This window comes from Ruegeria sp. BI12 (assembly GCF_056537985.1).
Window position 1 is genome coordinate 1,232,045 of the sequence record NZ_JBQFSL010000001.1, and the last position, 57,671, is coordinate 1,289,715.

At 56.7% G+C, this 57,671-nt stretch carries 49 protein-coding genes and 4 tRNA genes (1 of these 53 cut by a window edge); 25 read left to right on the forward strand and 28 right to left on the reverse strand.

The window, feature by feature from the left end:
* Positions 1–7: 7 nt before the first annotated feature.
* Positions 8–628, reverse strand: coding sequence for a thiamine phosphate synthase (locus ACR0AK_RS06370; protein ID WP_170557072.1), 621 nt, complete (start codon positions 626–628; stop codon positions 8–10).
* Between the two features lie 153 nt (positions 629–781).
* Here ACR0AK_RS06370 and ACR0AK_RS06375 point away from each other — a divergent pair, with 153 nt between their 5' ends.
* The 4 genes from ACR0AK_RS06375 (at position 782) to ACR0AK_RS06390 (ending at position 5,554) form a co-directional block, all read left to right on the forward strand.
* Positions 782–1,525 (forward strand): RNA methyltransferase, encoded by a 744-nt coding sequence (locus ACR0AK_RS06375; protein ID WP_480792746.1) that lies wholly within the window; start codon positions 782–784, stop codon positions 1,523–1,525.
* 62 nt (positions 1,526–1,587) lie between these two features.
* A complete protein-coding gene (gene ctaA / locus ACR0AK_RS06380; protein ID WP_480792747.1) occupies positions 1,588–2,733 on the forward strand; it encodes a heme A synthase in 1,146 nt (381 codons plus the stop codon).
* Between the two features lie 5 nt (positions 2,734–2,738).
* Positions 2,739–4,208: a carboxypeptidase M32 gene (locus ACR0AK_RS06385; RefSeq protein WP_480792748.1), complete on the forward strand. Its 1,470-nt coding sequence runs from the start codon at positions 2,739–2,741 to the stop codon at positions 4,206–4,208.
* Positions 4,209–4,549: 341 nt separating this feature from the next.
* Entirely contained in the window at positions 4,550–5,554 is a 1,005-nt protein-coding gene (locus tag ACR0AK_RS06390) for a DsbA family protein (RefSeq protein WP_480792749.1), read from the forward strand.
* A gap of 55 nt (positions 5,555–5,609) precedes the next feature.
* Here ACR0AK_RS06390 and gyrA read toward each other — a convergent pair whose 3' ends face one another.
* Complete coding sequence (gene gyrA, locus ACR0AK_RS06395; RefSeq protein WP_480792750.1) at positions 5,610–8,339, reverse strand: DNA gyrase subunit A; 2,730 nt, start codon at positions 8,337–8,339, stop codon at positions 5,610–5,612.
* A 193-nt stretch (positions 8,340–8,532) separates the two neighbouring features.
* On the opposite strand from gyrA, the gene ACR0AK_RS06400 reads away from it, so the two are divergent.
* Positions 8,533–8,802: an usg protein gene (locus tag ACR0AK_RS06400; protein ID WP_480792751.1), complete on the forward strand. Its 270-nt coding sequence runs from the start codon at positions 8,533–8,535 to the stop codon at positions 8,800–8,802.
* Positions 8,803–8,891: 89 nt separating this feature from the next.
* Positions 8,892–9,587 (forward strand): lipid-binding SYLF domain-containing protein, encoded by a 696-nt coding sequence (locus ACR0AK_RS06405; protein ID WP_480792752.1) that lies wholly within the window; start codon positions 8,892–8,894, stop codon positions 9,585–9,587.
* On the opposite strand, the gene ACR0AK_RS06410 is transcribed toward ACR0AK_RS06405, so the two are convergent.
* Positions 9,588–10,541, reverse strand: coding sequence for a radical SAM protein (locus tag ACR0AK_RS06410; protein ID WP_480792753.1), 954 nt, complete (start codon positions 10,539–10,541; stop codon positions 9,588–9,590).
* 161 nt (positions 10,542–10,702) lie between these two features.
* Between ACR0AK_RS06410 and zwf the strand changes: the two genes are divergently transcribed.
* The 4 genes from zwf to ACR0AK_RS06430 all read left to right on the forward strand — a co-directional run bounded on the left by zwf (position 10,703) and on the right by ACR0AK_RS06430 (position 16,247).
* Entirely contained in the window at positions 10,703–12,157 is a 1,455-nt protein-coding gene (gene zwf, locus ACR0AK_RS06415; RefSeq protein ID WP_480792754.1) for a glucose-6-phosphate dehydrogenase, read from the forward strand.
* Positions 12,154–12,825, forward strand: a complete 672-nt coding sequence (gene pgl, locus ACR0AK_RS06420; protein WP_480792755.1) for a 6-phosphogluconolactonase — start codon at positions 12,154–12,156, stop codon at positions 12,823–12,825. Before zwf ends, pgl begins: the two co-directional genes overlap by 4 nt.
* A gap of 5 nt (positions 12,826–12,830) precedes the next feature.
* Entirely contained in the window at positions 12,831–14,441 is a 1,611-nt protein-coding gene (gene pgi / locus ACR0AK_RS06425) for a glucose-6-phosphate isomerase (RefSeq protein ID WP_480792756.1), read from the forward strand.
* Between the two features lie 186 nt (positions 14,442–14,627).
* Positions 14,628–16,247, forward strand: a complete 1,620-nt coding sequence (locus ACR0AK_RS06430; RefSeq protein ID WP_480792757.1) for a long-chain-fatty-acid--CoA ligase — start codon at positions 14,628–14,630, stop codon at positions 16,245–16,247.
* 311 nt (positions 16,248–16,558) lie between these two features.
* On the opposite strand, the gene ACR0AK_RS06435 is transcribed toward ACR0AK_RS06430, so the two are convergent.
* From ACR0AK_RS06435 to ACR0AK_RS06455, 5 genes are all read right to left on the reverse strand, one after another.
* Positions 16,559–16,633 (reverse strand) — tRNA-Asn (locus tag ACR0AK_RS06435).
* A gap of 275 nt (positions 16,634–16,908) precedes the next feature.
* On the reverse strand, positions 16,909–17,526 hold the full coding sequence (locus ACR0AK_RS06440) for a hypothetical protein (protein ID WP_480792758.1): 618 nt from the start codon (positions 17,524–17,526) through the stop codon (positions 16,909–16,911).
* Positions 17,527–17,929: 403 nt separating this feature from the next.
* Positions 17,930–18,955: a hypothetical protein gene (locus ACR0AK_RS06445; protein WP_480792759.1), complete on the reverse strand. Its 1,026-nt coding sequence runs from the start codon at positions 18,953–18,955 to the stop codon at positions 17,930–17,932.
* Between the two features lie 452 nt (positions 18,956–19,407).
* Positions 19,408–19,482: transfer RNA gene (locus ACR0AK_RS06450), tRNA-Asn, on the reverse strand.
* 76 nt (positions 19,483–19,558) lie between these two features.
* On the reverse strand, positions 19,559–20,473 hold the full coding sequence (locus ACR0AK_RS06455; RefSeq protein WP_480792760.1) for an MBL fold metallo-hydrolase: 915 nt from the start codon (positions 20,471–20,473) through the stop codon (positions 19,559–19,561).
* A gap of 44 nt (positions 20,474–20,517) precedes the next feature.
* Between ACR0AK_RS06455 and ACR0AK_RS06460 the strand changes: the two genes are divergently transcribed.
* Positions 20,518–21,837 carry an ATP-binding protein gene (locus ACR0AK_RS06460; protein WP_480792761.1) on the forward strand — a complete coding sequence of 440 codons (1,320 nt, stop codon included), beginning with the start codon at positions 20,518–20,520 and terminating at the stop codon, positions 21,835–21,837.
* 111 nt (positions 21,838–21,948) lie between these two features.
* Positions 21,949–22,209 carry a hypothetical protein gene (locus ACR0AK_RS06465; protein ID WP_058271760.1) on the forward strand — a complete coding sequence of 87 codons (261 nt, stop codon included), beginning with the start codon at positions 21,949–21,951 and terminating at the stop codon, positions 22,207–22,209.
* A gap of 908 nt (positions 22,210–23,117) precedes the next feature.
* Here ACR0AK_RS06465 and ACR0AK_RS06470 read toward each other — a convergent pair.
* Positions 23,118–23,194, reverse strand: a tRNA-Ile gene (locus tag ACR0AK_RS06470).
* Positions 23,195–23,301: 107 nt separating this feature from the next.
* On the opposite strand from ACR0AK_RS06470, the gene purM reads away from it, so the two are divergent.
* From purM to rnd, 3 genes are all read left to right on the forward strand, one after another.
* Positions 23,302–24,348: a phosphoribosylformylglycinamidine cyclo-ligase gene (gene purM, locus ACR0AK_RS06475; protein WP_480792762.1), complete on the forward strand. Its 1,047-nt coding sequence runs from the start codon at positions 23,302–23,304 to the stop codon at positions 24,346–24,348.
* A complete protein-coding gene (gene purN / locus ACR0AK_RS06480) occupies positions 24,345–24,941 on the forward strand; it encodes a phosphoribosylglycinamide formyltransferase (RefSeq protein WP_170557104.1) in 597 nt (198 codons plus the stop codon). The genes purM and purN overlap by 4 nt, the downstream gene beginning before the upstream one ends.
* A gap of 116 nt (positions 24,942–25,057) precedes the next feature.
* Positions 25,058–26,215: a ribonuclease D gene (rnd, locus tag ACR0AK_RS06485; protein ID WP_170557105.1), complete on the forward strand. Its 1,158-nt coding sequence runs from the start codon at positions 25,058–25,060 to the stop codon at positions 26,213–26,215.
* A gap of 6 nt (positions 26,216–26,221) precedes the next feature.
* Here rnd and ACR0AK_RS06490 read toward each other — a convergent pair whose 3' ends face one another.
* The gene (locus tag ACR0AK_RS06490; RefSeq protein ID WP_170557107.1) at positions 26,222–26,746 is read right to left on the reverse strand and encodes a hypothetical protein; all 525 of its coding nucleotides are present in this window, start codon (positions 26,744–26,746) and stop codon (positions 26,222–26,224) included.
* A gap of 139 nt (positions 26,747–26,885) precedes the next feature.
* On the opposite strand from ACR0AK_RS06490, the gene ACR0AK_RS06495 reads away from it, so the two are divergent.
* The gene (locus ACR0AK_RS06495) at positions 26,886–27,296 is read left to right on the forward strand and encodes a SufE family protein (protein ID WP_170557109.1); all 411 of its coding nucleotides are present in this window, start codon (positions 26,886–26,888) and stop codon (positions 27,294–27,296) included.
* Positions 27,297–27,299: 3 nt separating this feature from the next.
* Here ACR0AK_RS06495 and ACR0AK_RS06500 read toward each other — a convergent pair whose 3' ends face one another.
* The 3 genes from ACR0AK_RS06500 to ACR0AK_RS06510 all read right to left on the reverse strand — a co-directional run bounded on the left by ACR0AK_RS06500 (position 27,300) and on the right by ACR0AK_RS06510 (position 29,921).
* Positions 27,300–27,968 (reverse strand): DUF1638 domain-containing protein, encoded by a 669-nt coding sequence (locus ACR0AK_RS06500; protein ID WP_170557111.1) that lies wholly within the window; start codon positions 27,966–27,968, stop codon positions 27,300–27,302.
* Between the two features lie 75 nt (positions 27,969–28,043).
* Positions 28,044–29,078, reverse strand: coding sequence for a Hint domain-containing protein (locus tag ACR0AK_RS06505; RefSeq protein ID WP_480792763.1), 1,035 nt, complete (start codon positions 29,076–29,078; stop codon positions 28,044–28,046).
* A 144-nt stretch (positions 29,079–29,222) separates the two neighbouring features.
* Entirely contained in the window at positions 29,223–29,921 is a 699-nt protein-coding gene (locus tag ACR0AK_RS06510; protein ID WP_170557115.1) for a corrinoid protein, read from the reverse strand.
* Positions 29,922–30,220: 299 nt separating this feature from the next.
* Between ACR0AK_RS06510 and ACR0AK_RS06515 the strand changes: the two genes are divergently transcribed.
* On the forward strand, positions 30,221–31,285 hold the full coding sequence (locus tag ACR0AK_RS06515; RefSeq protein ID WP_480792764.1) for a PA0069 family radical SAM protein: 1,065 nt from the start codon (positions 30,221–30,223) through the stop codon (positions 31,283–31,285).
* A 54-nt stretch (positions 31,286–31,339) separates the two neighbouring features.
* Here the strand turns inward: ACR0AK_RS06515 and gltA are convergent, their stop codons facing one another.
* Together gltA and gltX are read right to left on the reverse strand one after the other, a co-directional pair.
* A complete protein-coding gene (gene gltA / locus ACR0AK_RS06520) occupies positions 31,340–32,635 on the reverse strand; it encodes a citrate synthase (RefSeq protein ID WP_170557118.1) in 1,296 nt (431 codons plus the stop codon).
* A gap of 121 nt (positions 32,636–32,756) precedes the next feature.
* Entirely contained in the window at positions 32,757–34,157 is a 1,401-nt protein-coding gene (gltX, locus tag ACR0AK_RS06525) for a glutamate--tRNA ligase (RefSeq protein WP_480793642.1), read from the reverse strand.
* Between the two features lie 78 nt (positions 34,158–34,235).
* Between gltX and ACR0AK_RS06530 the strand changes: the two genes are divergently transcribed.
* Complete coding sequence (locus ACR0AK_RS06530; protein WP_480792765.1) at positions 34,236–36,281, forward strand: ComEC/Rec2 family competence protein; 2,046 nt, start codon at positions 34,236–34,238, stop codon at positions 36,279–36,281.
* Here ACR0AK_RS06530 and lexA read toward each other — a convergent pair.
* From lexA to ACR0AK_RS06560, 6 genes are all read right to left on the reverse strand, one after another.
* Positions 36,275–36,973: a transcriptional repressor LexA gene (lexA, locus tag ACR0AK_RS06535; RefSeq protein ID WP_170557122.1), complete on the reverse strand. Its 699-nt coding sequence runs from the start codon at positions 36,971–36,973 to the stop codon at positions 36,275–36,277. The two genes, ACR0AK_RS06530 and lexA, sit on opposite strands and share 7 nt — an antisense overlap.
* 78 nt (positions 36,974–37,051) lie before the next feature.
* On the reverse strand, positions 37,052–38,224 hold the full coding sequence (locus ACR0AK_RS06540) for a molybdopterin molybdotransferase MoeA (RefSeq protein WP_480792766.1): 1,173 nt from the start codon (positions 38,222–38,224) through the stop codon (positions 37,052–37,054).
* A complete protein-coding gene (moaC, locus tag ACR0AK_RS06545) occupies positions 38,221–38,694 on the reverse strand; it encodes a cyclic pyranopterin monophosphate synthase MoaC (RefSeq protein WP_170557126.1) in 474 nt (157 codons plus the stop codon). The genes ACR0AK_RS06540 and moaC overlap by 4 nt, the downstream gene beginning before the upstream one ends.
* The gene (trpC, locus tag ACR0AK_RS06550) at positions 38,694–39,506 is read right to left on the reverse strand and encodes an indole-3-glycerol phosphate synthase TrpC (RefSeq protein WP_480792767.1); all 813 of its coding nucleotides are present in this window, start codon (positions 39,504–39,506) and stop codon (positions 38,694–38,696) included. The genes moaC and trpC overlap by 1 nt, the downstream gene beginning before the upstream one ends.
* Positions 39,503–40,522 (reverse strand): anthranilate phosphoribosyltransferase, encoded by a 1,020-nt coding sequence (gene trpD / locus ACR0AK_RS06555; protein WP_480792768.1) that lies wholly within the window; start codon positions 40,520–40,522, stop codon positions 39,503–39,505. The genes trpC and trpD overlap by 4 nt, the downstream gene beginning before the upstream one ends.
* A complete protein-coding gene (locus tag ACR0AK_RS06560; protein WP_170557132.1) occupies positions 40,519–41,100 on the reverse strand; it encodes an anthranilate synthase component II in 582 nt (193 codons plus the stop codon). The genes trpD and ACR0AK_RS06560 overlap by 4 nt, the downstream gene beginning before the upstream one ends.
* A gap of 195 nt (positions 41,101–41,295) precedes the next feature.
* On the opposite strand from ACR0AK_RS06560, the gene ACR0AK_RS06565 reads away from it, so the two are divergent.
* Positions 41,296–42,891, forward strand: coding sequence for a divergent polysaccharide deacetylase family protein (locus ACR0AK_RS06565; protein ID WP_480792769.1), 1,596 nt, complete (start codon positions 41,296–41,298; stop codon positions 42,889–42,891).
* Between the two features lie 45 nt (positions 42,892–42,936).
* Here the strand turns inward: ACR0AK_RS06565 and trpE are convergent, their stop codons facing one another.
* From trpE to fabI, 5 genes are all read right to left on the reverse strand, one after another.
* Positions 42,937–44,448, reverse strand: a complete 1,512-nt coding sequence (gene trpE, locus ACR0AK_RS06570) for an anthranilate synthase component I (protein ID WP_480792770.1) — start codon at positions 44,446–44,448, stop codon at positions 42,937–42,939.
* 12 nt (positions 44,449–44,460) lie between these two features.
* Positions 44,461–46,302, reverse strand: coding sequence for a peptidyl-prolyl cis-trans isomerase (locus ACR0AK_RS06575; protein ID WP_480792771.1), 1,842 nt, complete (start codon positions 46,300–46,302; stop codon positions 44,461–44,463).
* Positions 46,303–46,386: 84 nt separating this feature from the next.
* Positions 46,387–47,562 carry an aminotransferase gene (locus tag ACR0AK_RS06580; protein ID WP_480792772.1) on the reverse strand — a complete coding sequence of 392 codons (1,176 nt, stop codon included), beginning with the start codon at positions 47,560–47,562 and terminating at the stop codon, positions 46,387–46,389.
* A 54-nt stretch (positions 47,563–47,616) separates the two neighbouring features.
* Positions 47,617–48,126, reverse strand: coding sequence for a xanthine phosphoribosyltransferase (gene gpt / locus ACR0AK_RS06585; RefSeq protein WP_480792773.1), 510 nt, complete (start codon positions 48,124–48,126; stop codon positions 47,617–47,619).
* A gap of 5 nt (positions 48,127–48,131) precedes the next feature.
* Positions 48,132–48,938: an enoyl-ACP reductase FabI gene (fabI, locus tag ACR0AK_RS06590; RefSeq protein ID WP_480792774.1), complete on the reverse strand. Its 807-nt coding sequence runs from the start codon at positions 48,936–48,938 to the stop codon at positions 48,132–48,134.
* 136 nt (positions 48,939–49,074) lie between these two features.
* Here fabI and pdxH point away from each other — a divergent pair, with 136 nt between their 5' ends.
* From pdxH to ACR0AK_RS06610, 4 genes are all read left to right on the forward strand, one after another.
* A complete protein-coding gene (gene pdxH, locus ACR0AK_RS06595; protein ID WP_480792775.1) occupies positions 49,075–49,680 on the forward strand; it encodes a pyridoxamine 5'-phosphate oxidase in 606 nt (201 codons plus the stop codon).
* Between the two features lie 142 nt (positions 49,681–49,822).
* Positions 49,823–50,329: a cold-shock protein gene (locus ACR0AK_RS06600; RefSeq protein WP_480792776.1), complete on the forward strand. Its 507-nt coding sequence runs from the start codon at positions 49,823–49,825 to the stop codon at positions 50,327–50,329.
* Positions 50,330–50,387: 58 nt separating this feature from the next.
* Complete coding sequence (locus tag ACR0AK_RS06605; RefSeq protein ID WP_254452915.1) at positions 50,388–50,804, forward strand: DUF192 domain-containing protein; 417 nt, start codon at positions 50,388–50,390, stop codon at positions 50,802–50,804.
* 43 nt (positions 50,805–50,847) lie between these two features.
* A tRNA-Pro gene (locus ACR0AK_RS06610) sits at positions 50,848–50,924 on the forward strand.
* Between the two features lie 10 nt (positions 50,925–50,934).
* Here ACR0AK_RS06610 and ACR0AK_RS06615 read toward each other — a convergent pair.
* Positions 50,935–51,369, reverse strand: coding sequence for a hypothetical protein (locus tag ACR0AK_RS06615; RefSeq protein ID WP_170557150.1), 435 nt, complete (start codon positions 51,367–51,369; stop codon positions 50,935–50,937).
* A gap of 533 nt (positions 51,370–51,902) precedes the next feature.
* Between ACR0AK_RS06615 and ACR0AK_RS06620 the strand changes: the two genes are divergently transcribed.
* Together ACR0AK_RS06620 and ACR0AK_RS06625 are read left to right on the forward strand one after the other, a co-directional pair.
* The gene (locus tag ACR0AK_RS06620; RefSeq protein ID WP_480792777.1) at positions 51,903–55,523 is read left to right on the forward strand and encodes a vitamin B12-dependent ribonucleotide reductase; all 3,621 of its coding nucleotides are present in this window, start codon (positions 51,903–51,905) and stop codon (positions 55,521–55,523) included.
* 544 nt (positions 55,524–56,067) lie between these two features.
* Positions 56,068–56,313 (forward strand): EF-hand domain-containing protein, encoded by a 246-nt coding sequence (locus ACR0AK_RS06625; protein ID WP_170557154.1) that lies wholly within the window; start codon positions 56,068–56,070, stop codon positions 56,311–56,313.
* A 54-nt stretch (positions 56,314–56,367) separates the two neighbouring features.
* Here the strand turns inward: ACR0AK_RS06625 and ACR0AK_RS06630 are convergent, their stop codons facing one another.
* Positions 56,368–57,671, reverse strand: the 3' portion of a protein-coding gene (locus ACR0AK_RS06630; protein ID WP_480792778.1) for a trimethylamine methyltransferase family protein. The gene runs 241 nt beyond the window's last position; 1,304 of the gene's 1,545 nt are visible here — the last part of the coding sequence; its start codon lies beyond the right edge, outside the window; it ends in the stop codon at positions 56,368–56,370.

The following is a 57,671-nucleotide window of genomic DNA, read 5'->3' on the forward strand; positions in this document are numbered from 1 at the left end:
ACAGGTTTCAGCGCATCGCGTCGGTCAAACCCTTCAGCGCCGCCAGTGGATCATCCTGCGACCAGATTTCTTCGCCGATACCAAAGAAATCGGTGTGTGGCGCCAGATCGCCGATCAGCTCTGGCGTCAATCCACCTTCAGCCACGACGGGCACTTCGATCATCTGTGACCACCACTGAAACAGGTCTTTCTCGGCAGTGGTGCCGTCACCCAGTGTTGACGTGCCGACCGGGCCGAATGCCACGTAGTCCGCACCAGCCTCACCCGCGGTCATCCCATCATGGCTGGACGCCCCGCAAAAACTGCCAACAATGGCGTCGGCCCCTAATTCCTTACGTGCCGCCCGGACAGACCGGGCCGCGTCGTCCAGATGCACTCCGTCCAGCCCCAACCGCTGTGCCAGCAGGACGTGGTTCGAAATTACCAGCGCCACGTCGCGGGCATGGGCAACCTCGCGGCATGCATCAGCAGCGCGAGCGATCGTGTCCTCATCGCCACCAGCCAGCGCCAGTCTGATACAGGCGATCTCGGCCCCGTCCAGCACGCTGGCCAAACGGTTGGTGAAGGTGCTTAGTTCGATGGTCGGAGGTGTGATCAGGTAAATCTGTGGCTGCTCGGGGGTGTCCATTGGCGCGTCCTTCGCTTTCAGTCTTTTGCGCGGTTTAGCGGATTGCGGCGGGGAAGCAAACTTTTATGCCGATTTCAGACCCAAATGACGGCGCGGACGGCTTGCCCTGCCTTTGCGCGCGGATTAGAGCATGCGGAACTTTCGGAGACAGCCATGCCCAGCGATAAATCCCAACCCTCATTCGTGCTTGTACGCCCGCAGATGGGTGAAAACATCGGTGCCGCCGCGCGGGCGATGTGGAATTTCGGGCTGGACCGGATGCGGATCGTTGCGCCGCGGGACGGATGGCCGAACCCCAAGGCGGTCGCGATGTCCAGCGGGGCAGGGCGTCTGCTGGATGAGGCGCAACTATTCGACGATCTGGCCGGATCGCTGGCCGACAGCACTTATGTCTTTGCCACAACAGCGCGGCAACGTGGGCTGACCAAGCCGGTCTACAGCCCTGAACGTGCAATGCAGATCGCGGCGGAAAAAGTCGCGGCGGGTGAAAAAGTAGCAGTCCTGTTCGGCCCCGAACGCGCCGGTCTTGAGAATGAGGATATCGCCAAGGCCAATGCCATCATCTCGGTTCCGGTGAACCCGGAATACGCCTCGCTGAACCTTGGACAATGTGTGCTGCTGACCGCTTACGAGTGGATGCGTCAAACTGGGGATGTGGTGCATGAGGCTACAGATCTGGGCAAGGGCGACTGGGCCACCGGGATTGAGGTCGAGAAACTGGTCGAACACTATGAAGACCGGCTGGAAGAGGCCGGGTTCTTTTACCCCCCGGAAAAAGCGGAAGGCATGAAGGTAAATCTGCGGAACCTTTGGTCACGGATGCGCATGACACGGGCCGACGTGCAAATGTTGCACGGGGTCATGCGGCAGATGGTCCGCTGGAAAGGCAAAGGCTGAGGCTGGACCTATGTTCCGCTTCACCCTAGCTTGCGACGAAATCCAAGGCACAAGAGGACAGCATGAGCGGTAAGCGCAGCATCTTCGAAGACGTCTCAGACACTAAAAAACAACAAGCCGTTCAACCGGGTATGCTGGATCGTGGCCGCGGCGGTGCGCGCAAGGCCATTCGCATCTGGCTGATGATCCTGTTTGCGCTGGTGGTGGTCATGATCGCGGTGGGTGGGCTGACGCGCCTGACCGATAGCGGGTTGTCGATCACCGAATGGCGCCCGATCACCGGGGCCATACCGCCCATGAGCGAAGCGGACTGGCAGGCCGAGTTCGACAAATACAAGCAGATTGATCAATGGCGCATCCAGAACCAATGGATGGAGCTGAATGACTTCAAATTCATCTACTGGTGGGAATGGGGCCACCGTCAGTTGGGCCGCGTGATTGGACTGGTCTGGGCGCTTGGCTTCTTTGGCTTTCTTATCGCGCGGAAAATTCCGACCGGGTGGACAGGCAAACTGCTGATTCCGGGCTTTTTGGGCGGTGTTCAAGGTGCTGTTGGCTGGTGGATGGTCGCCTCAGGCGTAACGCAGGGCGAAGGGATGATCGCTGTCGCCAGCTATCGCCTTGCCATCCACCTGGGGTTGGCTTTTGTAATTCTCGGCTTCCTTGCCTGGTACATCTTTGAACTGGGCCGCGAGGAGCGTGACCTGATGCAGGCCCGTCGCGCGAAAGAGGCGCGTCTGTTCTCGTTGTCCACTGGTCTGATGCATTTCGCCTTTTTGCAAATACTCATTGGCGCGCTTGTCGCCGGGATCGACGCCGGACGGTCTTACACCGACTGGCCGCTGATCGGCGGGCAGGTGCTGCCGCCTGATATGACGATGCTCGAACCGATGTGGCGTAACTTTTTCGAAAGCCCTGGCCTGGTTCAATTCATCCACCGTTGCGCTGGCTATCTGCTGTTCATCTTCGGCATCGTCGTCTGGCGGCGTGGCAGCACCAGCGCTCATCCGCAAACTCGCTTTGCCTTCAATGCAGCCTTCGCAGCACTTTCGCTGCAGGTTGTGATTGGTATCGCTACGGTGGTCTACGCGGCCCCATGGCAGATCGCCATCTTCCACCAGTTCATGGCCGTCGTCGTATGGACCCTGATCCTACGGGCGCGGTTCCTGACCGCTTACCCAATAGCAACCTCTCTGCGCGGAGCCTGATTTAAATGAGTGCTTATGACGATTTGATGGCCTTCCAGCGCGAAACTTCGGCTTTGGGCGAAATTGCCGGACGCTTGGGCTGGGATCAGGAAACAGTGATGCCTCGCGGAGCCGCGCCGCAACGGGCCGAGGAGATGGCCGCGATTGAGGCTGTCTTGCACGCGCGTCGATCCGACCCGCGTGTTGCTGAATGGTTGGACGCCGCTGACCCGCAGGACGAGGTCGGACAGGCCCAGCTTCGCGAAATTCGTCGGTCATATGAGCGGACGGTCAAGGTGCCCGCCGATCTGGCAACGGCCATCGCGCGCGTGACCTCTGCAGCGCAGGGAACCTGGGCTCAAGCTCGCGCAGACGAAGATGTCGCTGCTTTCCTGCCAGCACTCAGTGAGGTTGTCGCACTGAAACGCGAAGAGGGTGCCGCGCTGGCGCAGGGTGGCGATATTTATGACGCGATGGTCGAGGACTATGAGCCTTACACGACCGGATCGCAGATCGCCGAGATCTTTGACCATATGCGCCCGCGTTTGGTGTCATTGCGTGCCGCTGTTCTGGACAAACCAGCATCAGCTGAATTGACCGGACGTTTCGACGAACTGGTCCAGATGGGACTTTCACAAAAGCTGGCAGTTACCTTTGGCTATGATCTGAACACAGGTCGCATCGACAAGGCCGTTCACCCGTTCAGTTCGGGCAGTGGGCAGGATGTCAGGATCACCACCCGGACCACTGAAACCGATCCTTTCAACTGTTTCTATTCTACGATTCACGAAGTCGGCCATGCCGCCTACGAACAAGGGATCGATCCGGCCTATGCATTGTCGCCTCTCGGGCGCGGCGTGTCGATGGGTGTGCATGAAAGCCAAAGCCGCATTTACGAAAACCAATTGGGCCGCTCACGATCCTTCACCGGTTGGTTGTTTGGTCAGATGAAAGACGCGTTCGGCGATTTCGGAATCGCGGATGAAGACGCGTTCTATGCGACGGTCAACGGTGTCCACAACGGCTATATCCGCACCGAGGCGGATGAGGTTCAATACAACCTTCACATCATGCTGCGTTTTGATCTTGAACGTGCCCTGATGGCCGGGGACCTGCAGGTCGGCGATCTTGAAACTGCCTGGAATGACCGTTTCAAGGCAGATTTCGGTTATGCCGTCGACAAACCGTCAAACGGGTGTCTCCAGGATGTGCACTGGTCGGTGGGTTTGTTCGGCTATTTCCCGACCTATTCGCTGGGTAATGTCTATGCCGGATGCCTATATCAGGCACTGCGGACGGCGGTGCCAGATCTGGATACACAGTTGGCCAACGGGGACACCTCTGGCGCGACCACGTGGTTGCGCGAAAACGTGCAGCAACATGGTGGGCTCTATACGCCGCGCGAGACAATCCAGCGCGCAAGTGGGATCGAGCCAGGGCCAGATCCGTTACTTGGCTACTTGGAACAAAAGTTTGGCGCGCTATTCGACCTCTGAGGTCAGGAAACGTTTCGTCAAGTTAACGTGTTGCACATTGGTTTTGACCTGAATGCAGGTAGGGTGGTTCGAACGGTTTTACCAAAGGAACCACCTTGTTCTTTGCAACGCATGTCAAACCACATTTGGCTTTCATTCTAACTAGCAACACGCTGTTGACGGCGCGCAGGCGCGCGCGGGACTTAAAACACCAAGCCCTGAACCGCCCGCGTGTTGTCCATTATTTTCATGATGCTTCTGACCCTTATTGTCACCTCACCGCACAGGTCTTGCGTCGGTTTCGAGACAAGTATGATGTCGAGCTTTGCCCGCATCTTATTTCAGGTCCTCCGGCAGAAGCTGTGCCAGATCCAACAGCACATCAGCAAAACTCAATCAAAGATGCGGCACGGCTGGCTCGAAAGCTTGGCCTCAACGCGCCGGAGTGTACTGTTCTGACCAAGGGTGCGATTGCTGCCTCAGAGAATTTAATGGCAGCCGATCTGAGGATTGGGGATTTTGTTGAGAATGTCCAAGGTATCAGCACGAGGCTGTGGTCCAACGGGGGCTTGCCATCTTCGGATCATCGCAATCCCGCTGCGCTGATGAAGGATGGCGATCAAAAGCTCTCAGGGCTTGGTCATTATATGGGCGGAACTTTTTATTACGAAGGTGAATGGTATTGGGGGATTGATCGTCTTCACTATCTTGAAAACCGGCTGCAGCTTGCGGGATTGGGTGCCAGTTCGCCACCGTTGGTTTCAATGCCTTCGGTTCAGATAGAGCAAGAGAAATCTCCAGATCAGAAGATCGAATTCTTCTTTTCATTTCGCAGCCCCTATTCATATCTGGCGTTTGACCGATCTGTTGAATTGGCACGCCACTATGATGCGCGGCTGGTTTTGCGCCCGGTACTCCCGATGTTGATGCGCGGCTTGCCTGTTCCTCGGTCCAAGTCTTCCTACATTCTGCATGATTGCGCGCGCGAGGCGCGGCGATTGGGAATCCCATTTGGACGTATCTGCGATCCATTGGGAAAAGGGGTCGAACGTGGCTATGCCTTATTGGAGCATGCCGAGGCACAAAACAGGTTACCTGAGTTCTGTTCAGGCTTTTTACGCGCTGTTTGGTCTGAGGGGGTGAATGCTGCAACTGACAGGGGGCTACAGACAATTGTCGAAAACACCGGTTTGGATTGGCAGAGTGCGAAGCAGCACCTGCGTTCTGATCGTTGGCGAGATCGGGTAAAGATCAATCAGCACCGTCTGCAAGAGATCGGGTTGTGGGGTGTTCCAAGCTTCTGTGTCGCTGGGCAAAGTGTCTGGGGACAGGATCGTCTTTGGGCCGTTGAAGATTTGTTGATCTAAAAGAAAACGCCACACCAAAATGGTGTGGCGTTCAAAGAGTTTATATATCAGCGATTTACGCTTCTTCTTCTTCGTCGTCAGCTTGATCAGCGATCCAGGCAACACTTACGACCACTTCACCTTTGCCGGTGTTGAAGACCTTCACACCGCCTGCCGATCGCGATCGGAAGGAGATCCCTTCGACCGGGACACGGATCGACTGGCCCTTGGACGTCGCCAGCATGATCTGATCTTCGATATCGACTGGGAAGGACGCCACAAGTTCACCGCCTCGCATTGCCTTGTCCATCGCGGCCACGCCCATACCGCCGCGTCCGCGCACAGGGTAGTCATGGCTGGAACTCAACTTACCCGCGCCGCCAGCTGTGATCGTCAGGATCAAGTTCTCGGCCGCCGACATCTCGGCATAACGCTCTTGTGGAAGCACGCTATCAGCATTGCCTTCGTCTTCGTCGCTGCCGGTATCATCCGTGACGCCGGCCATCAGACGGCGCATTTTCAGATAGGCGGCGCGCTCGTCCGAGGTGGCCTCGAAATGACGGATCACCGACATCGACACAACACGGTCGCCGTTAGACAACCTTATACCGCGCACACCGGTGGATTCGCGTGAGTTAAAGACGCGGACATCAGTGGTGCGGAACCGGATTGCGCGGCCCGAATTCGTGACCAGCATCACATCCTCGTCTTCCGAGCAAATGCGGGCATTCACCAGCTCAACATCCTCAGGCAGCTTCATCGCGATTTTGCCGTTGCGGCGGACATTGGTGAAGTCCGACAAGCGGTTACGCCGCACATCCCCGGCACTGGTGGCAAAGACGATCTGCAGGTTTTCCCACTCTTCATCGGGTACGTCCACGGGCATGATCGCCGCGATCGATACTCCGGTTGGGATCGGCAGGATGTTGACGATCGCTTTGCCTTTGCCAGTCCGGCTGGACTGCGGCAGACGCCAGGTCTTGAGCTTGTAGACCATGCCTTCGGTGGTGAAGAACAGCAGCTGCGTATGGGTATTGGCCACGAAGAGGTTGGTAACAACATCCTCTTCTTTGGTTTGCATCCCTGACAGGCCCTTGCCGCCGCGTTTCTGAGCGCGGAAATCAGCCAGCGGAGTACGCTTGATGTAACCGCCTGAAGTCACGGTCACGACCATGTCTTCACGTTCGATCAGGTCCTCGTCTTCCATGTCGCCAGACCAGTCGACGATTTCGGTGCGGCGGGGCACTGCGAACTGCTCGCGCACATCGCGCAACTCATCGCCGATGATCGACATGATGCGCTCACGTGAGGACAGAATATCCAGGTATTCCTTGATCTTACCTGCCAATTCTTCCAGCTCGTCCGTGACCTCTTTGACACCGATCTGGGTTAGCCTCTGCAGGCGCAGGTCGAGGATGGCGCGGGCTTGAATTTCGGTCAGGTTATACGTGCCGTCGTCGTTCATCTTGGACAGAGGGTCGTCGATCAGGCGCAGATAACCTTCAATCTCTGCTGCGGGCCAACGACGCGTCATCAGTTTTTCACGCGCTTGTGCGGCGTCTGCCGATGAACGGATCGTAGCGACCACTTCGTCCACATTCGATACAGCCACGGCCAGACCACACAGAATGTGGCTGCGTTCGCGGGCTTTGCGCAAATCATAAGCAGTGCGGCGGGCAACGACGTCTTCGCGGAAGTCGATGAAAGAGGTCAGGAACCGGCGCAGAGTCAACTGTTCGGGGCGGCCACCGTTCAGGGCCAGCATGTTGCAGCCAAAGGAGGTCTGCATTGGCGAGAAACGATAGAGCTGGTTCAGCACCACCTCGGGGGTCGCATCGCGCTTCAGTTCGACTACGACGCGTACACCGTTACGGTCGGATTCGTCCTGAACGTGGGCAACGCCTTCGATGCGCTTCTCGCGCACGGCTTCAGCGATCTTTTCAATCATCGAGGCCTTGTTCACCTGATAGGGAATTTCGTCCACAACAATGGCGTAACGGTCCCTGCGGATCTCTTCGACCCGGGTTTTGGCGCGGATGATGACGCTGCCACGGCCTTCCAGATACGCCTTGCGCGCGCCAGACCGGCCCAGCATCACGCCTCCTGTCGGAAAGTCAGGGCCGGGGACGTATTCGATTAGCTGCTCTGACGTCAGATCCGGATCGTCGATGAGTGCAAGCGTCGCATCAACAACTTCGCCAAGGTTGTGCGGGGGGATGTTCGTTGCCATACCGACGGCGATACCACCAGCACCATTGACCAGCATGTTCGGGAAACGGGCGGGTAGAACCGTTGGTTCGCGGTCTTTGCCGTCGTAGTTGTCCTGAAAATCGACAGTTTCTTTTTCGATGTCGGCCAGCAGGGACGCGGCGGGTTTGTCCATACGTACTTCGGTATATCGCATGGCCGCCGGGTTATCCCCGTCCATCGAACCAAAGTTGCCCTGACCATCCAACAAAGGCAGCGACATCGAGAAATCCTGTGCCATCCGCACCAGCGCATCATAGATCGCGCTGTCACCATGCGGGTGGTATTTACCCATCACATCGCCGACCGGGCGGGCCGACTTGCGGTACGCCTTGTCGTGGGTATTTCCCGTCTCGTGCATCGCATAAAGGATGCGCCGGTGAACCGGTTTCAAGCCGTCGCGCAGATCAGGGATCGCACGGGACACGATGACCGACATGGCATAGTCCAGATAGGACGTGCGCATCTCGGATTCGATTGACACCGTCGGGCCGTCATAAACAGGGCGCTCGGGCGGGGTTTCATCCATGTTTTCAGGAATTTCTGGCGTATCGCTCACGTAAACTGCCCGTTTATTGTGCTGGGTCTATATCTTGTGGATGTACCTTATCAGACCCGGCACATAAGGTGCAAGCAAGCAGCGCAATCTGTGCAAAAAACACGCGTAACATCGGGGTAACATATTGTTAACCAAGGGTTAGGTGGTTTTCGTGTTATGCTGAAGAGACCTTGTAACAATTTTGGAGGTCCGCATGAAGCAAAGCGAAACAGAACTGATGCTCAAGGGGTATGGGCTGACGACGGCCGAATTTTTTTACCGCATGCCCGATTATATTCACGTGCTCAATACATTCATCTGGCAGGATTACGATCTTGCGCCAGATCATCCCAAGCTATTCGATTTTATTGAATTCTGGCAGCGCGAGATCGAAGGACCGCTGCATTCGGTGCGGTTCACGCATCGCAAGATGGTCGCGCCTGGGGAATGGCGCAACGTAGTGGGCGAATTTCGGGTGAATTGACGCCCTGGGGCATCGGACCCAAACCCATATACATTTCCGACGCATTCGGTATCGTTGCGACCAAGATTGGTCACAAGCGGGAACACAGAATGCCCAGAGTTTTATTGTTTGTAGCAGCTATTTGCCTTGGCGGGCCCGTTTCGGCCGAGGGTGTTCTTGATAAAATCAAGAAAGGTGCTGAAAACACGGCGGATGCCGTCGGGCGCGGGGCGGAAACAGTTGGGCAGACAATCCAAAAAGGGGCGAACGCGGTTGATGAAACCATCACGTCCACCTCTGATCTGTTATCCAACGAGGCGACGCCGGAAGAGACCCGTGCCAAGCTGGATATCATGGCCTCGGACGTATTGGCGCAGTTGCTTGCGGAAAATCCCGAAGCTCAGGCGCTTTATGATGTCAGTGCGGGCTACGCAGTTTTCGATTCCCGCAAAGTGTCAGTTTTCCCTGTTTCCGCCGGATACGGTCGCGGTGTTGCCGTGGACAAGGAAACCGGTCAGCACGTCTACATGAACATGGGAACCGGCGGCGTGGGCGCTGCCATCGGTATCGGCGGGTTCGAGACCAAATTTGTGATCCTGTTTGAAACGCAGTCAGATTTGGAAAGTTTCATTGCCAACGGATACGACGCCACAGCGGAATCCGGTGCCATGTATGGTGAAGAGCGCACGGATGAAACGCTCAGGTTCACAGATGGGCGGTCGTTTTTCGTGCTTAGCAAAAAGGGTTGGCGCGTCTCGGCTGGGGCATCAGGCACGAAGTACTGGAAGTCACCCGAACTGAACTGATCAGCCCGAGCAGCTGGCGCCGCCCAAAACACAGAACTTTGCGCAATGCGGGTGGTTGAGGTGAACGTCAGCCTCGGCTTCGGCCAGTGTCGTGCCCATTTCAAATTCCGGTTCATAGGGCAACAGTGTACAGGCCAGAACAGCAGGGCGATCCGCGCCCTTGCGTTTAACTACCATGCGCGCATTCGAGCACATCACTGCCTCAGGCGTTTTATTGAGAATGCCCCAGCAAGCTGTCGTGATTTCAGGGACTTCGACGGTTTCGTCCATCTCGGGGAACAGAACGGTCTGACCCGGATTATGCGCATTGATGTCGAAGTTGTGCTGTTTGAAGAACGTTTCGTAACCGGCACGGCTGTCGGCGTCGCTGTCGCCCCAGACAGTGCGGCCCGCGATAGCGATATTGAATCCATTGTCGCGAAGCCACTCCATCCCCGTAAGGGTCTTGTCAAAGCTGCCTTTGCCACGCTCTTCGTCATGCAGTTCGGGGCGAAAGTGGTCGACAGAAATCCGCAGGGTCAGCTTGGCCCCATAGTCGCGATTCAGATCCAGCAGCCCATCACGCATCTTGCGGCGCATCATCGGCAGCATTGCATTCGTCAGGATCAAAACCTCATACCCGCGTTCCAACGCAACGCGAGTCATGTCGATCATTTCGGGGTTCATAAAGGGCTCGCCGCCTGTGAACCCAATCTCGCGCACCGGCCAGCCGCGGTCTTCGATCTGGTCCAAATAATCGCGCACCTCTTCGGTGGTGATATAGACCAGCGCGTCATTAGATGGACTGCTCGCAATATAGCAATTGACGCATTCGATGTTGCAAAGGGTGCCGGTATTGAACCACAACGTCTCGGGGTTTTTCAGCGCTACTGACGCGCGGGTTTGCCCATCTGCTGTCACCAATTTGTTCTGAAACTTGCCGATATTGGCGGTCTGAGGCGCGTTGTCTTTCATTCCGGTATCCGGTTCTTTGAAGCTACTAATGATGTAGCCGGTCGACTCGGATTAGTTAAGTCAGGCAAATGCCACCTGACAGAGTTTTGATGATGGGGGATTTACGCTGACCGATTGCGCTAACATTGGACATGCCCGGCGGGGCAAGATAAGGAAAAACCATGGTTTCTCGCGTCATACCTGTTGATCCGTTCGATCTCGTCATTTTTGGCGGGACCGGCGACTTGGCGCAACGTAAGATTCTACCCGCTCTGTTCCGGCGCTTTTGTTCGGGGCAATGGGCTGAAGGTGTGCAAATAATAGGCGCGGCGCGCACGGTCCACGACCGTGTCGGGTTTCAGGCACTGGTCGCCGAATCGCTGCGTGCCCATGCCGCTGCACAATGCCATGACGAAGCTGCTTTGCGCGCGTTTCTGGAACGCGTCGACTATGTGACCCTCGACGGATATTCCAATGAGGGCTGGGAACAGCTTGCCGACAAACTGAACCATGACCGGGTGCGAGCCTTTTATTTTTCTGTCGGCCCACGCCTGTTCGGACCATTAGCCGAGCGGATCAAGGCACATGATCTGGCGACGCAAAATACGCGGATTGTTGTTGAAAAGCCCTTTGGTCACGATCTGGAAAGCGCAAAGGCATTGAACGCGACCCTGGCTGCGCATTTCAGAGAAAGCCAGATATACCGGATTGACCACTATCTGGGTAAGGAAACCGTCCAGAACCTGATGGCGGTTCGGTTCGGTAATATGCTGTTCGAACCTCTGTGGAACAGCCAGTATGTTGATCACATTCAGATCACAGTGGCCGAATCCGTGGGTATCGCCGGGCGGGAGGAGTATTATGAGCGCGCAGGTGCCATGCGCGACATGATGCAGAATCACCTGATGCAGTTGCTGTGCCTGATCGCGATGGAGCCTCCTGCAAAGTTTGATCCGGATGCCGTGAGGGACGAAAAGCTCAAGGTTATTCGTGCCCTTGATCAAGTTGAACCGCACCACATCGTGCGTGGACAGTTCGATGGCCGCGGCGGCAGGAAAGGATACCGCGAAATTGTGGGCAACCCACGTTCGACCACCGAAAGCTATGTGGCGCTGAGGGCGCATATCAGCAATTGGCGTTGGGCGGGCACCCCGTTCTATCTGCGCACGGGTAAACGTCTGGTTGCGCGGTCTTCGGTGATCAATGTGATGTTCAAAGACGCGCCGCATTCAATTTTCGGCGAAGAGGCAGGACGCCACGCGAATGTCCTTTCGATCCGGCTGCAGCCGAACGAAGGCATAACGCTGAAAGTGACGATCAAGGAGCCAGGTCCGGGTGGCATGCGCCTGGTCGATGTACCCTTGGACATGAGTTTTGCCGAGGCGCTGGGGCCTGAAAACCAGGACCCGCCGGATGCATATGAACGGCTGGTGATGGATGTGATCCGTGGCAACCAGACCCTGTTCATGCGTGGGGATGAGGTCGAGGCCGCATGGGCCTGGACCGACCCGATCATTGCCGGCTGGCACGCGCGCGGTGACGTACCAAAACCATACGAAAGCGGCAGCACAGGTCCGGGCGACGCCGAGCTGTTGATGAAACGAGATGGTCGCCGTTGGCAAGGAATAAACCCATGAAGATTCAGGAATATGCCGATCGCGACATGCTGGCGATTGACGTGGCAAACGCCTTGGCCGGAGAGTTGGAGGCTGCCTTGCTGCACCACGACATGGTTTCGTTGGCCGTGCCGGGCGGCACGACCCCCGGGGCGGTATTCGATGGCCTGTGCGCGGCTGATCTAGAATGGGGCCGTGTGCGGGTTATGCCCACGGACGAACGCTGTGTTCCGGGTGATAGCGATCGTTCGAACGAACGGCTGATCCGGCAGCGCTTGCTGACAAACCGTGCTTCGGCTGCGCAATATGTGCCGCTGTATGTTGAAGGTAAAGAACCGGACGATGTCCTGCCGGAAATCGAATCCTTGATTACACCAGTCTTGCCGCTTTCGGTTCTGGTTCTTGGAATGGGCGAGGATATGCACACAGCTTCTCTGTTTCCGGGGATGGAGGGGCTTGAAGAAGCGCTGGATAGTCACGCGCCACCGCTTGCAGTCGCCCGTCCCGAAACTCAACCCGAGGCGCGGATCACGCTGACTGGCCCCGTGTTGGATGGAGCGCTATCCAAACACCTGATTATCTTTGGCACCACCAAGCGCGATGCGTTGGACAAGGCCATGTCTCTGCCTCCGGAAGAGGCCCCGATCGCTGCCGCGCTGACCGGCATGACGGTTCATTGGGCGGAGTGACGCAGATGCATTTGGACCCGCTCAAGAATCTAGCATCCGAAGTGCAGGACGAGGCCATCCTCGGGCTGTTTGAAAGCGATCCGAACCGGGCTCAGAGATTTTCCGCGTCGACTGGAGATCTGCTGTTTGATTATTCCAAAACCCAGATCACAGAGGACGTCCGAAAGGCCTTGATCGCGTTGTGTGATGAGGCTGGCCTGGCTTCGCGCCGCGCGGCGATGTTCGATGGTGAAAAGATCAACGAAACCGAAGGCCGTGCCGTTCTGCACACAGCGCTGCGTAATCTGGATGGTGGCCCGGTTGAGGTCGATGGTCTGGACGTCATGCCCGATGTTCTGGACACACTGCAACGGATGCGTGTCTTCGCGGAAGAGGTGCGCGGCGGGGCGGTCACTGGGGCAGGGGGCGGCTTTACCGATGTGGTCAACATCGGCATTGGTGGTTCGGATTTGGGTCCGGTGATGGCGACGCATGCGCTGTCCCCGTATCATGATGGACCAAGACTTCACTATGTCTCGAATGTGGACGGCGCACATATCGCCGATACGCTGCGCCAGCTTGATCCAACGCGGACTTTGGTAGTCGTCGCCTCCAAGACCTTCACGACAATCGAAACGATGACCAACGCCCGAACGGCACGGGCGTGGATGGAAGATGGCGGCGGCGACCCGGCCAGACAGTTTGCGGCTGTGTCCAGTGCGCTGGACAAGACCCAAGCCTTTGGCATTCCCAAAGAGCGCGTGTTCGGTTTTGCCGATTGGGTCGGCGGACGCTATTCGGTCTGGGGCCCGGTGGGCCTGCCGGTAATGATCGCCGTAGGGTCGAACGCCTTTGACGCGTTCCTGCGTGGTGGAGAGGCGATGGACGTCCACTTCCGCGCCGCAGACTGGATCGAAAACATGCCGGTCATGCTGGCTTTGGTCGGCATTTGGCATCGTCAGGTACTGGGTCATGCCAGCCGGGCCGTGCTGCCATACGATCAAAGACTGCTGCGTCTTCCCGCCTATTTTCAACAGCTTGAGATGGAATCGAACGGCAAGTCTGTTGCCATGGACGGCAGTACTCTGACCGTGCCTTCGGGTCCCGTGGTTTGGGGAGAGCCGGGCACCAACGGGCAACATGCGTTCTATCAGTTGATCCATCAGGGCACCGACGTGATCCCGTGTGAATTCATGGTCGCGGCCCAAGGGCACGAACCTGAACTAACCCACCATCACCGCCTGTTGCTGGCCAATTGCCTTGCACAGTCCGAGGCGCTGATGCGCGGACGGTCGCTTGGTGAAGCACGGCAACGAATGGCGGAGAAGGGGCTGGAAGGGACGGAGCTGGAACGGCAAGCCCGTCACCGCGTTTTTCAAGGCAACCGTCCTTCGACAACATTGATGTACCCAAAGCTCACTCCGTTTGTTCTGGGCCAGATCATCGCGCTGTACGAACATCGTGTGTTTGTCGAGGGCGTGCTATTGGGCATCAACTCGTTCGACCAGTGGGGCGTTGAGTTGGGCAAGGAACTTGCGACATCTCTCGGCCCGATCGTTGATGGTGAAGAAGGCGCATCCGCCAAGGACGGCTCAACTGCTGCTCTGGTTGCCTATACAATGCGCCACCGCGACTAATAACGTGGTTTTGGCAGCCTGCCGTAGAGGCAGGCTGCATTCTTTTATTGTCAGACAATTAAATGATTGGCAGGGTCAGTTATCAGGGAACGCCCTGAACTCTCTGCTTTGCGCACGCGGATAAGAGGCTTCGGGCAAGCAGACAGCGCTGCCCAACTGCGTGGTGCTGACAATGGGAGGATGTCCATGCTGGGACAGATGATGACGCAGCCTTTGCTGATTTCGTCGCTGATTGATCACGCCGAACGCTATCACGGACAGACCGAGATCTACTCGGTCGAAACCGATGGGTCGGTCACAGAAACCAATTGGTCGCAAGTGGCACAAAATGCGCGTAAGCTGGCTTCGGCGCTGTCCAAGCTGGGACTGGAACCCCAGGACCGCATCGGCACGTTGGCCTGGAATAACCGACGACATCTGGAGATTTACTATGCGACTTCCGGCGCGGGGTATGTGTGCCACACGGTGAACCCCCGGCTATTTCCTGAGCAACTGACTTACATCATCAACCACGCAAAAGACCGGGTTCTGTTCTTTGACGCGACCTTCATTCCTTTGGTCGCCGCGCTGCACGAACACCTGTCCGAGGTCAGCCATTTCGTTTTGATGGGGCCACGAAATGAGGATGCCATTGCTCAAATCCCCGGAGTGGAATTCTATGATGAACTAATCGAAACAGGCGACGACGATTTTCGTTGGCCCAGCTTCGATGAAAACACGGCATCCAGCCTCTGCTATACTTCCGGAACGACGGGCAATCCTAAGGGTGTGCTTTACTCACACCGCTCGACTGTTCTGCACAGTTTTGGATCGAATACGCGTGATGTCATCGGCTTTTCGGCCATGGATGTCGTAATGCCAGTGGTACCGATGTTCCACGTTAACGCCTGGGGGTCGCCCTATGCCTGTGCAATGTCTGGTTCACGCATGGTGCTGCCGGGGCCCGGTTTGCATGGCGAAGCACTGGTGAAATTGGTTGACGCTTACGGCGTGACGCTTGCAATGGGCGTCCCGACAATCTGGCAGGGCTTGCTGGCGCATGCCGAAAAATCAGGTAGCAAACTGGCCAGCTTGAACCGCACCGTGATTGGTGGTGCTGCGTGTCCGCCCTCGATGATTGAGACCTTCCGCGAAACTTATGGCGTTGATACGGTTCACGCGTGGGGTATGAGCGAGATGAGCCCGTTGGGTACGACGAATAACCCGTTGGCCAAGCATTTTGACCTGCCGCTTGAAGAACAACACAAGCTGCGCGAAAGCCAGGGCAGACCGCCTTATGGCGTCGAGTTGAAGATCGTTGATGATGACGGAAAGGATCTGCCTCATGACGGCGTCACGCAAGGCGATCTGCTTGTGCGTGGGCATTGGGTGTTGGACAGCTATTTTCAGATGCAAGATGAAGACCTGCTGCAGGACGGCTGGTTCGCGACCGGAGATGTCGCAACTTTGGACCCGGACGGATACATGACAATCCGCGACCGGTCCAAGGACATCATCAAGTCCGGGGGGGAATGGATCAGCTCCGTCGAGCTTGAAAACATTGCCGTCGCCCACCCGCAGCTTGCCACGGCAGCCGTTGTTGGTGTGCCTCATCCCAAATGGGACGAACGCCCCTTGTTGGTGGCCGTTAAAGCCGAAGGTTCCGACCCCACCGAAGAAGAGTTGTTGGCCTTCTTTGACGGCAAGATCGCCAAATGGCAGGTGCCCGACAAGGTTGTCTTTGTGGACGCGCTTCCATTGAACGCGACCGGCAAGGTCCTAAAGCGCAATCTACGTGCGGACTTTGAGGATGCCTTAACGGGCTAAGCGCCTGATATTTTTGGAAATGGCTCCGGCGGTAGGGATCGAACCTACGACCAATTGATTAACAGATCGTTGGCTCAGATCGGAGAGACACCCCTAAGTCTATGAAAATAAGGGGTTTCGCTAGGCGTCGGGTGTCTGGCGAAACACCCACAGTTGCACCACGTTGCACACCGTTGCCCTCAATTGCTGCCCGTACTGGCAACAAAGTGGCAACGAGGCCGTTGCCACTTCATTGACAGAAGGAGCGACGACAGGACAAGTAGATGCTCTTTCGGCATGTCCAAAATTCTCACGCAGAACTGAGTTGATTTTGGCTCCGGCGGTAGGGATCGAACCTACGACCCAGCGATTAACAGTCGCTTGCTCTACCTCTGAGCTACGCCGGAACTGAGGGCGATCTATCAACACATGAACTGGAGGTCCAGACACAAAAAACAATTTTAAGAGGGAAAGTTTAGGCTCTTAAAACTTTTCCGGTAAGTACCTAAAAAGACTGTTAAAGCCGTACATGCGAAGGCCCGAAATCATCAGTTGCTGTCCGAAACTTTCGTTGCAGCGACGACAACCCCCGCAACGACGTTTCCGATTGGAAGGTCGATGGTTTTATGGGGAGAAGACCGCTTGAACGGAGCACTCCACGCAGTGATTCATAACGGTAGTGCTACTTAATCGGCGCGTGCATCAAGGGGACGATGCTGTGACGGACGAAAAAATCACATCCTGAATTGGGACACGTATGGCTCGTTCGGAAACTCAAGTTGGAGTCCTTGATATCTTCAGTGACTTTCACATCAGAATGAGCAGTCGTTAGACGCTCTTTCCATTCGGTCAGAACAGCTTTTGAATCTCCCCTCCGATGATAGATTATCAGTTCACCGTGATCTCGTCCAAGCATTGCGGTTCCGTATCGACGAGATAGCTGGTGGTAGCCATCCTCAAGCCAACCGTAGTCTTTGTGAACCTTTGCCTCGCCCAACCACATGAAGCTGTTGTGCTCGACGATGAGATCGCAGTGGCCATTCACATGCCGGTCATGAGTCGCGGAAATGCCGCCGGACTCAAGCATATCGGCGATGCGCATCGTCAACTCATCTTCGCTTCGGTTCTCTTCCATGCCGCGCGTATCGACCAATCGTGTGAAACAAAACGCCAAAGCTTCTTCCAGAATCTTGAGGCGTTCTTCATGCGTTTCAGCGAGCTGCCATCGTACGGCGCGCCCACCTGCGCTTCCGCCAAAAAACCCCAGATAGTCTGACACGCGCATGTCTGCTGCAGGCATCTACTAACCAGCCTTTAGTGAGTAGAACATGCGCACATGACTCAGGGGCTCATCCACAAGTTCGCCAGATATTGGATGAGCAAGAACACCGCTCTCCATCATATCCCGAAATTCCTCTGTAGATAGATGGAGCTGTCCATCTTCGGCGTCATCGAGGTACCCATGAATTTCAAGTATTGCACTCTCACGTGAAGCCAAGATGCTCAATGCCGGCAACAACAGTTGTCGATGCAATTCGCTGTCGAGGCGCTCATAGAAGAAGGGTAGGCCTAAGTGTGCGCCATCGCCTGCTCTAAGCTCTGAAAGGATATCCGTGACCGCCAGACACGCTGACCGCATGTCTGCCGAAAGCCTTGAGGCGGCTAAGCGGTCTCTGAATTCCCCTATACTCATGTCGCCACTATTACACGCTATCGGTTTCCAGTTTAGCCTTTTTTCCAAGGCGGTCGATTACAAACTCGTAGTCAGTTGCTCGCACGCAGTTGTTGATCTGTGCACCTGATATGATTGGGCTTCCACCCGTACCGTTACCCGCAGGCCCAGATGCGGACAAAATTAATGAAGGGTTGTAGGTCACCCCGTCTTCGTGGAAACCCCACTCTACGGTAATGCGGTAGATCGCGATGGCTTTTACCGCACCTTTGCCCGCTACGTGGTAGGCTTCCGTTCGCTGATCAGAGTCGGCTCGTCGGCGCGGCATCTTCTCGTCTTTGATGCCACCAGTTGTGGTTTGGAACGTCATTTGGGTAACGGTGCCTTCTGTCGCGTCTTCGTAGAAGGGACGCACCGCCGGGAAGAGGTTCGCAGCTTTGTCGAGATTCACCACTCCCCAATTGTTGACCATTGTCTTGAGGACCGAGTGCAACCCATGCACGTCGGCTTCGGGAGTTCCGCGAGGATAATCCACACGAACCTCTAAGAAGTCGCGGTCATGGGGCATCCAGATCACATGGAACATCTGAACAGGCTGTCGCTTCAACCCAACAACCTCTTCGTATCGAGCCTTCATGCCGGAGGGGTCATCAAATTCTTGAAAGGCGATTTCTTCGCGCGTTTTCACCCAGAATACAGAGGATAGCATGAGCCCAACACCATCTTCATTGTTCTCGACCCGGACAACGGCCATGTCCCCGGTGCCTTCCGCCAGCTCTTCATCGGGCATCAGGTAAGGGTAGCTTCTGGTAGCCGGCGCATCAGAGATTTCAGCGCTTACTAACTTGTTCTGAATGGCTGTGCGCAGCGCGGGATCGACCGCATAAAGTTTCGTGAACTTCTCTCCGCACAGCAGGTGTTCAACCAATGCGTCTTCCAGCCTGCCGTGGTCGACCTGCTGACCTGAGGCACTGATTTTCTTAAGAGTGCTATCCCAACCGTGACTTGTGGCGATGCCGTTGGCCTTTAAAATTTTCTTTGCGTTCGTCCAATTCATTCGATGGCGAAGTGTGCGGAAAAGTTCTTCCATCTGATCCTACTGTCTGTTCCGGGAGTTCAAACTCAAAACGAGCAAACCGGTAATATCGGTGAGCCGCATATGATCTGATGACTTGTAAAAGCTCAAGTCTGCAAAGCGCTAACATCCCGGCCTGCTTCGAAAAGTCTCTGCCATTCAAGACTAACGGCGAAGTAGCCCGGAGCTTCAGCAACTACGCTTTCTATGGCTAATTCACAAAGAATCAATTGGTCTTAGAGTTGAGTTGCTGAAAAACAAAATAATATCAACGAGTTACGAGATTCACTCTGTCGCGCAGAAGGAGTCGTTGCCACTTCGTTGCCATTTCATTGCCAGCCGATTCCTGGCAATTTCGTGGCAACGAGACTATACATGCAATAATCACTATGTGATTATTTCATCGTAAGTCATTGTTTTATATTGGTAAATTTTGGCTCCGGCGGTAGGGATCGAACCTACGACCAATTGATTAACAGTCAACTGCTCTACCGCTGAGCTACGCCGGAACTGAGGGGCGTATAACAATCCGTTTTTTGCCCGTCCAGAGGGGAACTGCATCAAACAGAAAAAAATTTGGACAAGTCACGCAGTTCTGAAAAAATTGGCATTTCCCGATAGCGCATCAGGTGTGGAGACTTTTGATTTACCATATAGATCAATTAGATGCGCAAACACGTTACGCTCAGCAGCTGGCAGCAGCGCGATAGGCGTATCGGTGTAAATACGCTCGGCAAGTTGGCGGGCGGTTCCGGGCTGATCCGCAAGCGCCGCCAGTATCTGAGCTTCGCGCGTGAGGCGGTGATTTATCAGCCAGTCCAAACGTTCGCCAGGATCGGTTATCGGTGCACCGTGGCCGGCGTGAAACACGGACCAGTCCCGCGTGCGCAACCTGTGGCAGGCTTGCATGAAATCCGTCAGATCCCCGTCCGGAGGGGAGACCAGCGAACTGGCCCACCCCATGACGTGATCGGCTGTAAAGCAGACATTGCCCCAGCCAAGGGCGATATGGTTTCCCAGATGACCGGGTGTATGGATGGTCTCAAGCTGCCAGTCTTCACCCTCGATCATCTCGCCATCCGCCAGTTCGATATCCGGATGAAACGCGGTGTCTATCCCTTCACCGCCGCCGACCAGGCCTTGTTGCGCCAGTTCGGTCATAACTGCACTGCGTCCGGCTTGTGGCCCGCCAAAGGCCAAAATCGGCGCACCGGTCCGTTCTGCCAAAGGTGCCGCAAGCGGCGAGTGGTCGAGATGGCTGTGGGTGACGATGATGTGGCTTATCCGTTGACCCGGCTGCATGGCGTTCAGAATCGCCTCAAGATGCGCGTCGTTCAGGGGGCCGGGGTCGATGACCGCCAGATCGCGCTCTCCCAATAGATACGTATTCGTACCGCGATAAGTCATCGGAGACGGGTTTGGTGCCAGAATCCGCCGAAGGCCAGTTTGTAATTCGGTTACCTGACCTGGTGGCGGGTTGAAATCGTCGGGCACCTGCATTCTGAGCTCTTTCTCTTGGCGGATCAGCCCGTTAGGTTTAGCGCATGTCCAGTCGATGGCTCAAACACTATATGCCGCGCAGCCTTTATGCCCGAGCAGCACTGATTCTGGTTCTTCCGGTTATCGTGCTGCTTTTGGTGGTCGGGATCGCCTTTTTGCAAAAGCATCTTGAGGACGTGACTGCGCAGATGACCGAAACGGCGACGCGCGAAGTGACGTTGGTTCTTGAAACGATGGAAACTGCCGAGACTCAGCAGCAGGCGCTGGCTGCGATACGCCCGGATATGTCAGCACTGGACATGAAAGCCCGCTTTGTCAACGGCGACCAAGACGCCATGATCGACAAACGTCGGTGGTACGATTTCATAGCGCCACAGGTCGAATCCAATCTACGCGCGGGGCTGCCAGATCTGGTGGCTGTGGCGTTGCCTTCGGGTGATGAAGCACGGCTGTATCTGGAAACCGATCTGGGGACATTACAGCTGACTCTGGACCGTCGTCGCCTTTCGCCCGCAGCACCGCATCAGCTGATTGTAACTATGGTGTTCTTTGCGGTCGTTATGACGTCGATCTCATTCCTTTATATGCGTAACCAGCTCCGGCCCATTACCCGGCTTGCGGATGCCGCGCAGGCATTTGGCCGGGGCAGAGTGGTGCCATATTCGCCGGGAGGGGCGATAGAAGTGCGCGCAGCTGGCAGTGCGTTTTTGGAAATGCGGGCAAGAATCGAGCGTCAGATGGAACAGCGCACGATGATGCTGTCGGGTGTAAGTCACGATCTTAGAACGCCGCTGACCCGTCTTAAGCTGGGTCTGTCCATGTTGCCCGAGGATGAAGCGGCACCGATGCAGCAGGATGTGGATGAAATGCAATTGCTGCTGGATGCGTTCCTTGATTTCTCCCGCGGTGCCGCTGAAGGTCCCGCCGAAGCGGTCGAGCCTGCGGCGTTGCTGCGTCAGATCGTCGACGATGCGCGTAGGGCGGGTCATAAGGCCGAATTGGTCTCGGTCGAGGGTGAAGGAACCGCAATGCTGCGCCCCACGGCCATTCGCCGCGCAGTCGAAAACCTGATTGGCAATGCGGTGCGCTATGGCAACCGTGCCGAAGTCAGCCTGTCCCTGACGCCAAAAACTATGCGCATCCGGGTCGAAGATGATGGGCCGGGAATTCCGGTGGAACAACGAACCGACGCCGTCAAACCGTTCTCGCGTCTTGATCCCGCTCGCAACCAGAATCAGGGCAGTGGCGTTGGCCTTGGCTTAGCGATCGTATCGGATATCGCTCGCGCACATGGCGGCGTACTGCGGCTTGGCAAAAGCGACCGGCTTGGCGGGCTTTGTGCGGATATCATCATCGGACGGTAAAGTCGGCGGCCTCTGAACTCACGTTTTGTGTCTCAGCCACAATGGCGCGCGTGCATTTTTTGGTCCAAAGCACCGATCACCCCGTACAACTTGTTAGAATGGGAGGAAGTCATGACCAATAGTTTCGACGTGAAATCATCGTGGGTATCGGTAATGGATGAAACGAAAAACCCACTAAAGAAATACTCACTATCCACAGCACATATGCTGATGCAGATGTTAGCGTGGATGTGGAGCGCAATTTTCTCGCTGATGGTTGGCAGCTATTTTGTTTTCGGTGTAACCGCGTTGGGCCATTTGCTGCTGATCGGCGGGTTGTTTGTCACCTTGGCAGTGTTCCAAAAGGCTGAAGCGACAGATCCTGAAGCGTAAAGATACCGCCTCATATTAAATCGAACGGCTTTACCCGGGGTTTTTTTGGTCCATTTCTTGACCCGCTCCGTATCGCCTTCACTTCCCCAATTGCCTCCCGCGTTGTTTGTAACGGTTTCCCTCCGAACAACGCGGGTTTTTTCGAGCGGGGACGAGTGCTTACCCCAGCGTCGAATGCTGTGTAACTCGCCCATTAGACTTGAGGCGCGTTTCTATCGTAACGTTACAGAACGTCTTTTGCGGCAAAGGGTTAGGTATGGACAACACTGTATTGTATTTCTTGGTTGGTATATTTGTCGTGGGGCTCCTGACGCTTGGATATTACTCAAAAAGCAGTGGTGCATTGATCTCGATTGTCATCGTAGTTGGCGTTTTGGGTGCAATGGTTGGATATTTTGGTGGATATTTCGGAGAATCTCCAAGGTAAACTTCATATGGAGGTTCTGCCGGTGCGCTTTGGCTTTGAAAGCGTTTTTTCGGTACCGAAAACTGCACAAAAAAAACCAGCTTCGCGGTCCGAGTGAGCGGAAGGGTCGCGAAGCCGGTTAATTTCCTCCGGCTGGGTGCTGGTCGGAGGCTGGGATGCACATGTATGGGACGTGCAAGATCATCGAAACATGAAGGTGCAAGCATCGCTACATAGCAATGGGATAGCAAAAAACTCATTCGAGTAGGTGATGTATCCAAAAGTATAGTATCCGTGTGTGCCATCTACTCCTGAATACACTAAACGGCACTTCCGCTTGAGCGGAGACTACGCCCTCTAGGAGCTTGCACAAGGCTTAGAGCTATGGGCTGATCCTGCAGATCGAGAAGAATCCATCCTATGTTTGGGCAGGACTGTAAAAACATCATGCTTCGCCGGTCTGGCAAGCATCTGGAACTGATAGCAATGAATAAGTAGACGGTGGTAGGCCCGGCAGGACTTGAACCCGCAACCAAAGCGTTATGAGCGCTCTGCTCTAACCAATTGAGCTACAGGCCCGCCTGAGCGCTTTGAGTACCACGGTGAACAGCCGCGTCAAGCCTGACCGTTGCAACAAGTCGCACAATCGAATAACTCGCGCGGGAACCATACATAAGGGACTGGCCATGACGACGGGCAAGAACGGAATCACCTATGCCGATGCAGGCGTTGATATTGATGCGGGGAATGCTCTTGTCGACCGGATCAAGCCGGCCGCAAAACGCACCAACCGGTCGGGAGTAATGAGCGGGCTGGGCGGCTTTGGCGCTTTGTTCGATCTAAAGGATGCCGGATATCAGGACCCGATTCTGGTTGGGGCCACCGATGGGGTGGGTACCAAGCTGCGCATTGCCATTGATACCGGTGTTGTCGACGGTGTGGGCATCGACCTAGTCGCCATGTGCGTCAACGATCTTATCTGTCAGGGTGCTGAGCCTCTGTTTTTCCTGGATTATTTTGCAACCGGCAAGCTGGATACCGAAACGGCCGCGCGGATTATCGAAGGCATTGCCGAAGGCTGTGTTCAATCCGGATGCGCTCTGATCGGTGGTGAAACCGCGGAAATGCCTGGCATGTACCCGGATGGCGATTTCGATCTGGCCGGGTTCTCGGTCGGCGCGATGGAGCGTGGTACGCATCTGCCGACTGGTGTTCAGGAAGGCGACGTGCTTTTGGGGCTGGCGTCGAACGGCGTGCATTCCAACGGCTATTCGCTGGTCCGCAAACTGGTCGAGATTTCGGGGCTGGGCTGGGATGCGGCCTCTCCGTTCAGCGAAGGGTCGCTGGGTGAAGCGCTGCTGACACCTACGCGTTTGTACGTTAAGCCGGCGTTGCAGGCGATCCGGGCAGGAGGTGTTCATGCGCTGGCCCATATCACCGGTGGTGGTCTGACGGAAAATCTGCCGCGTGTGCTTCCCGAGGGGCAGGGCGCCGAGATTGACCTGAACGCCTGGAACCTGCCGCCCGTCTTCCGTTGGATGGCCGAAACCGGTGGAATCGTTGAGGCAGAGATGCTGAAGACGTTCAACTGCGGCATTGGCATGATCGTTGTGTGCGATGCGGATCGCGCGGATGATCTGGCAGCGTTGCTAGCGGATGCGGGCGAGACGGTTGCACGCCTCGGGACCGTAACCGGGACCGCAGGAATGGCCTATTCGGGCACCTTGTTGTGAGCAGCAAGCGCGTCGCAATTCTGATCTCGGGCGGTGGATCGAACATGGTTTCGTTGGTCGACAGCATGACCGGCGATCATCCGGCGCGACCCTGTCTGGTTTTGTCCAACGACGCAAATGCCGGTGGCCTGACAAAGGCGGCAGAACGCGGAATCCCGACTGCGTCGGTGGATCATCGCCCGTTCAAGGGCGACCGCGAAGCGTTCGAGGCCGAGCTACTGAAGCCGCTTCTAGCGGCGCAACCTGATATCGTTTGTTTGGCTGGCTTCATGCGTGTTCTGACAGGCGATTTCGTGTCCCGTTTCCAGGGACGGATGTTGAATATTCATCCCTCACTGCTGCCGAAATACAAAGGTCTCAATACCCATTCACGTGCCATCGAAGCCGGGGACGCCGCACATGGATGTTCAGTTCATGAGGTCACTGCGGCTTTGGACGACGGTCCGATCCTTGGGCAGGCGCGGGTAAGCATTGAAGCAGGCGATACGCCCGAAGATTTGGCAGCCCGGGTGTTGGTGTGGGAACACAAACTCTACCCTGCAGTGTTGCGCCGTTACGCCAGTGGGGACCGGACTCCGGTGTTGCTGCCCTGAACGTCTCAGGATGATTTACACGCGCGTCAAATTCAGCCTATGGTCCGCAATACGGCTGGGTACGGACCGAAACAGATAATCAGCCACACAGAACAAGAGCAAGAACAGCACCGCGCATGAAAACCCTGACAACGACGCAAGAGCTGGCCGATTTCTGCAAGGCCGCGGCGGAATACGACTATGTCACCGTAGACACCGAGTTTCTGCGCGAACGGACTTACTATTCGAAACTCTGTTTGGTGCAGCTTGCAGTTCCATCCGCCAATGAGGACAGCGCCGTTCTGGTCGACCCGTTAGCCGATGGCTTGTCGCTGGACCCGCTTTATGACCTGTTCCGCGATGAAAGCGTGGTCAAAGTGTTCCACGCCGCGCGTCAGGATCTTGAGATTTTTTGGGTTGAGGCATCCGTTTTCCCGCAGCCTTTGTTCGACACTCAAGTCGCCGCAATGGTGTGTGGTTTTGGTGAGCAGGTCGGTTACGAGACGCTGGTACGCAAGATCTGCAAACAGGGTGTCGACAAGACCTCGCGGTTTACCGACTGGTCACGGCGGCCGCTGACGGATGCGCAAAAGACATATGCGTTGGCCGATGTTACACATTTGCGGCAAATCTATGAATATCTGGCAGCCGAGTTGAACAAGTCGCAGCGCAGCCATTGGGTGTCCGAAGAGTTACGCACCCTGACGCAACCCGGAACCTACAATATCCGTCCCGAAGATGCGTGGAAACGAGTTAAGACGCGGACAAATTCAGCCAAGTTTTTGGCTGTGGTACGCGAGCTGGCACAATTTCGCGAAGCTTACGCGCAGGAAAACAATGTTCCGCGCAGCCGGGTATTCAAAGATGACGCCCTGATCGAGCTTGCCTCGACCAAGCCCAAAACGCCTTCGGATCTTGGCGGATCGCGCCTGCTGTTGCGCGAGGCGCGTAAAGGCGCGATCGCGGATGGTATTCTGACGGCCGTGAAGCGGGGTGTAAGTTGCCCGGCTGATCAATTGCCGCAGGTCGACAACAGCCGTGACAAGCTGAAAGTCAATCCGGCGCTGGCCGATCTGCTGCGTGTACTGCTCAAGTCAAAAACCGAAAGTTCGGGCGTAGCGGCAAAACTGATCGCAACCAGTTCCGAACTGGACCAGTTGGCCGCAGGCGAGCGTGAACTGCCTTCGATGTCAGGATGGCGTTTTGAGGTATTTGGCGAGGATGCCCTGAAACTGTGTGACGGCAAGATCGCTCTGGCCGCCAAGGGGCAATCCGTAAAGGTTGTGTCGCTCTAGCGGCGATTAACGCCGCCGGGATTCCAGCGCATTCTGTTCACCACGAACGCGAACCAGGCGAATGTTTCGCAGCTCGTCCCGGCCAACTGTTGTGGCGTCATTCACTTCGCGGGATCTTTCGGTGCCCAGGTTTGTGGCGTAACTCGGGTAGCTGACTTCGAACGTGTATTCCAGAATGCCGTTCTGTTCGTTCTCGGCGCTTTCCACGCGGACAAGACGCGCGTTATAAGCCCCCTGTCTGGCGGCCGTACCTTTGGCATAGACGATTGCCCCGGTAGCTGTCGGATCGATGCGCAGCTCGTCAACCTTGGTTATGGCAAAACCGATCACTTCTTTCTCGGGCCGTGAAAACAGTCCGGGACCGTCGCGGCCCTCTGGCACCAGAGCATCGGCATCGTTTGCGGACACCTCGACAGGGGCGGGTGTACTGGACCCGAACCAATTGGTCGGATTCACCCGCGACTCGCTCCAGCCGCTGCAGGCGGCCAGTGCCAGAGTGCTAACCAATAGAAGAGGTGTTGATTTTTTCATGGTCCCAAAGCCCAGAGAAGTAATTTGAGCAATGGGTTATCGCAAAATCCGAACTTTGAAAACCCACACCGGGGCTGGACAGGTGCCCAACGGAGGCATAGGTCACAATTGTGATCGCAACAAAAAGGACCACACCGAAATGGCAACGCCCGCCTTTGAGGAAATCGTCGAGGATTTCGAGTTTCTGGATGACTGGGAAGACCGGTATCGCCATGTCATAGATCAGGGCAAAGCGATGGAGCCGCTGGACGATGCGTTCAAAGTGCCCGCCACAAAGGTGCATGGGTGTGCCAGTCAGGTGTGGCTGCAGCCCACGATCGAGGGCGACGTTTTCCGTTTCGACGGCGATAGCGACGCGTTGATCGTGCGCGGGCTGATTGCGGTGCTGCGGTCTTTGTACAACGGATTGCCCGTCGCCGAGGTTCCTAAGGTCGATGCCGGGGGCGAGTTGGCGCGCCTTGGGTTGAACGATCACCTGTCGGCACAACGGTCCAATGGCCTGCGGTCGATGATCGAACGTATCCGTGAGGTCGCGCAGGAAAACGCCTGACGATCAGGTTGTCGGTTTGCGGGTGGCCCATTCAGTCAGAGTCGATTCAAGATCACCATAGCCGGTAAAACGCCGCTCAAACGCCAACCCCATCCGGTCGGCGCATTCTTGTGCGCGTGCCGTTAAATCCGGGTCGTCCGTCTGGGCTTGATACACAAGCTTGGTGTAGTTCCCGAAATACATGTCCCGCAGCTGGGGGTGACGGTCCAGACCCAGTGGTTTCCATACAAAGGCGTCGAACTGACGGGCCAGAAAATCGGTCAGGTAGAAGGCAGTTGTTTCATCGTCCCCGTGATCCTCAAAGGCCTGATTCCCTTCAAAGAAAGAGTAACAGTGCGGGCCCTTGATCATCTCGATGCCCATATCATGGCAGGCTTTCTGCAATAGCCCGCCGGTGCCACAATCGGCATAGACGACAAAGATCTGGTCAAAATCGCTGCGGTGTTTGGCAACGGCTTCTTCGACGGCCTGTGTGATCCGTTCAGGGTGAACGTGCAGTATTGCAGGCAGGCAAGTCAGGGTCATATGATCCCAGCCATTGCGTTTTTTGAGATGCAATATTTCACGCGCCAGCGCGCCACAGGCCAATAGCAGAATGCCGCCCTGTCGAGAGTCTTCGGTATAGCCTTGTGATGTTAGGCTTGCATCATCCGGTATGTTGTTCTGCTGCATAGTTGCGTCCCTGAAGGATTGCAGCATCAAAGAATGAATACCGGATCAAGGCAAGCCCGGTTCCGACATCCCGTGTCAGGCCACCGACGCACGCGTTTCAAAGGATTGAAGCGACGGACGAGCAGGGGGTCCATACGCGGCGATACCGTAGCTTGCCAATTCGGGGAACAGCGACAGGATTTCTTGTCTGGTGACGTCCTCAAAACTGTTCCACGCTTGGATTCCGGGGTGAAAGCTTTCACTCAGGCAGCCTTCGCCCCAGATCAATTCGTGCTGATCGAACATCAGGTGGTAATAAGTCACAAGCCCGCCGGGTCGCATCACGATATCGCGGCCGTTGACCAGGTGCTTAGCAGGGGCCAGCGCCTCGGCGTGGCCCGTATGCAGTTCAACACGCCAGTCGCTGATCAGCATCCTGTGTTGTTGCGAGACAAGCAGATCACGCTCGTTACTAAGCGCCCCGGATTTGATCAAAACCGGAGCAAAAGCACCGGACGCGCGAACCGTTCGATTGCCGACCCATCGCAGCGTTTGCAGCCCGTGATCCAGTGTTCGAACTTTGTCGCCGGCGCGCAGGTCTTCGACGGCGATACGACCCTTCGCTGTTTCAATCATTGTCCCCGTCGTAAAGCAGGGGACAAGATCCCATGTTTCCCGGTCACCGGTAAGGCCGGTAAAGGTATTCCCACTCAAACTGTTGAAAGTGATTGATTGGATCGGGCCGGATTCGAGTGTTGCCTGGTCGGTGTTATCCGAGAATTCAGGCATTAAGTACGTATTACCGTTGATGTCCTGAGCTACGACCGCTGTTATGTCGGCGGTCGTCCCATCGATAAAGGTAATCGTCGCGTTGTAGATCGAGGTGCCATCAAAGGTCTGAGCAGGGCCGCCATCAATCGAAAACTGCTCTGTCGGCGAGTTGTCCATGTCATAGACACCGCCGAACAAGGTTACCGGACTCCATGTGACAGCATCAGCTAGAAGCGCATCGCCTGGTCCACCGAATGTTAATCCGACTAAAGCAGAAGCGTTCTCGGCTGTGTTGTTGCCTTCTATAGTGTCAATGTCGGCAAGTACGCCAAGCGAAATGGCAGTAAATGTGGTGGGCACTGGAACCTCGGAACTAAATTAACACTTTTTACTAAGTAAACTCTTGAGAAGTTGTAAAGACTGTTTTTTGAACATTGGCGTTTTTGCTGCAAGAAAAAGGCCGTCCCCGGGGGACGGCCTTTCTTGGACAGTAATGCGGCTTATTCAGCCAGCTAGTTGATTGTGCTTGCGCGAAACAAAGTCTTTGGCTGTTTCCACGGCCACCGCGGCGTCACGACAATAGGCGTCTGCGCCGATGGCTTTGCCGAATTCCTCGTTCAGAGGGGCGCCGCCGACCAGTACGATGTATTCTTCCCGCAGCCCCTGTTCGACCAATGTGTCGATGACGACTTTCATGTAGGGCATCGTTGTGGTCAGCAGGGCCGACATGCCCAAAATGTCAGGCTGTTCGGTTTCTAGTGCTTCCAGGTAGTTTTCGACCGGGTTGTTGATACCGATATCCACGACCTCAAAGCCGGCGCCTTCCATCATCATCGACACCAGGTTCTTACCGATGTCGTGGATGTCGCCCTTCACAGTGCCAATAACCATCTTGCCAACGCGCGGCGCGCCCGTCTCGGCCAGCAGTGGTTTAAGGATCGTCATGCCGCCCTTCATGGCGTTAGCAGCCAACAGAACCTCGGGCACGAACAGGATACCGTCGCGGAAGTCGTGGCCAACGATGGTCATGCCACCGACCAGAGCTTTGGTCAGAATGTCATACGGTGTCCATCCTCGCTCTAGCAGGATGTTCACACCTTCCTCGATCTCTTCTTTCAGGCCGTCATAAAGATCGTCGAACATCTGTTCAACAAGTTCGTCGTCGTTGAGTTCGGACAGGACGATGTCTTCTTCATCGGACATGGGGCATTTCCCTGTGCTGGGCGGGCCATCGGCCCGTGGTGGCATTTTTTCCGTTTTGGCCATTTCGTCGCAGTTAGACTGTGACGATTGCGACCTCGTCGGTTCCGGGACCGACCTATACGTCAAATTGTTTGCCATCACGATGGAATTTTCTGCAACAACATCCTGCAGTTTGTTCACAATCGGGGAAAAAACGGTGGCCGCATTCGCGTGCCGATGGAGCGGTATGATTGGTTTTCCTTGTCGCAAGGACATTCAGGGTTTATTGACTTCTGAATAAGAACGTAACGGGAACAAAAATGTCTGCAGCCAACATAAAAGCCCGCGGCGTAGCCAGCAATGAAGCAGGCAGGTTCGAACGTTTTGCGACCGAACCCTGCGACGATGGCTGGGAGATGGATGAGGAGTTTCCCACACTTAGAACCGAGGTGAGGGAAGAAACCGCGCGCAGTATTATCACCTATAACCGATCGCCCGATCTGCCGTTCGACCGCTCGATTAACCCCTATCGAGGATGCGAACACGGTTGTGTTTATTGCTTTGCCCGTCCAACACATGCCTATCTGGGGCTATCGCCGGGGTTGGATTTTGAAACGCGATTGATCGCTCGTCCTAATGCGGCAGAGGTTCTAAGGAAAGAATTGTCCTCGGCGCGGTACAAAGTTGCGACCGTTGCGATGGGGACAAACACCGACCCCTATCAGCCGATCGAAAAAGGACATCGCATCACAAGGGAATGCTTACAGGTCCTGCAGCAGTTTCAGCACCCGGTCGCAATAGTGACCAAAGGCACGATGATTGAGCGGGACTTGGATATCCTTGCCCAAATGGCGCAGCTTGGGCTTGTTCGGGTCGGTCTTTCGTTGACCACTTTGGACCCGGGCCTGTCCCGGCGGATGGAACCGCGCGCGCCATCGCCGTTGAGACGGCTGGCGACGATTCGGCGGTTGACCGATGCGGGAGTACCGGTACGCGTCATGACATCTCCGCTGATACCGGGCCTGACGGATCATGAATTGGAATCCCTTCTGGAAGCCGGGCATGACGCGGGCGCTGATTCCGCAAGCTGGATCATGTTGCGCCTTCCACGTGAGGTTTCTGAACTGTGGCAATCCTGGTTGCAGCAGCATGAACCGGCGCGGGCCGAAAAAGTCATGTCCAAGCTCCGCGAGATGCATGGCGGTCGTGACTACGACCCGCGCTGGGGGCACCGCATGCGGGGTGAGGGCGAGTATGCAGGGATAGTTGCCAAGCGGTTTGCATTGGCAGTCAAACGGTTGGGGCTAGCCACAAAAACAGCACCGTTACGGTGTGACCTGTTTTCCAGGCCAGCGCAGGCAGGAGACCAATTGACCCTTTTCTGAAACGAAAAATGCCCCGGACAGAGGTCCGAGGCGTTTCGAATTTATGACCGGTAATCAGCGGTTTTCGATGTCCACGTAATCGCGGTTCGTTTCGCCCAGATACAGTTGGCGCGGGCGACCGATTTTGTTCTGAGGATCTGCGATCATCTCTTTCCACTGGCTGACCCAGCCAACGGTGCGCGACAGCGCAAAGATCGGTGTGAACATTGAGGTTGGGAAGCCCATCGCTTCGAGGATGATGCCCGAGTAGAAGTCCACGTTCGGGAACAGTTTCTTCTCGGCAAAGTACGGATCTTCCAGCGCCTGCTTCTCCAGCGCCTTGGCAACCTGCAGCTTGGGATTATTCTCAACGCCAAGCAGGTCCAGAACTTCGTCGGCCGATTGCTTCATAACTGTCGCGCGCGGGTCGAAGTTCTTGTAGACACGGTGGCCAAAGCCCATCAGGCGGAACGGATCGTTCTTGTCCTTGGCGCGGTCGATGTACTCCGGAATGCGATCGACGGAACCGATCTCTTCCAGCATTTCCAAACATGCTTGGTTCGCACCGCCATGAGCAGGGCCCCAAAGGCAAGCAACACCAGCCGCGATACACGCGAACGGGTTTGCGCCCGAGGATGACGCCAGACGCACAGTTGAGGTCGAAGCATTCTGTTCGTGGTCCGCGTGCAATGTCAGAATCCGGTCCATCGCGCGGCTGAGGATCGGATTGACCTCATATTCTTCGGCCGGCACTGCAAAGCACATACGCAGGAAGTTCGACGCGTAGTCCAGATCGTTGCGCGGGTAAACGAAAGGCTGGCCGATGTGGTACTTGTATGCCCAGGCTGCGATGGTTGGCATCTTGGCGATCAGACGGTGCGATGCGACCTCGCGCTGATGCGGGTCCGAAACATCGGTGGAGTCATGATAGAAGGCCGACATTGCGCCAACCACGCCCACCATGATTGCCATCGGGTGCGCATCCCGACGGAAACCGCGATAGAAATACTGCATCTGCTCGTGCAGCATGGTGTGGCGGGTGATAGTGGTTTCGAACTGCTCAAGGTCTTTGGCGACCGGCAGCTCTCCGTACAAAAGCAGATAGCACACTTCGAGGAAGTGCGATTTTCCCGCCAGTTGGTCGATCGGATAACCGCGGTGCAACAGTTCGCCTTTTTCACCGTCAATATAGGTGATGGTGCTGTCACAGCTTGCAGTCGATGTAAAACCGGGATCGTAGGTGAACACGCCGGCATCGCTGTACAGCTTTCGGATATCGATGACGTCAGGTCCTGCGGTCGGAGAATAAACTGGCAACTCGTACGTTTCACCATGGACTGTCAGAGTGGCTGATTTATTGCTGTCGGTCATAGTGTCCCTTCCTCATTCTTACGCATGTCGAATCGCTGTCCGACCTTGCGGGCAACGGCTGCGCGCAGGCGCGCAGTCCGGGTGTTAGCGGAGCAGCGTTACCCAAGAATGAAGCTTGGGTTTACGTCGCTGCGTCAGAAAGCCTGGCCAGGGTTTCTTCCTTCCCCAGCACAAGCATCATGTCAAAAACTGAAGGCGTCACTGCCCGACCTGCCAACACGGCCCGCAACGGACCCGCCAGTTTGCCGAACTTAACCTCTTTCGCTTCTGCAAACGAATTTAAGGTTTGCTCCAGTTCGTCTCGCGTCCAGCTAGCATTTTGCACGTGCGGCGTCAATTCATTCAGTATACCATCGGATACTGAGGCCAGTGCTTTTGCAGCCTTTTCATCCGGCTCAATTGGGCGCGACGTAAGCACAAAATGAGCCTTTTCAAGAAGTTCCGGGAACATCCGCGCGCGATCCTTGAGGCAATACATCGCACGTTCCAGATCACCTGATTGTGTTTCCGTCAGGTCTGGCAATTTGGCCGCAGCCAGATAGGCTTCAATCTCTTGCCGCAATGCAGCATCATCCGCGATTGCGATATGCTGCCCGCACAGATTTTCCAGCTTTTTCAGGTCGAAACGGGCAGGGCTTTTGCCGATTCCATCAAGGTCGAACCACTCTTTGGCCTGCGCGTCAGTAAAGAATTCATCATCGCCGTGGCTCCAGCCCAAACGCGCCAGATAGTTGCGCATACCTGCGGCGGGATAGCCCATCGCCTGATATTCCTGAGCGCCCAAAGCGCCGTGGCGTTTGGACAGCTTTTTTCCATCCGGCCCGTGGATCAACGGAATATGCGCCCAGACAGGGATGTCCCACCCCATCGCCTCATAGATCATCATCTGTCGCGCAGCATTGTTTAGGTGGTCGTCGCCTCGGATCACATGGGTTACACCCATGTCGTGGTCGTCAACTACAACCGCGAGCATGTAGACCGGAGTTCCGTCGGAACGAAGCAGGATCATGTCATCCAGTTGATCATTGCGAATGGTGACGTCGCCCTGAACCTGATCGCGGATCACGGTTGTACCATCCTGAGGCGCTTTGATGCGGATCGCGAATGGGGCGTCTGGATGAGAGGACTCGTCAGCATCCCGCCAAGGGCTTCGGAACAGGGTCGACTTCCCTTCGGCCCGGGCCTGTTCGCGGAAGGCCGTAATCTCGTCCTGAGTTGAAAAGCACTTGTACGCCTTGCCCTCAGCCAGCAACTGATGTGCTACCTCGGCGTGACGTGCGGCACCGTCGAACTGGCTGATCACATCGCCGTCGTGATCCAGCCCCAGCCACTCCATGCCTTGCAGGATCGCAGCCGTTGCTTCTGGGGTAGAACGCTCGCGGTCGGTGTCTTCGATCCGCAACAGGAACTTGCCACCACGTCCACGTGCATAAAGCCAGTTGAACAGTGCGGTGCGTGCCCCGCCGATATGCAGAAAGCCGGTTGGGGACGGAGCGAAACGAGTGACGACCTGATCGGACATTTTGTGGATTAACCTTTTGGTAACCGTGTCGGGCATAGATTGGCGCCTGTCTAACGAGCCGGAAGGACGGGGGCAACCATGCGTGTTCTGGCACGGGTCGAGACCGCATTACTGAACCAGACAGGGTATTTGTTTCAGTGGTCTCCGGTCTGTCTTGCTGTCGGAATAGGTCTGTATTTCAGTCTTCGGTTTGAACCGGGTTGGATGATCTATGCAGGCCTCGTGGTCGTGATCGCCATTTGCCTGGGAATGGCGCGTTGGCTTCCGTCCGGATGGGTCGCGTTGACGACAGGGGGGGCGCTGATCGCTGCCGGGTTCATCCTGGCGGGCGTGCGCGCCCATACGGTGGCAGAGCCGGTCCTGTCATGGCGTTACTATGGCCCGGTCGAGGGGCGGGTCGTAGCCATGGATCGCTCTGCGGCGGACGCGTTGCGGGTGACGCTGGATCAGGTGCGTATAGGGGACGTGCCGGGCGACCAGCGGCCGCAGCGCGTCCGGCTTTCCTTGCATGGCGGCGTACGGTCACTGTCGCCCGGCCAAAGGATAATGACCACCGCCCATCTGTCCCCCCCGCAAGGCCCGGTCGAACCGGGTGGGTTCGATTTCCGACGTCACGCGTGGTTTCAACGGTTGGGTGCCGTGGGGTACACTCGGGTCCCGGTTCTTATCGCCGCGCCCCCACAGGTTGATGGTGTCCGCATCACGGCGTGGCGGATGGCGATTTCCCAACATGTTCGGGCGATCTTGCCGGGTGAAATCGGCGGGTTCGCCGCCGCGGTCACAACCGGTGACCGCAGCGGCATGGGACAAGAGACCCTGAACGCACTGCGCGCATCCAACCTGGCACACCTGTTGGCGATTTCGGGTCTGCATATGGGTTTGCTGACCGGGTTTGTCTATCTGGTGTGCAGGCTGGTGTTCTCGACCATTCCTGCACTGGCCCTCAGGATCCCTGTGCGCAAACTGGCGGCTGTCTGCGCCATGGTCTCGGCCACGATCTACCTGTTGCTGTCCGGCGGGAATGTCGCCACTGAAAGGGCTTTCGTTATGGCCAGCGTTATGCTGTTGGCCATATTGATCGACAGGCGCGCGATTTCCCTGAGGGCAGTCGCGGTCGCTGCGCTTATCGTCCTTACCTTGCGTCCTGAATCTCTGTTAAGTCCAGGATTCCAAATGTCTTTTGCTGCAACAACAGCCCTTGTGGCAGTATTCGGAGCGTTGCGTGACTTTGGGCCTATGCCGGGGCCAAAGTGGCTTAAGCCTGTTGCGGGCTTGTTGATGTCCTCAGCCATTGCTGGGTTTGCAACCGCTCCAATCGGTGCAGCGCATTTCAACACAATGTCGCACTATGGCTTGCTGGCCAATATGCTTTCGGTTCCGGTCATGGGCACGATTGTCGTCCCTTCGGCCGTGGTTGCAGCTCTGTTGTCGCCAATCGGGCTTGAGGCGGTGCCGCTGGCAGCGATGGGGCTGGGGTTGGAGTGGATACTGATGGTTTCTCAAAAAGTGTCCGGGCTGGACGGCGCGCTAGGTTATGTCGTCAGCCCGCCGTTCTATGTCCTGCCGCTGATTGCGCTTGGCGGCTTGTGGCTTGCGCTGTGGCAAGGGCGGGCAAAATGGGTTTGCATGGCACCAATAGCCGCGGCGCTGATGTTGTGGGGGCAGGGAGACCGCCCCGATATTCTGGTTGCAGATAGTGGCGGACTTGTCGGCGTGATGACCGACCAGGGGCGGGCGTTAAGCAAGAAGAAGGGCAGCGGCTTTGTCGCGACCGTATGGCTAGAAAACGACGGCGACGGGGCGGATCAGCTGAAGGCGGCCAGTCGATGGCCGAATAACACCAACGGGATACTGCGGTATGACTGGCTAGGAAAAGAGGTGTTGCACATCACTGGCAAACGTGCGGCGCGAGGGATTAGTGACTGCAATGCTAATCAGATCGTAGTTAGTGCCGTGGCGCTGCAACTGCCCGGTGGCTGTGAAGTTTTTGATCCGAAACGATTGCTGTCTACCGGCAGCCTATCCCTGTCGGATGGCAAGATCACAACCACCAAAGAGGCGATGGGCGATAGGCTTTGGTCCCCGAACACTTCCGGGGACCGGAAATTTGAGAAGGCTCAGTAACTGCGGATCAGTCCAACCAGTCGACCCTGTACCTTGACCTTGTCTTCCGGCAGAACGCGGGTTTCATAGGCTGGGTTTGCAGCTTCAAGTGCGATGGCCTGACCGCGACGGAAGAACCGCTTCAGCGTGGCTTCCTGATCTTCAACCAGTGCAACTACAATATCGCCGTTGTCAGCTACCGAGGTTTCCCGGATCACTACAACGTCACCATCGTTGATCCCCGCATCAATCATCGAGTCGCCGCGCACTTCCAGTGCGTAATGTTCACCCTTGCCGGATACCATCGAACCGGGCACCGCGACGCGATGCGAGACATGGCTGATCGCCTCAATCGGGACGCCAGCAGCGATGCGGCCCATTACCGGCAGCTCCATCGCATCCACGGTCACAGGCTCAAAGTTTGCAGGCCGGGGGCCAGAGGGTTTGTCACCCTCGATCACACGCGGTTTGAAGGCAGCTGTGGGCTCGCCACCCAGGCTTTCCGGCAGTTTGACGATCTCGATGGCCCGGGCACGGTGCGCCAGACGCCGGATGAAACCGCGTTCTTCTAATGCCGTGATCAATCTGTGGATGCCAGATTTGGACCTCAGGTCCAGTGCGGCCTTCATCTCATCGAAACTGGGCGGAACACCGTCCGCCTGAACGCGTTTGTGGATGAATTCCAACAAATCCAACTGCTTCTTGGTCAGCATTGCTCACACCTCGTCGCTCATGCGTTTTCTTTTGTTCTACGCATGTTCACGTTTTGTGTCAACGGATTTGAGTAGCACCTAGATCGGGAGGTAGCGAACCTCATCTCCTGCAGGCCGGGCAGGGTCGTGCGGTGCGCGCACCAACAGGGCATTCGCCTGTGCCAGAACGCTGAGCAGTGAACTGTCCTGATCTGCACAGGCCCGGATGCCGGTCTCGTCCAGTATTGCCCGCATGTAGTGCTCACGCGGGCCGTTTTCTTTTATTGGCTCAGCAAGACGTGCGGTTCGTAATGGTGGCAGAACTTGTTCCGCTCCCAACATCCGACGCACCATCGGCAACAGGAAGAGATACCCGCAAACCATTGCACTGACGGGATTTCCAGGCAATCCGACCATCGCTGTTTGGCCCAGACGACCCGCCATCAGAGGTTTGCCAGGGCGCATTCGAATCTTGTAGAAGGACCGCTCCATCCCAAGCCCTGCGGAGACATCCGAGACAAGATCGTAATCCCCGACCGAAGCCCCCCCGATTGTGACAACAAGATCAGCGCCTTTCGCCAGGCCAAAAGCGGTTTCAAGCGATGAGACCGTATCGCGTGCGATAGGAAGGATCCGAACGTGTGCGCCAGCGTCCTCCAGCAGTGCTTTCAAGCCAAACGTATTGGATGCGATGATTTGATCTGGGCCAGGCGTTTCGCCCGGCATGACAAGCTCATCGCCGGTTGAGATCAGAGCCACGACAGGTTTTCGCGTCACAGGCACTGTCGCTAAGTTCATTGCCGCCAGCAATGCGACATCCTCTGCTCGCAACTGGCGCGGCGCCGATATCTTTGTTCCAGCACGGAAATCGACGCCTGCAGGTCGGATGTTCGTTTTTGGACCGGGCAGGTCCGTAATTGTAATCAGGTCGCCGCGACGCTCTGTATCTTCTTGAATAACAACGAAATCCGCGCCTTCCGGAACCGGGGCGCCGGTGAAGATGCGCACCGCCTGTCCAGCGCCGACGTGACCGGCGTAACGATTGCCAGCGGCCGACTCGCCGACGACTTTGAACATGGCGTGCAACTCGACTTCTGTCGATTTCAACGCGTACCCGTCCATCGAGGATGCCTCAAAAGGCGGCTGGTCGCGGGTCGCCTCGACATCTTGTGCAAGAACGCGACCTGCGGCGTTGGACAAAATGGCTGTCTCGACTGGCAAGGGCGAAACCAGATCAAACAGCAGCGCGCGAGCTTCTTCGACAGTGATCATTTCGCCTCGTAACGCCCTGACTTACCACCATCTTTCAGCAACACGCGGATGCCGCCGATTTCCATGGCCTTATCAACGGCTTTCGTCATGTCATAAACCGTCAACGCGGCGGTAGATACGGCTGTCAGCGCTTCCATCTCGACCCCAGTCTGGCCAGAGGTTTTGACTGTGGCTTCCACCAACACTCCAGGCAAGTCCGGATCCAGCGTCAGTTCCACCGCAACCTTTGTGACCGGAAGCGGATGACATAAGGGGATCAAGTCCGGTGTTTTCTTGGCGCCCATGATACCTGCAAGACGCGCCACGCCCAGAACATCCCCTTTTTTGGCGCGGCCTTCGGAAATCAGGTCAAAAGTGTCCTGCGCCATTTTGATGTGTCCAGCCGCCACGGCGACCCGGTCAGTGACCTCTTTTTCCGAGACATCGACCATATGGGCTTGTCCCTGCGCATCAAAATGGGTCAGCGGCATCACATGACTCCGGGGATCAAGGGGCTTGCCAGAAGGTGCCGGGTGGCTGCTGCCACGTCGTCCTGGCGCATCAGGCTTTCACCGATCAGGAAACTGCGGGCACCGTATCTTGCGATGTCGGCTAGATCTTCAGGCGTGCTCAGCCCGCTTTCGCAGATGATCGTGCGACCCGCAGGCACCAGCTTGGACAGGTGCCGGGTGGTATCAAGAGATGTCTCGAAAGTCTTGAGATTGCGGTTGTTTATTCCAATCAACGAGCTTGTCAAAAGGGCGGCACGTTCAAGTTCTTCCTGATCGTGAACTTCGATCAGAACATCCATGCCCCAATCGAATGCCGTCTGTTCAAGCTCGGCTGCTTGTGTGTCATCCACGGATGCCATGATGATTAGAATGCAGTCCGCACCCAAAGCACGCGCCTCGACCACCTGATAGGGGTCGTACATGAAATCCTTGCGCAATGCTGGAAGGGAGGTAGCAGCCCGTGCTTCCGTCAAATATTCCTTTGCACCCTGAAAACTGGGCGTGTCTGTCAGCACCGAGAGACATGCGGCTCCACCTTCTTCGTAGGCTTTAGCCAGCGCGGGCGGGTCGAAATCCGGGCGGATCAAACCTTTGGATGGGCTGGCTTTCTTGACCTCGGCTATCAGGCCGTACCCCCGACGCGCCGCCGCGCGAAGCGCGTCTGCAAAGCCGCGGACCTCGGGCGCACTGCGCGCCTCATTTTCCAGCGTTTCCAGCGACTTCTGAGTCTTGTCTGCCGCAACTTCCTCAAGTTTGTAGGCTTTGATCTTATCTAGAACCGTCTCGGTCATGCGGCCTCCTGCGTAATTCGGGCCAGGGCCGCGATTTTGTCTTTGGCTTGTCCGCTGTCGATGCTTTCCCGCGCCTTGGCGGCTCCGTCTTTCAGGTCATCGGCCGCGCCCGCAACCACAAGGGCTGCGGCAGAGTTTAACAGCACCGCGTCGCGGTAGGCCGAGGGCGCACCGTCCAGCAAGGCGCGGAACGCCACGGCGTTTTCCTCGGGCGTTCCGCCAATGATGTCTTCAAAGGGATGAACTGGCAGACCTGCGTCCTCGGGGTGCAGTTCAACCTCTTTCACGATGCCATCTTCCAGCGCGGCGACCCAACTTACACCGGTGATTGTTAGTTCGTCAGTTCCATCTGATCCGTGCACAAGCCAGGCGTGTTCGGCCCCCAAAAGACCCAGGGTTTCCGCCATCGGGCGGATCAAATCACGACTGAACGCGCCGGTCAGCTGACGTCGAACACCAGCGGGATTGGTCAATGGGCCCAGGATATTGAATATCGTACGCGTCCCCAGCTCTTGCCGGCTGGGCATGACATGGGCAATTGCCGGATGATGCATGGGGGCCATCATAAAGCCAATGCCGACCTCTTGCAGTGCTTTTTCAACGGTTTGTGGGCCAACCATAACGTTGATTCCCAATTGCCCCAGCGCATCTGCAGCGCCTGATTTGGAGCTCAGGTTTCGATTGCCGTGCTTAGCTACAGTAACGCCCGCACCAGCAACCACAAACGCCGTAGCGGTCGAAATGTTCAGCGTACCTTTGCCGTCGCCACCGGTGCCGACAATATCCATCGCGCCTCCCGGAGCTTTGACAGCATTGCATTTCGCGCGCATCACGGCGGCCGCGGCCGCATATTCGTCTACTGTTTCGCCGCGTGTACGCATTGCCATCAGCAACCCGCCGATTTGGCTGGGTGTGGCTTCGCCGTCAAACAGAATACCAAAGGCCTGTTCAGCCTCGGCACGCGTCAGGGGCCGATCGGCTGCGGCTCCGATCAGTGGTTTCAGAGCGTCGCTCATGCAGGAACTTTCATCTCGGACAGGAAATTCTTGAGCAGGGCATGGCCATGCTCGGAAGCGATAGATTCAGGGTGGAACTGGACGCCGTGGATTGGCAGTTCCTTGTGCTGCAGCCCCATGATTGTGCCGTCTTCCAGCTCTGCCGTGATCTCAAGCGTGTCGGGCAGGGTGTCACGATCCACAATCAGCGAGTGATAACGGGTTGCCTCAAACGGGGTGGGCAGGCCCGCGAAAACACCTTTCCCAGTGTGATGCATCATTCCCATCTTGCCATGAACGATTTCGTGGCAGCGGACAACGTTGCCTCCAAACACCTGTCCAATCGTCTGATGGCCAAGACAGACGCCCAACAGCGGCGTCTTCGTTTCAGCTGCCGCTTCAGTCAACGCCAGGCAAATCCCTGCCTGATCCGGGTCACATGGACCGGGGCTGAGAAGTATTCCCGCCGGGTTCATCGCCATGGCTTCTTGCACATCCAAGGCGTCATTCCGCCGAATGACCATTTCGGCGCCAAGTTCGCCTAAATAATGTACCAGGTTGTAAGTAAACGAGTCGTAGTTGTCGATCAGCAGCAGCATTTGGGCACTTGTCTCGGCTTGGGCATTTCGGACTGGCGATACAGCCCCTGGCCACGGTATAATGTCGGGACATACATGCTCAGGCTTGCGGGGCAGCGTCAAGAGGACATCCTGTTCATGGCGCAATCGCAGGCCAAAGGCGCGGTAAACGGCGTTAAGGCTATCGAAGCAGGATGAAGGCGAGAGGCAGTTAAGATGGGCGGATTTTTAGGCGGAATGATCGCAGGGGCGGTCGTTGTTGGTCTGCTTGGTGTGGTACTATCCCTGAACACCCCTTTGACCCGGAAACCGGTTGTAAACGCGGAGGCGCCCGAGCCCGCTCCGGCTGTGGTCCCTGAAGTTAGCGGAGACGAGACCGAAACAGTCGCAGATGCCGATCTTGTGACGGCCTCGCCGATTGCGTCCGACATATCCGGGGACCAAACCGACAACCTTGCCGGGTTGGAAGAAGTGGAAACTGTGCCGGACACCGAACCGACGATCAGTGAGGACGTCACGCAGGTCGAGGGTGTCGAAATACCTGATACGACTGAGATAGCCATTTCGAACGAGGCCCCGGTTGTGCCGCAGGCACCCTCGCAATTGCAGCCGCTGCCCAGCACCGAAGGCGAGCCGATCCTTTCAGAAACCGCTCCCGAGCCACCGGCGGTTATTGAAGAAGATACCGTGGCAGAAGCTGAGCCGCAGCCCGCACCTGAAATTCTGGAGGTGCTGCCCGAACCGGAAGTCGAACAAGCCCAACCCGAGGTTGCCGAGGTTGAGCCTGAAGTCGCTGAACCGCTGCCAGAGGTCACCGAAACGGAAGTTGAACCTGAACCCGCACCTGAACCTTTGCCCGAAATTGCAGCCGTGGAGCCGGAACCCGAGCCGAATCCTGAACCCGTTGCGATCGAAACGCAGGAGCCCGAGGTCGATCCGCTTGAAAACAACCCGATCGCTGTAGAAGGCGAGGAAGATCCGCAACTTCGTAAGCTGCCCCGGATTGCAGCAGTCCCGCAGATCGGCGGCGAAGAAACGGAACCCGCGGGTCTGACCGTTGGTAAGCGAGTTGTACCCCTGACCGAACGAGATGATGCGCCGGTCGACGAGGGCGACCAAGTGGCGGCACTTCTGCCCGGTAAACCAATTGACGCCTACGCCGCCAAGTTTGAAAACCCCGAATCCAAACCGCTAATGTCGATAATTCTGATCGATGATGAAGGCGCTTTTGGGGCCGAGGCGTTGAAGGATTTCCCATACCCACTGAGTTTTGCCGTCAGCCCGTCGGACCCCGAAGCGGCTGAAAAAATGGCCCGCCACCGTGATGCTGGTTTCGAGGTTCTGGCACTCGCCGATCTGCCCGAGGCAGCCAGCGCGCAGGATGCCGAGGTTTCGATGGCCGTGTGGCTGGATACCTTGCCAGAGACAGTCGGTATTCTGGAAGGCGTGGGAACCGGCATTCAGGGAAACCGCAAACTGGCCGATCAAGTGGCCGCCATTGCCGGTGATTCCGGGCGCGGTCTTATCACTCAGGATAATGGACTGAATACGGTGCAAAAGCTGGCTGCCCGCAACGGTATCCCGTCGGGTGTTATATTTCGGGACATCGACGGTGCACGCCAAGATCCCGCGATCATGCGACGGTTTTTGGATCAGGCTGCGTTTCGGGCTGGCCAGCAGGGAACCGTCGTCATGTTGGGACGTCTGCGCCCCGACACGATCTCGGCGCTGTTGCTTTGGGGACTGGAAGATCGCGGCGGTCGTGTCGCCATGGCCCCGATTTCAGCAGTCATGACGCAAGAAGCTCAATAAATCCGTAACGAAAAGCGGCTGACCGGGTAGGTCAGCCCAAATACATCAGGAGTTGCCGGAGCCGGTAAACCGAGCCGCGTCTGCAGCCGCACGCCGGATGGCATTCGATTTGTGGACGGTTTCCATGAACTCGGCCTCAGGGTCGCTGTCATACACAACGCCACCACCGGCCTGAATATAAAGCTTTTGGTCTTTGACGATGGCCGTGCGCAAGGCGATACACATATCCATGTCGCCGCCAGCACTGAAGTAACCCACGCCGCCGCCGTAAACACCGCGCTTTTCAGGCTCCAGCTCGTCGATGATCTCCATCGCGCGAACCTTTGGCGCGCCCGACACGGTGCCTGCAGGCATCCCGGCAAAGAAGGCATCCAGTGCGTCTTTGTCCTCGGCCAGTTCGCCAACTACGTTGGATACAATGTGCATCACGTGGCTATAGCGTTCGATTATGAACTCTTCGGTCGGTCGTACAGTGCCGATCTTTGCCACGCGCCCGGTGTCGTTTCGACCCAGGTCCAGCAACATCAGATGCTCTGCCAGTTCTTTCTTGTCGGCCAGCAGATCGACTTCGTTGGCCTTGTCCTCTTCGGGTGTGGCGCCGCGCGGTCGGGTACCAGCGATGGGGCGAATGGTTACTTCATCGCCAAAGACACGCACCAGAATCTCTGGGCTTGCGCCCACGACCTGAAAGCCGCCGAAGTTGAAATAGAACATGAAGGGCGATGGGTTGGTACGTCGCAGCGAACGATAAAGCGCGAAAGGTGGCTGCGGAAAATCCTGCGTCCAGCGCTGCGCTGGGACGACCTGAAATATGTCGCCCGCGCGGATGTATTCCTTGGCCTTTTCGACCGCTTCCATATAGCCGGATTTGGTGAAGTTCGACATGGGCGGCGCCACTTCGGACGCATCGCCAAGATCGCGTGTTTCGGCGGGCATGGCTCGGTCCAGATCGCGCACTGCGTCCATGACACGTTCTGCGGCCTGCGCGTACGCAGCTTTGGCCGATTGTCCTTCGCTGACCCACGCAGGCGATACGACAGTCACCTCGCCCTTGACGCCGTCCAACACCGCGATGACGGAAGGACGAAGCATGATGGCATCGGGCAAGCCAAGCGGATCAGGGTTCACGTCAGGCAGGTATTCCACCAGCCGCACCATGTCATATCCAAGATACCCGAACAGCCCAGCCGCCGCTTGGGGCAAGTCGTCCGGCAGGTCTATTTTGCTTTCCGCCAGCAGGGCCCGCAGGTTATCCATCGGGTTGCCAGGCTGAGACGAGAACGCCTCGGGGTCGAACCGGGCCGAACGGTTCAGCTCGGACGCCTCGCCATGGCAGCGCCAGATCAGGTCTGGCTTCATCCCGATTATCGAATACCGGCCACGAACCTCGCCACCGGTGACCGATTCCAGCATGAACGCGTCTTTCTGCGCGCCCGTTAGCTTGAGCATCAAGGATACCGGAGTGTCCAGATCGGCGGCCAAACGGGTATAGACAACTTGATTTTCGCCTGCCTCATAGGCGCGGGCGAAGCTGTCGAAGTCGGGGGTCAGCGCCATATTCAGTCTCTTTTAATAGCTCGCCTGAACCGCGTTCAGGGCCTGCTGATCAACGACGGGGCGGGCACGGACCTGCGCATCCCGAACAAATGCATCAAAGATGTTCTGGGCCAAAGCCTGATCCATCTGGGCGGCAAGCGCTTGTTGTACCTGACGCAGTTCATCTGTTTCGTCAGGCGGCAACAACTCGTCCAGACGCACAATAAATGCGGTGCCAGCACCGGGAATAACGCGCAGGTCGCCTTGTTCCATTTCAAAGACCTGAGTCATGAAGTCTGCAGGTACATCTTCCAAAAAGGCCGTGCGGGTCAGGGCGTTTTCGACGCGGAACGGCAATCCGGTGGCCGTAAAGTCACCATCGGCCTGCACCTGTTCCAGAACCGCATTTGCCTGTTCTTCCAATGCCGTGTTGGTTTCGGCTTGTGTCCAGGCGGCAACGACCCGATCGCGTGCGGTCTCTAGCGGTTCGGGCCGGGGTTCGAGAACCTCGTTCAGACGCAGAGCAAAGATCGAGCCGTCCTCAAGGAACGCGACCTCGGGGAAGTCTCCGTCCTGTACGGCTTCGGCCGCGCTGCGGAACCCGTCATAGGCCGCCACGCCTTCTCCGGTTTGCGCAGTCCAGTCGATCTGGCCCAGTTCCATCTCGGTTTCGGATACCAGTTCTTCCAATGTTGCACCGCCGGCCAGCAGGTCGTTGATATCTTCGGCCTGCGCCTCGATCTGGCGGCGGGCGCGATCGGCTGCCAATTCCTCGCGCAGGGCAGGGGCGGCATCTTCAAACGACGTACTGTTTTCGGCAAGCGAGCCATTGATGCGGAACAGTGCCGGTCCGAAGGTGGAAGGCAATGGGCCGACAACGGCATCCAAATCGGCCGCAAATACATCCTCGGCTGCCTCGCCCAGATCTTCACGGGTTACGTCGCCAAGGTCGATATCGCTAAGCTCCAGCTGGCGATCCCGAACCAGTTGCTCGAAGGTCTTACCGCCGACCTCAAGCTGGGCCATCGCGTTTTGGGCCTCTTCTTCATTCGGGAAAGTCAGACGCTCGACCAAGCGACGCTCGGGCTGTTGGAATTCCGCAGCGCGCTGTTCATATAGGCGTTGCACTGCGTCCTCGTCGACTTCTACGTCGTCCAGAAGCATTTCAGGCGACAGGATCGCATAAGTCAGCTTTTTGGTTCGCGGCAATGTGAACAGCTCGGTATTCTCATCGTAAAACGTTTGCACCTGCTCATCGGTCGGAGCGGGGATAGGCGCGGACAGGGCATCCGGTGCCAGGGTTGCAACAGTAAAGCTGCGGCGAGCGCCAACGTAATCGGTCAATACCTGCGTCAGGGTCTCAGGCATCTTCACACCGCTGACCACGGCGTTCTGCACGATGGTACGGGATGTTTCCTTGCGCAGATCCGATTCGAACTCGGTATCCGACATGCCGACCTGTTCCAGCTGGAATTGATACGCGTCACGGTCAAATGTGCCATTGACGCCCTGAAAGGCCGGGATCGCAACGATTTCTTCCTGCAGGTTTTCATCACCGATTGAGATGCCCAGCAAGCCGACTTCGTTATCCAGTGCCGCCAAAGCCGTCAGGCGCGACAATGCCAGACGGTCCAGACCGAATTCCATCGCTTGCGACATCTGCAAAGGTTGACCAGTCTGCTGTTCCACTGCGCGAATTTCGCGCTGCAGTTCACGGACATAGTCATCGACCGAGATATCCTCGTTTCCGACCTGTGCGACTGAGCGCACTGTTCCGGTCAAACTGGTTGCGCCAAACCCGGCAAGGCCGAGCATCAAAAGGCCCATGAGAATCCAGACAAAGGTCTTTGATAGGTTTTTCATGCCTGCGGCCATAGTGCCCTCTTTGTGCGTTTGTCGGCAGGTTACTGCCCTGTCGGTTGCGGCCCTGAATACGACGCGCACCGTCGGGGGGCAAGCTCAGAAGGACAGAGCCTGCAGACGTTCGAACAATTGCCCCAAACCGGCGCGGTCAAGATTGGCAAAAGCGATGCGAACCTGACGTTTTCCGGCCGGATCATTTTCAGGCATAAACATGGTACCGGGCAACAGCAGAATGCCTGCTTCGGGGACCAGCCGTCGTGCCAGTTCGTCCGATGGGATATCGAACGGATGTTCGAAATAGGCGAAATAGGCGCCCAGACCCAACAGACGCCAGCCCTTTTCGGTCAGGCGTGGCAAAAGCTCGGTTATCGCGGCGCGGCGGTCGAGGACCTCATCCCGTTCGCACGCAAGCCACTGAGACAGGTTTTGCATTCCCCAAAGGGCAGCATGTTGGCCTATCTGGCCAGGGCAAATTGCAACCGTGTCCAGAAATTTTTCAATTTCCGACAGAAGCTTAGCTTCGGTTGCAATCGCGCCGACACGGTGGCCGGTCAGCCGATACGCTTTGGAAAAGGAATAGAGGTGGATCAGGGTTGCGTCCCAATCGGGCTGCGTAAACAGATCATGCGGCGGGCCGCTGCGGCTGTCGAAATCCCTATAGGTTTCGTCAACGATCAATCGGATGCCTGCTTCCTGCGCAAGATCATAGAAACCCCGAACCAGAGGGGCAGGGTATTCTACACCTCCGGGATTGTTCGGTGTCACAAGAACAATGGCGCGGGTTTTGTCGGTGATCAGAGCACGGGCCGTGTTCGGATCGGGTAGCAGAGTGTCATCGGTCGGCAAATCCACCGTCCGAACCCCGGCCATGTCCAGCCACATCTTGTGATTAAAATACCAGGGCGTCGGAACAATCACTTCGTCATCCTGATCGGTGATCGCTGTGATTGCAGCGGCGAAGGCCTGATTGCAGCCTGAGGTGATTGCCACCTGCGCGCTGGACACTTGCGCGTCATAGTGCGTCCCGATCTGATCCGCGAGCTGTGATCGGAGGGCGGGGTTGCCCAGAACAGGCCCATAAAGATGGGCACTGTCTTGGGTCATGGCAAAATCGGCTATCGCCTCGCGCAGCGCCATCGGCGGCGGATCGACAGGGGCCGCCTGACTGACATTGATCAGGGGGCGGTCATCGGGGAACTCCGCCCCTTCCAACCATCGCCGCGCCTCCATAACAGGAGGTGCAAATGTCGCGGTGGTGCGGGACTGGGTCATTACGGTCCTGTCCTTTTTGTGAGGCTTAGCCTCGCGCTCTTTGGGAGGGAGGCTTTAGTCGGTGCCGCGATAGGGCTCGACATACTGCAGGGCCATATCCCACGGGAAGAAAATCCAGGTGTCCTGGCTGACCTCAGTTATGAACGTGTCCACCATGGGACGACCCTTGGGCTTGGCGTAAACCGTGGCGAAGTGTGCGTTGGGGTACATTGCGCGCACCAGCTCCAGTGTTTTGCCGCTGTCGACAAGGTCATCGATGATCAGAACGCCTGTGCCGTCGCCCATCAGCTCCGCGTCGGGGGCCTTGAGAACTTCGGCCTCTCCCTGATCCTGATGATGGTAAGAGCGGACGCTGATCGTATCGACCGTGCGAATATCCAGTTCGCGGCTGACGATCATCGCAGGAGCCATGCCGCCGCGGGTGATGGCCACAACTGCGCGCCATGCGCCACCATCGGGGCCTTGCCCGTCCAACCGCCAAGCCAGAGCGCGGGAATCACGATGAATCTGATCCCAGCTGATGTGAAACCCTTTTTCGTGGGGCAGACGATCCTTGGCGCTCATGATCCTTACCCCTTTTCGACGTCTGGTGCGTCGACGGCTTTCATGCCGACGATATGATAACCCGAGTCCACGTGCAGGTTTTCACCTGTCACGCCGCTGCTGAGGTCAGACAGCAAATACAGTGCCGATTTACCGACATCGTCGATGGTCACGTTGCGCCGCAGGGGCGAGTTATACTCGTTCCATTTCATGATATAGCGGAAGTCACCGATGCCGCTAGCAGCCAGCGTCTTGATCGGACCGGCCGAGATCGAATTGACGCGGATACCGTCCTTGCCCAGATCCTCGGCCAAATACTTGACCGATGCTTCCAGCGCGGCTTTGGCAACACCCATCACGTTATAATGGGGCATCACCTGTTCCGCGCCATAATAGGTAAGGGTGATTGCGCTGCCGCCTTCTCCCATCATTTTTTCCGCACGCTGCATCACGGCTGTGAAGGAGTAGACCGACACATCCATAGTCAGTTTGAAGTTCGCGCGAGAGGTGTCGACGTAACGGCCCCGCAGTTCGTTCTTGTCCGAGAAACCGATGGCGTGAACAACGAAGTCCAGCTTGCCCCATTTCTCCTCCAACGCGGTGAAAAGCGAGTCGATTGATTCCTCATCGCTGACGTCGCAGGGCAGGACAATCTCGCTGCCAAGTTGCGCCGCCAGCGGATCGACGCGCTTCTTAAGTGCGTCGCCCTGGTAGGAAAAAGCGAGCTCCGCTCCGGAATCGGACAAAGCGCGGGCTATTCCCCATGCGATTGATTTATCATTGGCCAGTCCCATGATGAGGCCGCGTTTGCCGGCCATCAACTGATTTGACATGTTAGGTTCTCCGCCTGTCCTTCGCATCATGTTGGGATGGTTTATGCCATTGGGTGCGCTGCATCAAGGCCGCGCGCTCTTGCCCGTGGCGGGTTCTCGCCCTAGGGTGGGCTTTAATAGTTTCCAGGGGATGGGAATGAGCGAACGTGACGGCATATTTGCCGGCACCGATCCGTTTGAAATAGCGGAACGGTGGCTGGCTGACGCCAGAGAGAGTGAACCGAACGATCCGAACGCGATTGCATTGGCAACCGTCGATTCGGACGGCATGCCGAATGTGCGCATGGTTCTGCTAAAAGAGATCGAACCGGCAGCTTTCGTTTTCTACACCAATTACGAAAGTGCCAAGGCAGCCGAGTTGGACAGCGCCGGGAAAGCTGCATTTGTAATGCATTGGAAATCTCTGCGGCGTCAAATCCGAGTTCGTGGTACAATCACCAAAGAAAGTGGGCCGCAAGCAGATGAATATTATGCGTCCCGCTCGCTGAAAAGCCGATTGGGGGCCTGGGCGTCCAAGCAGTCTCAGCCTCTCAGCAGCCGTTCGGCTCTGATGGCCGAAGTGGCGAAGGTGACGGCCAAATTTGGTCCGAATCCGCCACGTCCGCCGTTCTGGGGTGGCTATCGGCTGGTGCCAACCGAAATCGAATTTTGGGCTGATGGTGCCTTTCGGTTGCATGACAGGTTCCGGTGGCAGCGGGATCAAGTTGATTCCGACTGGCTGATACAGAGGTTGAATCCATGACGTTCGCGTATCGTGAAATGCAAGTTGCTGAAAGCAAAGTAATTTTTCAGCTTGAATTTGCGGACCATTCCCATACACATCGGACCCTTAACGAAATGAAATTTTTCGCGATGGGAACGCCGTGCCAGAAGATCTGAACAACATGTACCGCGTCCGTGGACACGTGAAATGGTTCGACCCTGCCAAGGGCTACGGATTCGTTGTGTCTGATGAGGGCGGTCCGGATATCTTGTTGCACGTCAATGTATTGCGGAACTTCGGCCAAAGCTCGGTCGCGGATGGCGCAGGCATAGAAATCATGACCCACCGCACGGACCGTGGCGTTCAGGCGGTTGAGGTCATCAGTGTTGATCCGCCCGCACGGGCGGACACCATGATGCTGGCCGATTTTGCCGAGCTTGATCCCGTTGAAATCGCCGCTGCTCCGCTTGAGGCTGCACGGGTTAAATGGTTCGACAAAGGCAAGGGCTTTGGCTTCGCGAATGTCTTTGGTCGTGGCGAAGACGTGTTCCTGCACATCGAAGTTCTGCGACGCTCTGGCCTGTCGGATCTGCAGCCCGGCGAGGCGCTTGCGATGCGCGTTATCAGTGGCAAGCGTGGACGTATGGCGGCTCAGGTCCTGGCCTGGGAAGCTGCTCTGGATGATTGAGTGATTCATGCCAAAGTTTTTTCCGGGTCTCTTAGCGGTTTTGTTGCTTTGGTCCGGAATGACCTGGGCGGCGTGCAAGCCTGATCAGATCGATATAAAAAACGACTCGGCGCAGATTCGGTTCAATATAGAACTAGCAATTTCCCCGCAGGAGCGGTCGCGTGGATTGATGTTCCGCGAGTCGCTGCCAAACCGTTCGGGGATGCTGTTCGTTTTTGATCCGCCGCAGCCTGTCGTGTTCTGGATGAAGAACACGCTGATTCCGTTAGATATCATTTTCCTCGATCGGGCGGGTACAGTGACGCATGTCCACCAAGGCGCGATTCCCGGTGATCTGACACCGATAGAAGGCGGCGATTCCGTCTTTGCGGTGCTCGAAATCAATGCGGGACTGGCGGCGCGCTACTCGATAAAACCCGGAACTGTCGTGCGGCATGAAATTTTTTCCCAAGGTCCTGCAATTTGGTCCTGTTAGGGCTTTTCAAATCGGATTGGCATCGTTAGGAAGGCGCACGGTCCGGGGCGTGGCGCAGTCTGGTAGCGCACCTGTTTTGGGTACAGGGGGTCGTAGGTTCGAATCCTGCCGCCCCGACCACTTCTTTCACTTATGCTGGTGAACCACCCAACGCTTGGTAAAGCGCGCCAAGCGCCTTATCCAGCGTTTCGCTTTCCACTGGAACTTTGACCGACGGGCCGCTTCTGCGTGGCACGTTGAAATACAGCTCGGCATCGACTCGGTAACCTGAGTTGTTCTTGGTCGTTGTCAGCCGCATCACGCTTTTGGGCAGGTCCTGAGGGTAACCGTCATAGTTGAGAATCAGAAACGCGGTTGTGTCCGGGGGGAGAAACTCGGTGCATTCGAAAACGCGATTTCCGGTGTTTTTAAAGTGTTCACCCGGACCATCGCAGCTGATCTCAAACGTATCGAACAGTCTTTTTGGAAAATTGTCGAATTGTGCGCTGCGGGCCGGAGGGGGCACATCTTGTGGTGTGCAGGCCACTATCAGGGCCAGAACCGGAATTAAACGTAACAACGACATCTGCCCTGTTCCTCTTTATCGACCGTGTTAGCCGTCTAGCGCGAAGCCGTCCGTCAAAATGATCGCATCGTGATTCTTTTCCACCCTATCCACCTTAACGTTAGATTATCAAATTCCGATAACTATGCCGGAGAACAGGGTTAATTACTCTGTGTGTTTTTAGATTCAGTGTAGAAGTTTGGTGGATGAACCTGTGGAGGAATCACGGCAGGGAATTCTGCGACAAGTTCTCAGAATCGGGTCAACACTAAAGATATCAAAAATGACTTAAAAATGGCGTTGACGATCTATGGTCTGATACGCCAAGTTGTATGGGCCGGAAGGGATGCCACTAAATCTGGTAGCAAAACCAGCATAGGGCACAGGGCGAGGGTCGGAAAGCACATCATAGTAACGTGCAACCGTTTGATCGGTTTTGCGCTGGTGAATGCAGCGGCCGGCCTATTGCGCCCGAAATTATACGGCATGGCGATCGGTCCACGTCTGAGGACCTGACGCTGAAGGACAAGTTGATTGAATCTAGGGCGGCGGACATGAAGATTGACAGGAAATTTACGAAACCGGGACAGGACGCTTACGCGGAACTGGACTTTGTCTCAGCTACGTCTGAGATCAGAAACCCGGATGGCACCATCGTTTTCCGCCTGGACAATATCGAAGTGCCGGCGCGTTGGAGCCAGGTTGCAAGCGACGTCATTGCGCAGAAGTATTTCCGCAAAGCGGGCGTCCCGTCCAAGCTGAAGAAAGTTAAAGAAAAAGACGTCCCCGAATTCCTGTGGCGCTCGGTCCCCGCCGATGGCGCAGAATTTGATGGCGAGACGTCTTCGAAGCAGGTTTTTGACCGCCTTGCAGGTGCCTGGGCTTATTGGGGTTGGAAAGGTGGCTATTTCTCGACCGAGGAAGACGCGCGCGCATACTTTGACGAAATGCGCTATATGTTGGCGACCCAACGTGCAGCGCCAAATAGCCCGCAGTGGTTCAACACCGGTCTGCACTGGGCTTATGGAATCGATGGTCCAGCGCAGGGTCACCACTATGTCGACTACAAAACCGGCAAGCTGACGAAATCGAAATCCGCTTACGAACATCCGCAGCCTCACGCATGCTTCATTCAGTCCGTTGATGATGATCTGGTGAACGAAGGCGGCATCATGGATCTTTGGGTGCGCGAGGCGCGCCTGTTCAAATACGGCTCGGGCACCGGGACCAACTTCAGCCATTTGCGCGCAGAAGGCGAAGCGCTGTCGGGTGGCGGCAAGTCCTCGGGCCTCATGGGCTTTCTCAAGATCGGCGACCGCGCCGCTGGCGCGATCAAATCAGGCGGAACAACCCGTCGAGCAGCAAAGATGGTAATCGTCGATGCAGATCACCCGGACATCGAGAAATTCATCGAATGGAAGGTGATCGAAGAGCAGAAGGTGGCCTCGATCGTTGCCGGATCGAAGATGCACGAGAAGATGCTGAACGGCATTTTCGAGGCCATCCGCTCATGGGACGGCGCGCAAGACGATGCGTATGATCCCAACAAGAATGACAGCCTGAAGAAAGCGGTTCGCGAAGCCAAAAAGGTCGCGATCCCTGAGACTTATATCAAGCGCGTGCTGGATTACGCCAAGCAGGGTCACGACAGCATCGAGTTCCCGACCTATGATACGGACTGGGATTCGGAAGCCTACAGCTCGGTCTCGGGCCAGAACTCGAACAACTCAATCCGCGTGACCAACGCTTTCCTGACCGCAGTTGAGAAAGACGCGGATTGGGAACTGATCAATCGCACCGATGGCAAGGTTTCCAAGACCGTCAAGGCGCGCGATCTGTGGGAAAAAGTCGGCCATGCGGCATGGGCCTGTGCTGATCCGGGTATCCAGTTTCATGACACCGTCAACGAATGGCACACATGCCCCGAAGACGGAGCCATCCGCGGCTCGAACCCTTGCTCGGAATACATGTTCCTCGATGACACGGCTTGTAACTTGGCGTCGATGAACCTGCTGACCTTCCTCAAGGATGGTGAATTCCAGGCGGCGGATTACATGCACGCTTCGCGTCTGTGGACACTGACGCTGGAAATCTCGGTGACAATGGCACAGTTCCCATCCAAGGAAATCGCGCAACTGTCTTATGATTTCCGTACCTTGGGTCTTGGATACGCCAACATCGGCGGCCTGCTGATGAACATGGGCTACAGCTATGACTCGGATGAGGGGCGTTCGATCTGTGGCGCGCTGACCGCGATAATGACCGGTGTGGCCTATGCCACCTCGGCGGAGATTGCCGGCGAGCTTGGGCCGTTCAAAGGGTATGAGCGTAACGCAGACCACATGCTGCGCGTCATCCGTAACCACCGCCGCGCATCGCAAGGAGTGACCGAGGGTTATGAAAAACTGGCGGTGAAGCCGGTGCCTTTGGACCATGGCAACTGCCCGGACAAGCGTCTGATCGATCTGGCCATGTCAGCTTGGGATGAGGCGCTGAGCCTCGGCGAGAAAAACGGCTACCGCAATGCGCAGGCGACCGTGATCGCGCCCACCGGCACCATCGGTCTGGTGATGGATTGTGACACCACCGGGATCGAGCCAGACTTTGCTCTGGTCAAGTTCAAGAAACTAGCCGGTGGCGGTTACTTCAAGATCATCAACCGCTCGGTGCCTTCTGCGCTGGAGAAGCTGGGCTATTCCTCGTCTCAGATCGAAGAGATCGTAGGTTACGCGGTCGGTCATGGCACCATCGGCAATGCGCCGGGGATCAACCACACGTCGCTGACCGGTCACGGCTTTGGCCCCAATGAACTGGCCAAGGTGGATGCTGCGCTGGAAAGCGCTTTTGATATCCGGTTCGTCTTCAACCAGTGGACACTGGGCGAGGATTTCTGCACTGGCGTGTTGGGCATCCCAGCGACCAAGCTGAATGACCCGACCTTCGACCTGCTGCGCCATCTGGGCTTTACCAAGGCAGATATCGACGCGGCGAACGACCACGTTTGCGGAACCATGACGCTGGAAGGCGCGCCGCACCTGAAGGAAGAGCACTATTCGATCTTCGATTGTGCCAACCCGTGCGGCAAAAAAGGCAAGCGTTTCCTTGGGGTTGATAGCCATATCACTATGATGGCCGCGGCGCAAAGCTTCATCTCGGGCGCGATCTCGAAGACGATCAACATGCCAAATGACGCGACCATCGAGGACTGCCAGAAGGCATACGAACTCAGCTGGTCTCTGGGTGTGAAGGCGAACGCGCTGTATCGTGATGGCTCGAAACTGTCGCAGCCTCTGGCGGCGGCGCTCGTCGAGGATGACGATGAAGCCGCTGAAGTGCTGGAAAGCGGATCGGCACAGGAGAAAGCTGTCGTTCTGGCCGAAAAGGTAATCGAGAAGGTTGTGGTCAAAGAGATGATCCGCAGCCATCGCGAGAAACTGCCGCATCGCCGCAAGGGTTATACCCAGAAGGCGATCGTGGGCGGGCACAAGGTTTATCTGCGAACGGGTGAGTTCGAAGACGGTAAACTCGGCGAGATTTTCATCGATATGCACAAGGAAGGCGCTGGCTTCCGGGCGATGATGAACAACTTTGCCATCGCCGTGTCGGTTGGCCTGCAATACGGCGTACCGCTGGAAGAGTTCGTGGATGCCTTCACCTTCACCAAATTCGAACCAGCAGGGATGGTGCAGGGCAACGACTCGATCAAGAACGCGACGTCGATCCTGGACTACATCTTCCGCGAACTGGCCGTGTCCTATCTGGACCGGACCGATCTGGCGCACGTGAAACCCGAAGGCGCAACCTTCGATGATTTGGGCCGCGGCGAAGAAGATGGTCTGTCGAATGTCTCGGAAATCAGCGAAAGTGCGGCCTCCAAGTCCTTGGAAGTACTGAAGCAAATCAGCTCGACCGGATATCTTCGCAAGCGTCTGCCGCAGGACCTGGTGGTTTTCAACGGCGGCCAACCCGAAGTGAACGGAATGGCTGAACCCGCCGCGCAGTTCGAAGCCCCGGTCGCGGAAACTGCCGTCGCCACGGGTATGGACGCGCGGACCAAAGCCAAGATGCAGGGGTACGAGGGTGATCCTTGCGGCGAATGCGGAAACTACACGCTGGTGCGCAACGGCACCTGCATGAAATGCAACACCTGCGGCGCGACCAGCGGGTGTAGCTAAGGCAAACGCCCCGGCAACCCGGGGTGCAGGGGTCGGGTAGCTGCCACAGGTACCGACCCCGACGAATACGGATCAAGGCGCTGAGACTTACCTTCGATGCCTTGGTCCACTCGGCCGACATGCCCGTGTTGGCCGGGAACAGGGTGGGGCGGAATATTTGCTCTTTCCCACTCTTTCACGGGACGGGTGCGCTCGTCCCATGCGCAGTCCAGGCCGCAGGCAAAAAAACACCGGGCGGTCAACGAAATGAGCCTGGAAGGCGAAACTGACAGGGGGCTTCGGCCCCCTTTCTTTTTTGCGCCTCGAGTCGTTGATTTAGGCAGGGCCTTGCCGGAACGGCGCAAACGCATCGGGCAAGAACCGCCGAAACTCGGATTGGACGTTTCGCCCAGCGGTTGATTGCGGACGCGACTCGGACAAACACGCGGAGAATGGCGCGAAACCGGTCATGTTGTCAGGTGGGGCTGGTGATGTTTTCCGGTTGGGTGTCTCTGGTGCCTGTCCGGACGTAAACACACACAAATACCACTTAGGAGGCATCACAATGAAACCGCAAAACCTCGCAATCATTTCCGCATTTGCATTTGGCCTGCCGGCAATGGCCGTAGCGCAGTCAACAGCAGACACCAACGGCGACGGAGTTTTGACCATCGAAGAGGTTCAAGCCGTTCTGCCTGAGGTCGACGCCGATGGTTTCTCGGCTATGGACGCCAACGGCGACGGTTCGCTGGACGCAGATGAAATTGCCGTCGCGCAGGAAGCAGGGTTGCTACCGCCCAGCAACGGCTAATCCCGCGAAGGCATCGGCGGCCCGTACCCCCACGGGCCGCCTTATTTCAATGAGTTAGGCGGGCAAGTAGATGTTAAACTTGCTGCGCAACTCAGCGTCCAGCAGTGGATCAAATCTGGCCGGAGACGGGGTCGCAAGAATCTCTTCCTTCCGTTTCACTGCCTTTTCGATCAGATCCGGCTTGCCAATTTCCACCCATTCTTTCGGAGACGACCGGTCGCCAAAAGTGGGATAGACATAATCCGCCTGCATTCGGCTGAGCGTCGCGTCGGTCCCCAGATAATGACCCGGCCCGCCCATGCAAACCTCGGCCATCTGATCCAGTGCCAACGTTTCATCCGTCACCTCAATGCCGCGCACACAGCGTTGCGCCTGTCCGATCAGGTCATCGCTAAGGATCAGGCTTTCGTGGCAGAACCCCAGCAGCGATGCATGCATGCCCGCAGCTTCATACACCATGTTCAGACCCGAAAGTCCGGCCATGACGTTCGAGCACATTTGCTCCCAACCAGCCTGCATGTCGGGTAGTTTTGCGTCTGACGCGCCTGCGGCTGCGCCGCCCGGCAGGTCGTAGAAGTGGTGCATCTGGGCGCAGCCCGCGGTCAGAAGCGCCTGCTCACCGGAACCGATGGACATCGCGCCTGTGCGCAGGTCCAGGCCAAACGGCCAAGTGCCAAAAATAGCGGGCGCACCGGGGCTTACAGCGTTTACATAAACCAATCCAGCCAGACATTCGGCGGTGGCTTGCGTGATTGCACCAGCGACGGTTGAAGGCGCGGTGGCCCCGGCCATTCCGGCTGACAACAGTAGAACGGGCATTCCTGCCTTGATGCATTCCTCCATCACTTCGCAGCTTTCAGTTGCGAATTTCATCGGCGGCACCACAAAGCAGTTCGAATTCGACATAAAGGGCCGTTCGCGCCACTTGTCCTCGCCGCCAGCAATCATGTGCAGCATCTCGATTGCGGGGCCTACGTGGCTTGGTTCGGTGAAGGATGTACCGATATGTTTGTGCGTGCCACAGGTGGTGGCATAGACCGTATTCAGGTCCATTTCGAGGTTGTCCGGAATATCGCGGCACACCATCGGGCGCTGGACAAAATGAATATTTTCAAGCTGTTCGCAGATCCTGGACGCATCGTGGAGGTCCTGAAGGGTCGAATCCCGGTACTCCTGTCCATGCACGTCGACCATGCTGACAGCTGCTCCGGCGGTGCCATAGTGGACACGGTTTCCCGACAGTTCCAGATCGGATTTACCGTCACGCGAATGCAAAGTGATCGAGCGGTTGGCCTTGGCAATCGTGTCCTCGACCAGTGCGCGGGGAAACCGAATTCTGCCATCGTCACCCAAGGTGC

What these genes read in the sequence shown, in the direction of transcription:
- ACR0AK_RS06410 (WP_480792753.1), bottom strand. Translation starts at nt 10,541, where the DNA reads ATGAAAGACAACGCGCCTCAGACCGCCAATATCGGCAAGTTTCAGAAC.
- ACR0AK_RS06495 (WP_170557109.1), top strand. Translation starts at nt 26,886, where the DNA reads ATGGCAACGCCCGCCTTTGAGGAAATCGTCGAGGATTTCGAGTTTCTG.
- lexA (WP_170557122.1), bottom strand. Translation starts at nt 36,973, where the DNA reads ATGCTGACCAAGAAGCAGTTGGATTTGTTGGAATTCATCCACAAACGC.
- ACR0AK_RS06625 (WP_170557154.1), top strand. Translation starts at nt 56,068, where the DNA reads ATGAAACCGCAAAACCTCGCAATCATTTCCGCATTTGCATTTGGCCTG.
- gpt (WP_480792773.1), bottom strand. Translation starts at nt 48,126, where the DNA reads ATGAGCGCCAAGGATCGTCTGCCCCACGAAAAAGGGTTTCACATCAGC.
- ACR0AK_RS06560 (WP_170557132.1), bottom strand. Translation starts at nt 41,100, where the DNA reads ATGCTGCTGCTGATCGACAACTACGACTCGTTTACTTACAACCTGGTA.
- ACR0AK_RS06580 (WP_480792772.1), bottom strand. Translation starts at nt 47,562, where the DNA reads ATGACCCAGTCCCGCACCACCGCGACATTTGCACCTCCTGTTATGGAG.
- ACR0AK_RS06400 (WP_480792751.1), top strand. Translation starts at nt 8,533, where the DNA reads ATGAAGCAAAGCGAAACAGAACTGATGCTCAAGGGGTATGGGCTGACG.
- ACR0AK_RS06565 (WP_480792769.1), top strand. Translation starts at nt 41,296, where the DNA reads ATGGGCGGATTTTTAGGCGGAATGATCGCAGGGGCGGTCGTTGTTGGT.
- ACR0AK_RS06490 (WP_170557107.1), bottom strand. Translation starts at nt 26,746, where the DNA reads ATGAAAAAATCAACACCTCTTCTATTGGTTAGCACTCTGGCACTGGCC.
- ACR0AK_RS06460 (WP_480792761.1), top strand. Translation starts at nt 20,518, where the DNA reads ATGTCCAGTCGATGGCTCAAACACTATATGCCGCGCAGCCTTTATGCC.
- rnd (WP_170557105.1), top strand. Translation starts at nt 25,058, where the DNA reads ATGAAAACCCTGACAACGACGCAAGAGCTGGCCGATTTCTGCAAGGCC.
- ACR0AK_RS06620 (WP_480792777.1), top strand. Translation starts at nt 51,903, where the DNA reads ATGAAGATTGACAGGAAATTTACGAAACCGGGACAGGACGCTTACGCG.
- ACR0AK_RS06445 (WP_480792759.1), bottom strand. Translation starts at nt 18,955, where the DNA reads ATGAATTGGACGAACGCAAAGAAAATTTTAAAGGCCAACGGCATCGCC.
- ACR0AK_RS06510 (WP_170557115.1), bottom strand. Translation starts at nt 29,921, where the DNA reads ATGTCCGATGAAGAAGACATCGTCCTGTCCGAACTCAACGACGACGAA.
- ACR0AK_RS06375 (WP_480792746.1), top strand. Translation starts at nt 782, where the DNA reads ATGCCCAGCGATAAATCCCAACCCTCATTCGTGCTTGTACGCCCGCAG.
- zwf (WP_480792754.1), top strand. Translation starts at nt 10,703, where the DNA reads ATGGTTTCTCGCGTCATACCTGTTGATCCGTTCGATCTCGTCATTTTT.
- moaC (WP_170557126.1), bottom strand. Translation starts at nt 38,694, where the DNA reads ATGCCGCTGACCCATTTTGATGCGCAGGGACAAGCCCATATGGTCGAT.
- trpC (WP_480792767.1), bottom strand. Translation starts at nt 39,506, where the DNA reads ATGACCGAGACGGTTCTAGATAAGATCAAAGCCTACAAACTTGAGGAA.
- gltA (WP_170557118.1), bottom strand. Translation starts at nt 32,635, where the DNA reads ATGACCGACAGCAATAAATCAGCCACTCTGACAGTCCATGGTGAAACG.
- ACR0AK_RS06455 (WP_480792760.1), bottom strand. Translation starts at nt 20,473, where the DNA reads ATGCAGGTGCCCGACGATTTCAACCCGCCACCAGGTCAGGTAACCGAA.
- ACR0AK_RS06500 (WP_170557111.1), bottom strand. Translation starts at nt 27,968, where the DNA reads ATGCAGCAGAACAACATACCGGATGATGCAAGCCTAACATCACAAGGC.
- ACR0AK_RS06600 (WP_480792776.1), top strand. Translation starts at nt 49,823, where the DNA reads ATGTACCGCGTCCGTGGACACGTGAAATGGTTCGACCCTGCCAAGGGC.
- ACR0AK_RS06370 (WP_170557072.1), bottom strand. Translation starts at nt 628, where the DNA reads ATGGACACCCCCGAGCAGCCACAGATTTACCTGATCACACCTCCGACC.
- fabI (WP_480792774.1), bottom strand. Translation starts at nt 48,938, where the DNA reads ATGTCAAATCAGTTGATGGCCGGCAAACGCGGCCTCATCATGGGACTG.
- trpD (WP_480792768.1), bottom strand. Translation starts at nt 40,522, where the DNA reads ATGAGCGACGCTCTGAAACCACTGATCGGAGCCGCAGCCGATCGGCCC.
- pdxH (WP_480792775.1), top strand. Translation starts at nt 49,075, where the DNA reads ATGAGCGAACGTGACGGCATATTTGCCGGCACCGATCCGTTTGAAATA.
- pgi (WP_480792756.1), top strand. Translation starts at nt 12,831, where the DNA reads ATGCATTTGGACCCGCTCAAGAATCTAGCATCCGAAGTGCAGGACGAG.
- ACR0AK_RS06430 (WP_480792757.1), top strand. Translation starts at nt 14,628, where the DNA reads ATGCTGGGACAGATGATGACGCAGCCTTTGCTGATTTCGTCGCTGATT.
- ACR0AK_RS06405 (WP_480792752.1), top strand. Translation starts at nt 8,892, where the DNA reads ATGCCCAGAGTTTTATTGTTTGTAGCAGCTATTTGCCTTGGCGGGCCC.
- ACR0AK_RS06515 (WP_480792764.1), top strand. Translation starts at nt 30,221, where the DNA reads ATGTCTGCAGCCAACATAAAAGCCCGCGGCGTAGCCAGCAATGAAGCA.
- ACR0AK_RS06530 (WP_480792765.1), top strand. Translation starts at nt 34,236, where the DNA reads ATGCGTGTTCTGGCACGGGTCGAGACCGCATTACTGAACCAGACAGGG.
- pgl (WP_480792755.1), top strand. Translation starts at nt 12,154, where the DNA reads ATGAAGATTCAGGAATATGCCGATCGCGACATGCTGGCGATTGACGTG.
- ACR0AK_RS06385 (WP_480792748.1), top strand. Translation starts at nt 2,739, where the DNA reads ATGAGTGCTTATGACGATTTGATGGCCTTCCAGCGCGAAACTTCGGCT.
- ctaA (WP_480792747.1), top strand. Translation starts at nt 1,588, where the DNA reads ATGAGCGGTAAGCGCAGCATCTTCGAAGACGTCTCAGACACTAAAAAA.
- ACR0AK_RS06605 (WP_254452915.1), top strand. Translation starts at nt 50,388, where the DNA reads ATGACCTGGGCGGCGTGCAAGCCTGATCAGATCGATATAAAAAACGAC.
- purM (WP_480792762.1), top strand. Translation starts at nt 23,302, where the DNA reads ATGACGACGGGCAAGAACGGAATCACCTATGCCGATGCAGGCGTTGAT.
- ACR0AK_RS06465 (WP_058271760.1), top strand. Translation starts at nt 21,949, where the DNA reads ATGACCAATAGTTTCGACGTGAAATCATCGTGGGTATCGGTAATGGAT.
- ACR0AK_RS06440 (WP_480792758.1), bottom strand. Translation starts at nt 17,526, where the DNA reads ATGCCTGCAGCAGACATGCGCGTGTCAGACTATCTGGGGTTTTTTGGC.
- ACR0AK_RS06575 (WP_480792771.1), bottom strand. Translation starts at nt 46,302, where the DNA reads ATGGCCGCAGGCATGAAAAACCTATCAAAGACCTTTGTCTGGATTCTC.
- gltX (WP_480793642.1), bottom strand. Translation starts at nt 34,157, where the DNA reads ATGTCCGATCAGGTCGTCACTCGTTTCGCTCCGTCCCCAACCGGCTTT.
- ACR0AK_RS06615 (WP_170557150.1), bottom strand. Translation starts at nt 51,369, where the DNA reads ATGTCGTTGTTACGTTTAATTCCGGTTCTGGCCCTGATAGTGGCCTGC.
- ACR0AK_RS06540 (WP_480792766.1), bottom strand. Translation starts at nt 38,224, where the DNA reads ATGATCACTGTCGAAGAAGCTCGCGCGCTGCTGTTTGATCTGGTTTCG.
- trpE (WP_480792770.1), bottom strand. Translation starts at nt 44,448, where the DNA reads ATGGCGCTGACCCCCGACTTCGACAGCTTCGCCCGCGCCTATGAGGCA.